The 55,243-nt window shown below is 59.7% G+C and carries 57 protein-coding genes (1 of these 57 only partly in view); 32 read left to right on the top strand and 25 right to left on the bottom strand.

The genetic code is table 11. The annotated features are described in order from the left end of the window. The 5 genes from scpA to AGR2A_RS21290 all read right to left on the bottom strand — a co-directional run. A protein-coding gene (gene scpA, locus AGR2A_RS21310; protein WP_072493209.1) for a methylmalonyl-CoA mutase crosses the window boundary here: on the bottom strand, window positions 1-702 show its start. It extends 1,440 nt beyond the left edge of the window; only the first 702 of its 2,142 coding nucleotides appear in the window; its start codon is at window positions 700-702; its stop codon lies off the left edge, out of view. A gap of 133 nt (window positions 703-835) precedes the next feature. Next, window positions 836-2,839, bottom strand: coding sequence for an acetyl-CoA carboxylase biotin carboxylase subunit (locus AGR2A_RS21305; protein WP_072493210.1), 2,004 nt, complete (start codon window positions 2,837-2,839; stop codon window positions 836-838). 43 nt (window positions 2,840-2,882) lie between these two features. After that, a complete protein-coding gene (locus tag AGR2A_RS21300; protein ID WP_004445608.1) occupies window positions 2,883-3,260 on the bottom strand; it encodes a hypothetical protein in 378 nt (125 codons plus the stop codon). Window positions 3,261-3,281: 21 nt separating this feature from the next. Continuing rightward, window positions 3,282-4,178: a glutathione-dependent disulfide-bond oxidoreductase gene (gene yghU / locus AGR2A_RS21295; RefSeq protein WP_004445609.1), complete on the bottom strand. Its 897-nt coding sequence runs from the start codon at window positions 4,176-4,178 to the stop codon at window positions 3,282-3,284. Window positions 4,179-4,280: 102 nt separating this feature from the next. Further along, the gene (locus AGR2A_RS21290) at window positions 4,281-5,813 is read right to left on the bottom strand and encodes an acyl-CoA carboxylase subunit beta (RefSeq protein WP_072528484.1); all 1,533 of its coding nucleotides are present in this window, start codon (window positions 5,811-5,813) and stop codon (window positions 4,281-4,283) included. Window positions 5,814-5,931: 118 nt separating this feature from the next. On the opposite strand from AGR2A_RS21290, the gene AGR2A_RS21285 reads away from it, so the two are divergent. Then, window positions 5,932-7,350, top strand: coding sequence for a helix-turn-helix domain-containing protein (locus AGR2A_RS21285; protein WP_072493212.1), 1,419 nt, complete (start codon window positions 5,932-5,934; stop codon window positions 7,348-7,350). Window positions 7,351-7,356: 6 nt separating this feature from the next. Here AGR2A_RS21285 and AGR2A_RS21280 read toward each other — a convergent pair whose 3' ends face one another. Then, window positions 7,357-8,013: a DNA-3-methyladenine glycosylase family protein gene (locus tag AGR2A_RS21280; RefSeq protein WP_161794443.1), complete on the bottom strand. Its 657-nt coding sequence runs from the start codon at window positions 8,011-8,013 to the stop codon at window positions 7,357-7,359. A gap of 39 nt (window positions 8,014-8,052) precedes the next feature. Here AGR2A_RS21280 and gluQRS point away from each other — a divergent pair, with 39 nt between their 5' ends. Further along, on the top strand, window positions 8,053-8,952 hold the full coding sequence (gluQRS, locus tag AGR2A_RS21275; protein WP_072493213.1) for a tRNA glutamyl-Q(34) synthetase GluQRS: 900 nt from the start codon (window positions 8,053-8,055) through the stop codon (window positions 8,950-8,952). Here the strand turns inward: gluQRS and AGR2A_RS21270 are convergent. Next, the gene (locus tag AGR2A_RS21270) at window positions 8,920-9,837 is read right to left on the bottom strand and encodes a YihY/virulence factor BrkB family protein (protein WP_004445618.1); all 918 of its coding nucleotides are present in this window, start codon (window positions 9,835-9,837) and stop codon (window positions 8,920-8,922) included. The genes gluQRS and AGR2A_RS21270 overlap by 33 nt on opposite strands. 179 nt (window positions 9,838-10,016) lie before the next feature. On the opposite strand from AGR2A_RS21270, the gene AGR2A_RS21265 reads away from it, so the two are divergent. From AGR2A_RS21265 to AGR2A_RS21230, 8 genes are all read left to right on the top strand, one after another. Continuing rightward, window positions 10,017-10,850, top strand: coding sequence for an SDR family oxidoreductase (locus tag AGR2A_RS21265; protein ID WP_072493214.1), 834 nt, complete (start codon window positions 10,017-10,019; stop codon window positions 10,848-10,850). Between the two features lie 16 nt (window positions 10,851-10,866). Beyond that, window positions 10,867-11,064: a twin transmembrane helix small protein gene (locus AGR2A_RS21260; RefSeq protein WP_004445622.1), complete on the top strand. Its 198-nt coding sequence runs from the start codon at window positions 10,867-10,869 to the stop codon at window positions 11,062-11,064. Window position 11,065: 1 nt separating this feature from the next. Continuing rightward, window positions 11,066-11,644, top strand: a complete 579-nt coding sequence (locus AGR2A_RS21255; RefSeq protein ID WP_022563004.1) for a cob(I)yrinic acid a,c-diamide adenosyltransferase — start codon at window positions 11,066-11,068, stop codon at window positions 11,642-11,644. A 32-nt stretch (window positions 11,645-11,676) separates the two neighbouring features. After that, entirely contained in the window at window positions 11,677-12,450 is a 774-nt protein-coding gene (locus AGR2A_RS21250; protein WP_072493215.1) for a rhomboid family intramembrane serine protease, read from the top strand. A gap of 180 nt (window positions 12,451-12,630) precedes the next feature. Beyond that, complete coding sequence (locus AGR2A_RS21245) at window positions 12,631-13,377, top strand: electron transfer flavoprotein subunit beta/FixA family protein (RefSeq protein ID WP_022563006.1); 747 nt, start codon at window positions 12,631-12,633, stop codon at window positions 13,375-13,377. 25 nt (window positions 13,378-13,402) lie between these two features. Further along, window positions 13,403-14,332 carry an electron transfer flavoprotein subunit alpha/FixB family protein gene (locus tag AGR2A_RS21240; protein ID WP_006697715.1) on the top strand — a complete coding sequence of 310 codons (930 nt, stop codon included), beginning with the start codon at window positions 13,403-13,405 and terminating at the stop codon, window positions 14,330-14,332. Window positions 14,333-14,446: 114 nt separating this feature from the next. Next, a complete protein-coding gene (locus tag AGR2A_RS21235) occupies window positions 14,447-15,328 on the top strand; it encodes a 3-hydroxybutyryl-CoA dehydrogenase (RefSeq protein ID WP_004445632.1) in 882 nt (293 codons plus the stop codon). A gap of 144 nt (window positions 15,329-15,472) precedes the next feature. Continuing rightward, window positions 15,473-16,111 carry a hypothetical protein gene (locus AGR2A_RS21230; protein ID WP_072493216.1) on the top strand — a complete coding sequence of 213 codons (639 nt, stop codon included), beginning with the start codon at window positions 15,473-15,475 and terminating at the stop codon, window positions 16,109-16,111. Between the two features lie 22 nt (window positions 16,112-16,133). On the opposite strand, the gene tlpA is transcribed toward AGR2A_RS21230, so the two are convergent. Next, the gene (tlpA, locus tag AGR2A_RS21225; RefSeq protein ID WP_072493436.1) at window positions 16,134-16,796 is read right to left on the bottom strand and encodes a thiol:disulfide interchange protein TlpA; all 663 of its coding nucleotides are present in this window, start codon (window positions 16,794-16,796) and stop codon (window positions 16,134-16,136) included. 22 nt (window positions 16,797-16,818) lie between these two features. Between tlpA and argH the strand changes: the two genes are divergently transcribed. The 4 genes from argH (at window position 16,819) to AGR2A_RS21205 (ending at window position 22,662) form a co-directional block, all read left to right on the top strand. Next, the gene (gene argH, locus AGR2A_RS21220) at window positions 16,819-18,219 is read left to right on the top strand and encodes an argininosuccinate lyase (RefSeq protein ID WP_034497212.1); all 1,401 of its coding nucleotides are present in this window, start codon (window positions 16,819-16,821) and stop codon (window positions 18,217-18,219) included. Window positions 18,220-18,313: 94 nt separating this feature from the next. Continuing rightward, window positions 18,314-18,517, top strand: a complete 204-nt coding sequence (gene lptM / locus AGR2A_RS21215; RefSeq protein WP_072493217.1) for an LPS translocon maturation chaperone LptM — start codon at window positions 18,314-18,316, stop codon at window positions 18,515-18,517. A 13-nt stretch (window positions 18,518-18,530) separates the two neighbouring features. Continuing rightward, window positions 18,531-19,799, top strand: a complete 1,269-nt coding sequence (gene lysA, locus AGR2A_RS21210) for a diaminopimelate decarboxylase (RefSeq protein WP_072493218.1) — start codon at window positions 18,531-18,533, stop codon at window positions 19,797-19,799. 166 nt (window positions 19,800-19,965) lie between these two features. Beyond that, complete coding sequence (locus tag AGR2A_RS21205; RefSeq protein WP_072493219.1) at window positions 19,966-22,662, top strand: TIGR02302 family protein; 2,697 nt, start codon at window positions 19,966-19,968, stop codon at window positions 22,660-22,662. A 257-nt stretch (window positions 22,663-22,919) separates the two neighbouring features. On the opposite strand, the gene AGR2A_RS21200 is transcribed toward AGR2A_RS21205, so the two are convergent. The 3 genes from AGR2A_RS21200 to AGR2A_RS21190 form a co-directional block, all read right to left on the bottom strand. After that, window positions 22,920-23,279, bottom strand: a complete 360-nt coding sequence (locus AGR2A_RS21200; RefSeq protein ID WP_004445642.1) for a response regulator — start codon at window positions 23,277-23,279, stop codon at window positions 22,920-22,922. Between the two features lie 142 nt (window positions 23,280-23,421). Continuing rightward, window positions 23,422-23,964, bottom strand: coding sequence for a hypoxanthine phosphoribosyltransferase (gene hpt / locus AGR2A_RS21195; RefSeq protein WP_004445644.1), 543 nt, complete (start codon window positions 23,962-23,964; stop codon window positions 23,422-23,424). A 68-nt stretch (window positions 23,965-24,032) separates the two neighbouring features. Next, window positions 24,033-24,704: a DUF3426 domain-containing protein gene (locus AGR2A_RS21190; protein WP_034497223.1), complete on the bottom strand. Its 672-nt coding sequence runs from the start codon at window positions 24,702-24,704 to the stop codon at window positions 24,033-24,035. Window positions 24,705-24,901: 197 nt separating this feature from the next. Here AGR2A_RS21190 and ftsE point away from each other — a divergent pair, with 197 nt between their 5' ends. The 4 genes from ftsE to AGR2A_RS21170 all read left to right on the top strand — a co-directional run bounded on the left by ftsE (window position 24,902) and on the right by AGR2A_RS21170 (window position 28,316). Then, window positions 24,902-25,561 carry a cell division ATP-binding protein FtsE gene (gene ftsE, locus AGR2A_RS21185; protein WP_004445648.1) on the top strand — a complete coding sequence of 220 codons (660 nt, stop codon included), beginning with the start codon at window positions 24,902-24,904 and terminating at the stop codon, window positions 25,559-25,561. Beyond that, window positions 25,554-26,561 (top strand): cell division protein FtsX, encoded by a 1,008-nt coding sequence (locus AGR2A_RS21180; RefSeq protein ID WP_004445649.1) that lies wholly within the window; start codon window positions 25,554-25,556, stop codon window positions 26,559-26,561. The genes ftsE and AGR2A_RS21180 overlap by 8 nt, the downstream gene beginning before the upstream one ends. Window positions 26,562-26,672: 111 nt before the next feature. After that, entirely contained in the window at window positions 26,673-27,404 is a 732-nt protein-coding gene (locus AGR2A_RS21175; RefSeq protein WP_035209126.1) for a YdcF family protein, read from the top strand. Between the two features lie 114 nt (window positions 27,405-27,518). Further along, a complete protein-coding gene (locus tag AGR2A_RS21170) occupies window positions 27,519-28,316 on the top strand; it encodes a lysophospholipid acyltransferase family protein (protein WP_004445653.1) in 798 nt (265 codons plus the stop codon). On the opposite strand, the gene AGR2A_RS21165 is transcribed toward AGR2A_RS21170, so the two are convergent. Further along, window positions 28,289-28,840 carry a gamma-glutamylcyclotransferase gene (locus AGR2A_RS21165; RefSeq protein WP_072493267.1) on the bottom strand — a complete coding sequence of 184 codons (552 nt, stop codon included), beginning with the start codon at window positions 28,838-28,840 and terminating at the stop codon, window positions 28,289-28,291. The two genes, AGR2A_RS21170 and AGR2A_RS21165, sit on opposite strands and share 28 nt — an antisense overlap. A 49-nt stretch (window positions 28,841-28,889) precedes the next feature. Here AGR2A_RS21165 and AGR2A_RS21160 point away from each other — a divergent pair, with 49 nt between their 5' ends. Continuing rightward, window positions 28,890-29,891 carry a DUF2125 domain-containing protein gene (locus AGR2A_RS21160; protein ID WP_072493268.1) on the top strand — a complete coding sequence of 334 codons (1,002 nt, stop codon included), beginning with the start codon at window positions 28,890-28,892 and terminating at the stop codon, window positions 29,889-29,891. A gap of 124 nt (window positions 29,892-30,015) precedes the next feature. Here AGR2A_RS21160 and AGR2A_RS21155 read toward each other — a convergent pair whose 3' ends face one another. The 3 genes from AGR2A_RS21155 to AGR2A_RS21145 all read right to left on the bottom strand — a co-directional run bounded on the left by AGR2A_RS21155 (window position 30,016) and on the right by AGR2A_RS21145 (window position 32,896). Further along, window positions 30,016-30,945, bottom strand: a complete 930-nt coding sequence (locus AGR2A_RS21155; RefSeq protein ID WP_072493269.1) for a prephenate/arogenate dehydrogenase family protein — start codon at window positions 30,943-30,945, stop codon at window positions 30,016-30,018. Further along, window positions 30,945-32,051, bottom strand: a complete 1,107-nt coding sequence (gene hisC / locus AGR2A_RS21150) for a histidinol-phosphate transaminase (protein ID WP_072493270.1) — start codon at window positions 32,049-32,051, stop codon at window positions 30,945-30,947. The genes AGR2A_RS21155 and hisC overlap by 1 nt, the downstream gene beginning before the upstream one ends. Before the next feature lie 83 nt (window positions 32,052-32,134). Continuing rightward, the gene (locus AGR2A_RS21145; RefSeq protein ID WP_044459158.1) at window positions 32,135-32,896 is read right to left on the bottom strand and encodes a class I SAM-dependent methyltransferase; all 762 of its coding nucleotides are present in this window, start codon (window positions 32,894-32,896) and stop codon (window positions 32,135-32,137) included. Between the two features lie 119 nt (window positions 32,897-33,015). Between AGR2A_RS21145 and gloB the strand changes: the two genes are divergently transcribed. Next, window positions 33,016-33,786: a hydroxyacylglutathione hydrolase gene (gene gloB, locus AGR2A_RS21140; RefSeq protein WP_037092757.1), complete on the top strand. Its 771-nt coding sequence runs from the start codon at window positions 33,016-33,018 to the stop codon at window positions 33,784-33,786. After that, window positions 33,786-34,226, top strand: a complete 441-nt coding sequence (locus tag AGR2A_RS21135) for a cupin domain-containing protein (RefSeq protein WP_004445662.1) — start codon at window positions 33,786-33,788, stop codon at window positions 34,224-34,226. The genes gloB and AGR2A_RS21135 overlap by 1 nt, the downstream gene beginning before the upstream one ends. A 142-nt stretch (window positions 34,227-34,368) precedes the next feature. Here AGR2A_RS21135 and AGR2A_RS21130 read toward each other — a convergent pair whose 3' ends face one another. Next, complete coding sequence (locus AGR2A_RS21130) at window positions 34,369-35,142, bottom strand: DUF3108 domain-containing protein (protein WP_004445663.1); 774 nt, start codon at window positions 35,140-35,142, stop codon at window positions 34,369-34,371. Between the two features lie 252 nt (window positions 35,143-35,394). Between AGR2A_RS21130 and rpmB the strand changes: the two genes are divergently transcribed. The 3 genes from rpmB (at window position 35,395) to AGR2A_RS21115 (ending at window position 36,864) form a co-directional block, all read left to right on the top strand. Beyond that, the gene (gene rpmB / locus AGR2A_RS21125; RefSeq protein WP_003509888.1) at window positions 35,395-35,685 is read left to right on the top strand and encodes a 50S ribosomal protein L28; all 291 of its coding nucleotides are present in this window, start codon (window positions 35,395-35,397) and stop codon (window positions 35,683-35,685) included. 109 nt (window positions 35,686-35,794) lie between these two features. Beyond that, complete coding sequence (locus AGR2A_RS21120; protein WP_004445666.1) at window positions 35,795-36,439, top strand: queuosine precursor transporter; 645 nt, start codon at window positions 35,795-35,797, stop codon at window positions 36,437-36,439. An 89-nt stretch (window positions 36,440-36,528) separates the two neighbouring features. Beyond that, on the top strand, window positions 36,529-36,864 hold the full coding sequence (locus AGR2A_RS21115) for a pentapeptide repeat-containing protein (RefSeq protein ID WP_006697146.1): 336 nt from the start codon (window positions 36,529-36,531) through the stop codon (window positions 36,862-36,864). A gap of 2 nt (window positions 36,865-36,866) precedes the next feature. Here AGR2A_RS21115 and AGR2A_RS21110 read toward each other — a convergent pair whose 3' ends face one another. From AGR2A_RS21110 to AGR2A_RS21095, 4 genes are all read right to left on the bottom strand, one after another. Beyond that, window positions 36,867-37,844: an esterase-like activity of phytase family protein gene (locus tag AGR2A_RS21110; protein WP_042935500.1), complete on the bottom strand. Its 978-nt coding sequence runs from the start codon at window positions 37,842-37,844 to the stop codon at window positions 36,867-36,869. Window positions 37,845-37,881: 37 nt separating this feature from the next. Next, window positions 37,882-39,786, bottom strand: a complete 1,905-nt coding sequence (gene cobT / locus AGR2A_RS21105; RefSeq protein WP_072493271.1) for a cobaltochelatase subunit CobT — start codon at window positions 39,784-39,786, stop codon at window positions 37,882-37,884. A gap of 107 nt (window positions 39,787-39,893) precedes the next feature. Next, entirely contained in the window at window positions 39,894-40,883 is a 990-nt protein-coding gene (cobS, locus tag AGR2A_RS21100; protein ID WP_004445672.1) for a cobaltochelatase subunit CobS, read from the bottom strand. A gap of 68 nt (window positions 40,884-40,951) precedes the next feature. Beyond that, window positions 40,952-41,587, bottom strand: a complete 636-nt coding sequence (locus AGR2A_RS21095) for a J domain-containing protein (RefSeq protein ID WP_072493439.1) — start codon at window positions 41,585-41,587, stop codon at window positions 40,952-40,954. Between the two features lie 115 nt (window positions 41,588-41,702). Between AGR2A_RS21095 and AGR2A_RS21090 the strand changes: the two genes are divergently transcribed. Then, a complete protein-coding gene (locus AGR2A_RS21090) occupies window positions 41,703-41,984 on the top strand; it encodes a BolA family protein (RefSeq protein WP_004445674.1) in 282 nt (93 codons plus the stop codon). Window positions 41,985-42,210: 226 nt separating this feature from the next. On the opposite strand, the gene aroB is transcribed toward AGR2A_RS21090, so the two are convergent. Both aroB and AGR2A_RS21080 read right to left on the bottom strand, forming a co-directional pair. Further along, a complete protein-coding gene (gene aroB / locus AGR2A_RS21085) occupies window positions 42,211-43,344 on the bottom strand; it encodes a 3-dehydroquinate synthase (RefSeq protein WP_004445676.1) in 1,134 nt (377 codons plus the stop codon). A gap of 5 nt (window positions 43,345-43,349) precedes the next feature. Continuing rightward, window positions 43,350-43,931 (bottom strand): shikimate kinase, encoded by a 582-nt coding sequence (locus tag AGR2A_RS21080; RefSeq protein WP_004445677.1) that lies wholly within the window; start codon window positions 43,929-43,931, stop codon window positions 43,350-43,352. 188 nt (window positions 43,932-44,119) lie between these two features. Between AGR2A_RS21080 and AGR2A_RS21070 the strand changes: the two genes are divergently transcribed. From AGR2A_RS21070 to AGR2A_RS21050, 5 genes are all read left to right on the top strand, one after another. After that, window positions 44,120-44,293 carry a hypothetical protein gene (locus AGR2A_RS21070; protein ID WP_034497628.1) on the top strand — a complete coding sequence of 58 codons (174 nt, stop codon included), beginning with the start codon at window positions 44,120-44,122 and terminating at the stop codon, window positions 44,291-44,293. Beyond that, window positions 44,290-45,276, top strand: coding sequence for a site-specific tyrosine recombinase XerD (gene xerD, locus AGR2A_RS21065; protein WP_072493272.1), 987 nt, complete (start codon window positions 44,290-44,292; stop codon window positions 45,274-45,276). Before AGR2A_RS21070 ends, xerD begins: the two co-directional genes overlap by 4 nt. A 62-nt stretch (window positions 45,277-45,338) precedes the next feature. Further along, window positions 45,339-46,292, top strand: a complete 954-nt coding sequence (locus tag AGR2A_RS21060) for an acetyl-CoA carboxylase carboxyltransferase subunit alpha (protein WP_004445681.1) — start codon at window positions 45,339-45,341, stop codon at window positions 46,290-46,292. A gap of 191 nt (window positions 46,293-46,483) precedes the next feature. Beyond that, window positions 46,484-47,779 carry a L,D-transpeptidase family protein gene (locus AGR2A_RS21055; RefSeq protein ID WP_072493273.1) on the top strand — a complete coding sequence of 432 codons (1,296 nt, stop codon included), beginning with the start codon at window positions 46,484-46,486 and terminating at the stop codon, window positions 47,777-47,779. Then, the gene (locus AGR2A_RS21050; RefSeq protein ID WP_072493274.1) at window positions 47,776-48,024 is read left to right on the top strand and encodes a sulfurtransferase TusA family protein; all 249 of its coding nucleotides are present in this window, start codon (window positions 47,776-47,778) and stop codon (window positions 48,022-48,024) included. The genes AGR2A_RS21055 and AGR2A_RS21050 overlap by 4 nt, the downstream gene beginning before the upstream one ends. 231 nt (window positions 48,025-48,255) lie before the next feature. Here AGR2A_RS21050 and AGR2A_RS21045 read toward each other — a convergent pair whose 3' ends face one another. Both AGR2A_RS21045 and AGR2A_RS21040 read right to left on the bottom strand, forming a co-directional pair. Further along, entirely contained in the window at window positions 48,256-49,374 is a 1,119-nt protein-coding gene (locus tag AGR2A_RS21045; RefSeq protein ID WP_072493275.1) for a CobW family GTP-binding protein, read from the bottom strand. Window positions 49,375-49,567: 193 nt separating this feature from the next. Further along, window positions 49,568-50,686: a D-alanyl-D-alanine carboxypeptidase family protein gene (locus AGR2A_RS21040; RefSeq protein WP_072493276.1), complete on the bottom strand. Its 1,119-nt coding sequence runs from the start codon at window positions 50,684-50,686 to the stop codon at window positions 49,568-49,570. A gap of 164 nt (window positions 50,687-50,850) precedes the next feature. On the opposite strand from AGR2A_RS21040, the gene AGR2A_RS21035 reads away from it, so the two are divergent. Together AGR2A_RS21035 and AGR2A_RS21025 are read left to right on the top strand one after the other, a co-directional pair. Beyond that, the gene (locus AGR2A_RS21035; protein ID WP_072493277.1) at window positions 50,851-52,014 is read left to right on the top strand and encodes a M20 aminoacylase family protein; all 1,164 of its coding nucleotides are present in this window, start codon (window positions 50,851-50,853) and stop codon (window positions 52,012-52,014) included. 678 nt (window positions 52,015-52,692) lie between these two features. After that, complete coding sequence (locus AGR2A_RS21025; RefSeq protein ID WP_004445697.1) at window positions 52,693-52,992, top strand: hypothetical protein; 300 nt, start codon at window positions 52,693-52,695, stop codon at window positions 52,990-52,992. Between the two features lie 115 nt (window positions 52,993-53,107). Here AGR2A_RS21025 and pbpC read toward each other — a convergent pair whose 3' ends face one another. Further along, complete coding sequence (pbpC, locus tag AGR2A_RS21020; RefSeq protein ID WP_080823328.1) at window positions 53,108-55,186, bottom strand: penicillin-binding protein 1C; 2,079 nt, start codon at window positions 55,184-55,186, stop codon at window positions 53,108-53,110. Window positions 55,187-55,243: the final 57 nt, after the last annotated feature.

Here is a 55,243-nt window from a genome sequence, read left to right as displayed (position 1 = left end):
CATGTGATAGCCGGAAATGGAGATGGAATTGAATTTCGGCATCTCCCTCGCCGTATATTCGATGATGTCGGCGATGATCCGCATCGAGGGTTCGGGCGGATAGATATAGGTGTTGCGGACCATGAACTCCTTGAGGATGTCGTTCTGGATGGTACCGGAAAGCGCTGCACGCGGCACGCCCTGTTCCTCCCCAGCTACGATAAAATTGGCAAGAACGGGGATGACCGCGCCATTCATCGTCATGGACACCGAGACCTTGTCGAGCGGGATGCCGTCGAACAGGATTTTCATGTCCTCGACGCTATCGATCGCCACGCCCGCCTTGCCGACATCGCCCTCCACGCGCGGATGGTCGCTGTCATAACCGCGATGGGTAGCGAGATCGAAGGCGACGGAAACGCCCTGCTGACCGGCAGCCAGCGCCTTGCGGTAAAAGGCATTCGAGGCTTCCGCGGTGGAGAAACCGGCATATTGGCGGATGGTCCAGGGCCGTCCCGCATACATGGTGGCGCGCGGGCCGCGGGTGAAAGGCGCAAATCCCGGCAGGCTGTTCAGATGGGAAACATGTTGCAGGTCGTCGGCCGTATAGAGCGGCTTGACCTCGATACCCTCGGGCGTGTGCCAGACGAGTGTGTCCGGTGAGCGCTTCAGCTCCTTTTCAGCAAGGTGAAGCCAATCCCGCACCGTTTTTTCACCCGACATGCATCTCTCCCCGTTTGCATTTCGCTCTAGCATTCCAGCGGGAGATCAAGGCAGATTCGCCCGGCCCGTCCGCAGGTCCGACCCCGTAAACCGCCCCGGCCGGTATCCGTTCCGGACAAACCGGCAGCGACCGTCACTCGAACTCGAGAATAACCTCATCCACAGCGAGACTATCGCCGGGTTTCGCCGCCACTCTCGCAACACGACCGCGTTTTTCGGCACGCAGGATGTTTTCCATCTTCATGGCTTCCACCGTCGCCAGTGCCTGCCCGGCCTCTACCTCGTCACCCTCACACACCGAAATACCGGTGATGACCCCCGGCATGGGGCAGAGCAGCAGTTTCGATGTATCCGGCGGCAGTTTTTCCGGCATCAGCAGCGCCAGTTCCGCCACGCGCGGGCTGCGCACGCGGGCGAGAACATCCATGCCACGCCAGCGCAGACGAACCGCTGCGCCTGCAAGGTCGACCTTGACGGCAATGACCTCGCCCGCCACCGTAAACAGGCCAAGGCTTTGACCGGGAAGCCAGCCGGTATCGATGGTGAGCGCTGTCCCGTCTTCAAAACGGACCGCCGCGCCATCCGCACCGGTTTCGACGCTGACCCCGTGGCGGAACGCCCCAAATGAAACCACCCAGTCACCACCGACAATGCGGCGGTGATTGCCAATGGTGCCGGAAATCTCCACCGCGCGGTTCTGCAGGCGCTGATTGATGATGGCGGCAATGGCGGAAAGCTTGCGCGCGGCGGCCTCATCCGGCTCGACGCCGGAAAAGCCTTCCGGAAACTCTTCTGCAATAAAGCCCGTCGTCAGCCTGCCAGAGCGAAAGCGCTCATGCTGCATGACGGCGGAGAGAAACGGCAGATTGTGGCCAATGCCTTCAACCTCAAAACGATCCAATGCCTCTCCCATGGCATGGATGGCGGTCGTCCGATCCTTGCCCCAGCTGCACAGCTTGGCGATCATCGGATCGTAATACATCGAAATTTCGCCGCCTTCGAACACGCCGGTATCGTTGCGGATGAAGGTGCCGTTTTCCTGCGCACCCTCCTGCGGCGGGCGATAACGCGTCAGCCGGCCAATGGAGGGCAGGAAGTTGCGATAGGGGTCTTCGGCATAAAGCCGGCTTTCGATCGCCCAACCGTTCAGCTTCACATCCGCCTGTCCGAAGGACAGTTTTTCACCCGAGGCCACACGGATCATCTGTTCTACCAGATCGATGCCCGTGACCAGTTCCGTCACCGGATGTTCCACCTGCAAACGGGTGTTCATTTCAAGGAAATAGAAGTTGCGATCGCCATCGACGATGAATTCCACCGTGCCAGCTGAATGGTAACCGACGGCTCTCGCCAGCGCCACGGCCTGCTCGCCCATGGCATGCCGAGTCGCTTCATCCAGAAAGGGCGACGGCGCTTCCTCGATGACTTTCTGGTTCCGCCGCTGGATCGAGCATTCGCGCTCCCCGAGATAAAGGATATTTCCGTGCCTGTCGCCCAGCACCTGAATTTCAATATGGCGCGGCTGGGTGACGAATTTTTCGATGAAGATGCGGTCGTCACCAAAGGAGGATTTCGCCTCGTTTTTCGAGGACTGGAAACCCTCGCGCGCCTCAGCGTCGTTGAAGGCGATGCGCATGCCCTTGCCGCCACCGCCGGCAGACGCCTTGATCATGACCGGATAACCGATCTGCGAGGCGATCTTCACCGCCTCATCCGCATCCTCGATCAGCCCCATATGGCCGGGTACGGTGGAAACGCCGGCTTTCGCAGCCAGTTTCTTCGACGTGATCTTGTCACCCATGGCCTCGATCGCGCCGACGGGCGGACCGATAAAAACGACACCCGCCTTTTCCAGCGCCTGCGCAAAGGCAGCGTTTTCCGACAGGAATCCGTAGCCCGGATGGACCGCATCCGCTCCGGTCTTCTTGATCGCCTCAAGGATCTTGTCGATGACGATATAGGACTGTGACGAGGGTGCCGGGCCGATACGAACGGCTTCATCTGCCTGTCTCACATGCAGCGCATTGGCATCGGCATCCGAATAGACCGCAACGGTGGCGATGCCCATCTTCTTCGCCGTCTTGATGACCCGGCAGGCAATCTCGCCGCGATTGGCGATGAGGATTTTCTTGATCATGCGGTTGTTGCCCTCTCCCTCAGCACAAACCCTTAAACAGCCCTCAAATCTCGAAAAAATTCTCGAAGGATTCCGGGAAATTCTGCCGGGCGACGCGTTCGTCTATGACGAGCATTGCCTGATAGGAAACAGGGTCGAAATTTTTCTCCGCAGGTACGACCTCGCGGCCGAAAAGCAGGTTGAGGCGGGCGGCGTCGAGATTGCCGCGCTCGAAGGGCTCGGCACCGAAATGGTGCCAGAGCGAGTGCAGAAAGGCGGCATCGATGCGATGCTCCTTGGTGTCGTTGCGCGCCCGGCGGGGTATCATCTTGATCGGTGTTACCCCTTTGGGGTTGGCGCGGCGGATGGTGAACTGGACGCCCGTGCTCGGCATACCCGAGGGAAATCCCTTGTGTTTGGTCATTTCGGGCAGGTTCGCCATCTTTAGTCCTTCTTGTATTTGTTACGCCTTGCCGATCTTGTCCTGCGTCTTCGTGTCGAAGTCGGAGGCATCGTGGCGTTCATGCAGTTGTTCAGACGGATCGCCGGAGGTCTTGTTGACGATCACGCCGCGTTTTACAGCAGGGCGTTCGCCGATTTCCAGCGTCCAGCGCATGACGTTCTTATAACCGTCTGCTTCAAGGAAAGCACCCGCATCGCCATATGCCTGGCCAAGCGCGATCTTGCCATACCACGGCCACACCGCCATGTCGGCAATCGTGTATTCCGAACCGGCGAGATAACGGTTTTCGGCGAGATGGCGATCCAGCACGTCGAGCTGGCGTTTGACTTCCATGGCGTAACGATCGATGGCGTATTTGATCTTGATCGGCGCATAGGCATAAAAATGGCCGAAACCACCGCCGAGGAAGGGGGCGGAGCCCATCTGCCAGAACAGCCAGTTCAGCGCTTGCGTGCGGGCATTGCCCTCCTTCGGCAGGAAGGCGCCGAATTTTTCCGCGAGGTAAACGAGGATGGAGCCGCTTTCGAAAACGCGCGTCGGCTCAGGCGTCGAATGGTCCATCAGCGCCGGGATCTTGGAGTTCGGATTGACCTCGACAAAACCGGAACCGAACTGGTCGCCTTCGCCGATCTTGATCAGCCAGGCATCGTATTCGGCGCCCTTGTGGCCGGCAGCAAGCAATTCTTCCAGCATGATGGTGACCTTCTGGCCATTCGGCGTCGCCAGCGAATAAAGCTGCAGCGGATGCTTTCCGACGGGAAGTTCCTTTTCATGGGTGGGACCGGCGATCGGCCGGTTGATATTGGCGAACTGGCCGCCATTGCCCTTGTCCCAGGTCCAGACCTTGGGCACTTCATACCCGGTGGGGAAATTATCTGCTGAGGATTTTTCGGCCATGAAAATGTGTCCTTGTGCGTTTCAAGAGGACATCCGGACATCCGGGCGCCTGAACATCCATATAGTAAGGTGGCCGAAGCATTTTTCCAGCCCTTCAGCAGATCAGAGCGGAATGGTGTCGTGTTTCTTCCAGCGGGTTTCCACGCTCTTGTTGCGCAGCGACGCAAACGCGCGGGCGATGCGGCGGCGCGAGGAATGCGGCATGATGACCTCATCGATAAATCCGCGCTCCGCCGCGACGAAGGGATTGGCGAAACGCTCCTCATATTCTCTCGTGCGCGCAGCGATCTTCTCGGGATCGGCAAGCTCCGAACGATAGAGGATTTCCGCCGCGCCCTTGGCACCCATCACGGCAATTTCGGCCGTTGGCCAGGCGTAGTTGACGTCCGCGCCGATATGTTTGGAGGCCATCACGTCGTAAGCCCCGCCATAGGCCTTGCGGGTGATCAGCGTCACCATCGGCACTGTCGCCTCCGAATAGGCGAAGAGAAGTTTTGCGCCGTGCTTGATGACGCCGCCATATTCCTGGGCCGTGCCTGGCAGGAAACCCGGCACATCCACCAGCGTCAGCAACGGAATGTTGAAGGCGTCGCAGAAGCGCACGAAGCGGGCGGCCTTGCGCGAACTGTCGATATCGAGGCAGCCGGCCAGCACCATCGGCTGGTTGGCGACGACGCCGACCGTCTGGCCTTCGAGACGAATGAAGCCGGTGATGATGTTTCGGGCAAAGGCCTCCTGCAATTCGAAGAAATCGCCCTCGTCGGCCAGCGCGTGGATCAGCTCCTTCATATCATAGGGCTTGTTGGAACTGTCAGGGATCAGCGTATCGAGCCGCGCTTCCAGGCGCGCCGGATCGTCGTGGAACGGCCGCACCGGCGGCTTTTCGCGATTGTTGAGCGGCAGGAAATCAAAGAGCAGCCGCACATGCTCCAGCGTCTCGATGTCGTTTTCGTAAGCGCCATCGGCAACGGACGATTTTTTGGTATGGGTGGAGGCCCCGCCCAGTTCTTCGGCCGTGACGATCTCGTTCGTCACCGTCTTCACCACATCCGGCCCCGTCACGAACATGTAGGAGGTATCGCGCACCATGAAGATGAAATCGGTCATGGCAGGCGAATAAACCGCACCACCCGCACATGGCCCCATGATGACGGAGATCTGTGGCACGACGCCGGAGGCGACGACATTGCGCTTGAAGACATCGGCATAACCGCCAAGCGAGGCCACGCCCTCCTGAATGCGCGCGCCGCCGCTGTCGTTGAGGCCGATAACAGGCGCGCCGTTGCGGACCGCCATATCCATGATCTTGCAGATTTTCTGGGCGTGGGTTTCCGAGAGCGAACCGCCGAGCACGGTAAAATCCTGGGAAAACACATAGACCTGCCGGCCATTGATGGTGCCCCACCCGGTCACGACGCCATCGCCCGCGATCTTCTGGCCCGCCATGCCGAAATCCACCGCTCGGTGGGTGACATACATGTCGTATTCTTCGAAGGAACCCTCATCCAAGATTACGTCGATGCGCTCGCGCGCCGTCAGCTTGCCCTTTGCGTGCTGCGCCTCGATGCGCTTGACGCCGCCACCGAGCCGAGCCTCTTCCCGCCGCGTTTCCAACTGCTCCAGAATGCCGGGCATGTATCCTCCATGCGTTATGCCACGATCAATAACCCAGAAAATACTCTGCCAGAAGCCTTGATCGTGCGCGTATGCGTGCCATAAATATTTGCAATATTTAATTTTGCAAAGTTGCAACATGGCGACGGAAAAACTCTTCATCGGCCGCAAGGTGCGCGGCCTTCGCGAAAATGCCCGCGCCACGCAGGCGCAATTTGCCGAACGGCTGGGCATCTCCGCGAGCTATCTGAACCAGATCGAAAACAACCAGCGCCCCGTTTCGGCCAGCGTTCTGGTGACGCTGGTGGAAAAATTTCAGCTCGACATGGCGGAACTGGCGACGGGGGAGAGCGACCGGCTGGTTTCCGCCCTGCGCGAGGCGCTGAAGGACCCGCTGTTCATGAATTACGAACCGGGGCTTCAGGAGTTGAAGCTGATTGCCCAGAACGCACCGGGTTTTGCCCATGCGCTGCTGCGTGCCCATCAGGCCTATCGCCAGAACAGCGAGCAGCTGGTGCAACTGGATGACCGGCTGGGCCGCGGCACCGCACAGGTGGAAAGAACCCCCTATGAGGAGGTGCGCGACTTCTTCCACTTCGTCGACAATTACGTTGCCGAGATCGATCTTCTGGCCGAGGAGCTGGCGCAGGAACTGGAGATCGAGGGCGGCGAGACCGACGGCATTCTGGCAGCGCATCTCAGGAACCGTTACGGCATCCATATCACAAGAACCGCGGCGGCAGGCGGGCTGATCCGGCATTTCGATCCTGTCGGCAAAACGCTCGCCCTCAGTTCCTACATGGCCGCATCCACCCGCTGTTTTCAGCTCGCGTTGCAGATCGCCCAGCTTCACGCCGGCCCGACGGTGGACAGGGTGCTGGCCGGCGCCGGTTTCCGCAACATGGAAGCGGCCGAAATCTGTCGTATCGGACTGCACAATTATTTTGCCGCAGCGCTCATCCTGCCCTATGGACAATTTCACCGGGCGGCACAGGAACTGCGCCATGATCTCGAACTTCTCGCCGTGCGTTTTGGCGCGAGCCTTGAGCAGGTGGCCCACCGTCTGAGCACCCTGCAGCGACCCGGCATGAAGGGCGTACCCATCTTCTTCGCCAAGATCGACCGCGCCGGCAACATCACCAAACGCCACAGCGCCACGCGGCTGCAATTTGCCCGGTTCGGCGCGGCCTGTCCGCTGTGGAATATCCATCAGGCTTTCGAAAGCTCCGACAGGATCGTGCGGCAGCTGGCGGAAACGCCTGACGGCGTGCGCTATCTTTCCATTGCAACGCAGATCGAAAAGGCCGGCGCCGGCTTCAATACGGAAAGGCCGCGTTACGCCATCGCACTCGGCTGCGAGATTTCCCATGCGCAGAATTTCGTCTACGCCGACACGCTCGATCTCGGCAATGCGGCTTCCTTCAAACCGATCGGCATTTCCTGTCGGGTGTGCGAAAGGGTGGATTGCGTGCAGCGCGCCGTGCCGCCGCTGAAACGCAAGCTATATTTCGATCATCTTTCACGCGGCGCCCTGCCCTATCGGATTGCCGATTTTTGACTCCGCTCAGGGCAGTGGCACCATCGCGCGCCGCATGATGTTGGCGTAATAACCCCAGAAAAGCCGGGCGGCGACGGAGCGCCATGGCGACCAGAGTGTCGCGCGTTCCGCGAGCCATTTCGCTTCCGGCCTTATCTCCAGATCGAGCGCATGTGCCACCGCTGATCTCAGCGCCACATCGCCAACGGGAAAGATATCCGGATGGCCTCCGCAGAACATCAGATAGACCTCGGCCGTCCATGGGCCTATGCCACGAAGCGCCACGAGTTCAGAAAGGGCTGCACTCCCCTCCTTGCGCACCACGCCGTCAAGGTCGATCTGCCCTTCGGTAACGGCGCGAGCCAGTCCTTCCAGCGTCGTCGCCTTGGCGCGCGAAAGGCCGAAAGTAGCCCGCAATTCCTCCGGTGCGCCGAGATAATTTTCCGCCGTGACCGCGCCGCCCGTCCCGGTGAGAATACGCGCCCATATGGCAGTGGCGCTGGCGCGCGACACCATCTGCGAGACGACGATATGAGCAAGGCCGGCAAAGCCGGGCTCGTGGATGCGCAGTTCCAGCGGACCGGCTATCTCAATGACAGGGGCAAGTGCGGGGTCGAGGCGGGCGAGATGCTCCAGCCCTTCGCTGATGTCATCCATCCCGGTGATGATTTTCATGTCGGTCATTCCATATGCCGCCAGCCCGCTGGCGGGGTGCATTAAAACATGGCAGAAGAAACCATGCCTTCATCCATCCGTCAAAAACCGGTTTACCGTTTCGCGCCAAGCCCCAACGGCCCGCTGCATCTCGGCCATGCGCTTTCCGCATTCCTGAACCATGACATGGCGCTGAACAATGGCGGCCGCTTTCTGCTGCGTATAGAGGATATAGACCAGACGCGCTGCACGCCGCAGCTGGAGCAGGCGATCTATGATGATCTCGGCTGGCTGGAACTCTCTTGGGAAGAGCCAGTGCGGCGACAATCGGAGCATTTCGATGAGTACCGGATGGCGCTGCACAGGCTGATCGAGGCGGATCTTGCCTATCCCGCCTTTCTCAGCCGTGGCGAAACCAGGGCCATTGTCGGTGCCTTCGAAGCGGAAGGCGGGACATGGCCGCGCGATCCTGACGGAGCGCCGCTCTATCCGTCCGTCGACCGCGAGAGGCCGAAGGCGGAACGGGCGGCCCTGCTCGCATCCGGCCGGCAACACGCCTGGCGGCTCGACATGGACAGGGCGATCCGCGCCGCCCATACCCCACTGTTCTGGCAGGAGAGCGGCGACGGGGTGACGGGGCAGATCGAGGCCCTGCCCGCGCTCTGGGGCGATGTGGTGCTGTCGCGTTCCGACGCGCCTTCGAGCTATCATCTTTCCGTTGTTATTGATGATGCACTGCAGGGGATCACCCATGTGGTGCGCGGCATGGATCTCTTCCATGCCACCGCCATCCACCGGCTGCTGCAGCAGCTGCTGGGCCTACCGCAGCCCGCTTATCATCATCACCGGCTGATTCTGGGCACGGACGGGCGCAAGCTTTCGAAAAGCGAAGGCAGTACCGGGCTTTCCGCCCTTCGCGCCGAAGGAGCGACGCCCTCAGATATCCGCCGGCTTGTCGGCCTCCTCTAGCGCCTGCCCGCGGCGCGCGCCATTGCCGCCGATGTTACGGCGGATGATCTGCCGGACCTTGTATTTCATCAACGCGGCATTCACCTCCGCGCCGAGCATGAAGATGACGCCGACCATATAAAGAAACACCAGAACCACCATGACGGAGGCGAGACCGGCATAGGTGGCGGCATAATTGGCGAAGGTCGAGAGATAATAGGCGAAGATTGCCGCGCCGATGACCCAGAATATCATCGTCAGCAAAATACCCGGCCAGACATCCCAGATGCGACGCTTGCCTGCGGGTAGCCACAGATGCGCCGCCACCAGCCCCGCCGTCAGCACCACGATGGTGCCATAAAGGCCGAGGCTGGAAATGGTGTTCAGCACATCCGTCAGCCACGGAAACCGCCGTTCGGCGAAGGACATGGCGACCGGCACGGCGACGAGCACGGTGCTGATGCCGGCAAAGACCACAACGGCAATCAGGACATAAAGCAGGCTGAGCAGGCGGGTCACATACCACCAGCGCGTTTCCGTGACGCGATAGGCGCGGTTCAGCGAAATGCGCAGCGCCTCGACGCCATTCGAGGCGAAGTATGCGGCCGCCAGCACCGAAATCGTCAGCAGGCCGCCGCGCGGGATGGTGAGAACCTGCTGCACCTGAGCTGCCAGCGGACCGGCAATTGCTTCCGGCCAGGTGTCGAAAATCAGATGCACCGCCGTTTCTGAGAACTGGTCGGCGCCCAGAAAACCGGCCAGCGCCGTGCCGAAGATCAGGAACGGAAACAGCGCCAGCAGGATGGACAGCGCCATGTGGCTCGCCATCGCCCAGCCGTCATCCTCGGCGAAATGGGAATAGGCATCGAAGGCAACCTTGCCTGCCAGGCGCACTGCGGCAACCATGTCGCCTCCATTCATCGGCATTTCATTTGTAACTTCGCCCCGAATATGGGAAATCAGCTTCGTTTTGTACAGCGCGCAAGCTGACCTTTCGGTTCCCGAAGGACACGGATTTCGCGCGATTGGATTTTAACGGGCCGGGTAATCGGACCAGAGCGACAGTCGGTTTCCCGGAGCGACAAATGTCTGAAAAACCCGTCATCATCATCACCGGATGTTCCTCGGGGATCGGCGCCTATTGCGCCGGCGCGCTCCACCGGGACGGCTGGCGGGTCTTTGCCACCGTGCGGCGCATCGCTGACATGGCAGCCCTCGAAAATCAGGGCATAGAAACCCTGATCATGGATTACACAAAGTCCGAAACCATCGCCGCGCTGGTGGACACCGTCGCCGCCCGCACCGGCGGCCGCATCGATGCGCTTTTCAACAATGGCGCCTATGGCCAGCCGGGCGCGGTGGAGGACCTGCCAGTCGAAGCGCTGAGAGCCCAGTTCGAAACCAATGTCTTCGGCTGGCACGATCTGACGCGGCGGGTCATTCCCTTTATGCGGGCGCGTGGTGCGGGCCGCATCGTGCATTGCTCGTCCATTCTCGGGCTCGTGCCCTATCGCTATCGCGGCGCCTACACCGCTTCGAAATTCGCGCTTGAGGGGCTGGGCGTCACCCTGCGCATGGAGCTTCAGGACAGCGGTATCCATGTCAGTCTGATCGAACCCGGCCCGATCACCTCGAAATTCACTACGACGGCGCTTGCTCATATCAATGAGCATATCGATCTCGAAAACTCGGCCCATGCCGCAGAATATAAACGCCAGCTGGCGCGTATGGATGGTTCCGGCCCCGTCAACCGTCACAAGCTCGGCCCGGATGCCGTTTATGCCGTGCTGAAACACGCCCTGACGGCTGCAAGGCCGAAACCACATTATCCCGTTACCGTTCCGGCCAAACAGGGGCTTATGCTGAAACGGCTCTTGCCTGCCGGACTTTTCTATCGTCTGCTGCGCAGATTCGATTGAGGAGGAGTAATACCGCATGTCCGGCTTCACCACCGTTCTGGCCCTTATCGTCATGGGGCTTGTCGTCATCGTGTTGATACGCGGCCTCTTCAACATGCTGAAGGGACAGGACGCCAACCGGTCCAACAAGCTGATGCAGCTTCGCCTGCTTCTGCAGGCCATTGCCATCGCTCTGATCATGCTCACCCTCTGGCTCACTGGAGGCGGCCGCTGACATGGTGAAACTGAACAAGATCTACACCCGCACCGGCGACAAGGGCACGACGGCGCTGGTTTCCGGCCCGCGCCGACCGAAGCACGATCTGCGCGTTGAAGCCTACGGCACGGTGGACGAGACCAATTCGGCCATCGGTGTCGCGCGGCTTCACACGGCTGGGCTGGAAAAGCTGGATGCCATGCTTTTCCGCATCCAGAACGATCTTTTCGACCTCGGCGCCGATCTTGCCACGCCTGACGATGGCGAACCGCTGCCTTACGAACCGTTGCGTATAGTCGAAAGCCAGGTCACACGGCTGGAAAGCGAAATCGACGACCTCAACGCCACCCTCGAACCGTTGACGTCGTTCGTGCTGCCGGGCGGCAGCGCCGCGGCGGCAAATCTGCATTTGGCACGCACGGTTTGCCGGCGCGCAGAAAGGCTGATGGTGGAGCTTTCCGTCACCGAGAACGAGATCGTCAGCCCGGCCGCCATCAAATATGCCAATCGCCTCTCCGACTTCCTGTTTGTCGCGGCCCGTTTTGCCAATGATGCCGGCAAGGCCGACATATTGTGGGTTCCGGGCAAGAACCGCTAAGGCGTTTCAACGACGCAACCAAAGGGCGTTCGATGTTCATACCGCTGCACGATGCGAATTCCCTCAAGCATATCCGGCTGCAATATGTCACCATCGGCCTGATCGTGGTCAACGTGTTGGTCTGGCTGTTTACCGGCGTGCTGGCCAGCGACACCGAAGCCAATGCCGCTGCCCTCGGCCTCGGCTTCATTCCCGCCGTGGTGTTCGATTACGCCTATCTGGAACCCGCCCTGCAGGTCGTGCCTGATGACCTCACCGCCATCACCTATGCCTTTCTTCATCTCGATTTCTGGCATCTGGCCGGCAACATGCTGTTTCTCTGGGTCTTCGGCGACAATGTCGAGGATGCGCTCGGCCATTTTCGTTTCCTGATCTTCTATCTCGCCTGTGCCATCGCCGGCGCGCTGTTTCACGGTTTCGTCGCACCCACCTCGGAAGGGCCACTGATCGGTGCCTCGGGTGCGGTTTCCGGCGTCGTCGCGGCCTATTTCCTGCTGCATCCAAAAGTGCGCGTCTGGGTGCTGGTCCTCATGCGCATTCCGCTTCCACTGCCCGCCTTCATTCCCCTGGCGCTGTGGATCGGCCAGCAGTTCCTGATGCTGGCGCTCGGGCTGGAAGAGAATGTCTCCTGGGGCGCGCATGTCGGCGGCATCTTGGCGGGCGCCATCATGGTAATTTTCATGCGCAGACGGGGCGTTCCCCTGTTTGATCGCACCATTGTCCCGCCGAAGGCGGCGCAGTTCAAAAATACGTCGCAAACGGCGGGGTTGTCGCAAATCGAACGCGGCTATGACGGGGGTAGATGAGAGGTCACGTCAGAGATAGAGTATTTACGTTAACGTCAACGTAAGATATGCCTTGTGTGCATGCGATAATGAAGATTGCTCCGTTGTAATTGCGGGAAAAATGCTTATCCATGTCGCCAACCTGTTTTTGGAGGTCCGCTCGGCACTGCCAAGCGGACAGGAGTTTGAGGAAAGCCGCCGATGAAAATCCTTGTCCCCGTTAAACGAGTCGTCGATTACAACGTGAAGATCCGCGTGAAGGCGGATGGTTCTGGCGTTGAGCTTGCCAATGTGAAGATGTCGATGAACCCGTTCGACGAAATCTCGGTGGAAGAGGCCCTTCGCCTGAAGGAAGCCGGCAAGGCTGAAGAAGTCGTCGTCGTCTCCATCGGACCTGCCAAGGCGGAAGAAACGCTGCGCACCGCGCTTGCGATGGGTGCCGATCGCGCCATCCTGATCGAGACCGATGAAACGGTCGAGCCGCTCGCTGTCGCCAAGCTCCTGAAGGGCGTGGCCGAGGCTGAGCAGCCCGGTCTCGTCATTGTCGGCAAGCAGGCGATTGACGACGATTCGAACCAGACCGGCCAGATGCTGGCAGCCCTCCTCGGCTGGGGCCAGGGCACTTTTGCCTCCAAGGTCGTGCCTGCCGACGGCAAGGTTGCGGTGACCCGCGAAGTCGATGGCGGCCTGCAGACGGTGGAACTGAAGCTTCCCGCTGTCGTCACCACCGATCTTCGTTTGAACGAGCCCCGTTATGCCTCGCTGCCGAACATCATGAAGGCGAAAAAGAAGCCGCTCGACAAGAAGGCTCCGGCCGATTTCGGCGTCGATGTTTCGCCGCGCCTGAAGGTGCTGAAGACCGAAGAGCCGGCGGGCCGCAAGGCCGGCATCAAGGTTGGCTCGGTCGCCGAGCTGGTCGAAAAGCTCAAAGCCGACGGCGTCCTCTAAGGTTTCGGAAAAGGGAGATATTCTCATGGCCATTCTTCTTCTGGCAGAACACGACAACGCAACCCTTTCCGACCTGACGGCAAAGACCCTGACGGCGGCAACCCAGATTGGCGGCGACGTCCATGTGCTGGTCGCCGGCTCCGGCGCCAGGGGCGCTGCCGACGCCGCAGCAAAACTCTCCGGCGTTTCCAAGGTGCTGCTTGCCGACGACGCATCCTACGCAAACCAGCTGGCGGAACCGCTGGCGGCGCTGATCGTTTCGCTTGCCCCGTCCTATGACGTCATCATCGCTCCTGCGACCGCCTCGGCAAAGAACGTCACGCCGCGTGTTGCCGCGCTTCTCGACGTGGCTCAGGTCTCGGAAATCATCGAAGTTGTCAGCCCGGATACCTTCAAGCGCCCGATCTATGCTGGCAATGCCATCCAGACCGTTCAGGCAACCGATGGCAAGAAGGTCATCACCGTGCGCCCGACCGCCTTTGCGGCAGCGGCAGAAGGCGGTTCGGCAGCGGTCGAGACGATCGCCGCCGCTGAAAACCCCGGCGTCTCCTCTTTCGTTTCCGATGCGCTTGCCTCGTCCGACCGTCCGGAACTGACCTCGGCGAAGATCATCATCTCGGGTGGCCGTGCTCTCGGTTCTTCGGAAAAATTCAAGGAAGTCATCCTTCCTGTTGCTGACAAGCTGGGTGCTGCCGTTGGTGCATCGCGCGCTGCCGTCGATGCCGGCTATGCGCCGAATGACTGGCAGGTGGGCCAGACCGGCAAGGTCGTCGCCCCACAGCTTTACATCGCGGCGGGCATTTCCGGTGCCATCCAGCATCTGGCCGGCATGAAGGACAGCAAGGTCATCGTCGCCATCAACAAGGACGAAGAAGCGCCGATCTTCCAGGTTGCCGATTACGGCCTTGTGGCGGACCTCTTCGAGGCATTGCCGGAACTGCAAAAGGCCCTCTGATTTCAAATAGATGATGAAGGCGGCGCGTTTTTTGAACGCGCCGCCTTCTCTTTTTCGGCGATATGCGTAACATCGCCAGCGAATTTGCACATGCAGCACATGGGAGAACAGCATATGACCGCCCCCTTTAAGAACATCGGTGTCATCGGAGCCGGTCAGATGGGGTGCGGCATCGCACATGTCTCTGCGGTTGCCGGCTACAGGGTTCATATCTACGATCTTTCCAAAGACGGCATCGAGGCCGGCCTTGCCACGATCAATGGCAATCTCGCGCGCCAGGTCACCAACGGCAAGCTTTCCGACGAGGCCCGCAAGCAGGCCCTGGCGCTCATCAGCGGTTCGACCGATGTCAACGATCTGGCACCCATGGACCTCGTCATCGAGGCTGCCACCGAGAACGAAGAGATCAAACGCAAGATCTATGCGCAGATTTGCCCGGTCCTGAAGCCGGAGGCGCTTCTCGCCACCAACACGTCTTCACTTTCCATCACCCGGCTTGCCTCTGCCACCGACCGTCCGGAACAGTTCATGGGCATCCACTTCATGAACCCGGTGCCGGTCATGAAACTGGTGGAACTGGTGCGCGGCATCGCCACCAATGAAAAGACCTTCGATGCGGCCAAGGACTATGTGCGGACGCTCGAAAAGGCGATCACCGTCGCCGAAGATTTCCCGGCCTTCATCGTCAACCGCATCCTTCTGCCGATGATCAACGAGGCAATCTATACGCTTTATGAGGGCGTTGGCTCCGTGGAAGCCATCGACACCGCCATGCGCCTCGGCGCGAACCACCCGATGGGTCCGCTGCAGCTCGCAGACTTCATAGGCCTCGATACCTGTTTGTCGATCATGCAGGTGCTGCATGACGGCCTGTCCGACAGCAAATACCGCCCTTGCCCGCTGCTGGTCAAATATGTCGAAGCCGGCTGGCTCGGCCGCAAGTCCGGCCGCGGTTTTTATGATTACCGCGGCGAGACGCCGGTTCCGACACGATAGAACCTTCACTGTTCTTTCGTTGCTCCACCGCAGAAGGCAACCGGGCGACAATGCAATCTATACGATTATAAAGTAAGTAGACGCGCAGTGCGTGCGAACCCAAGATCATGCTGTGATTCTTTTGGGGGCTTACATGAAAATTCAATGTCTATTGTCGCCATTCTCGCGAGCGGTTGCGTTTCGGAAAATCCGCGGGAGATTGTCAGACGGGCTGGTTATCTCACGACGGTGCCGCCCAGCACCAGCGTTGGTCCAGGTAACATCGTCTGGAAAAAGACCAATCGATATAACGACAAAGACGATATCTCGCTTGGTTACATCTGCTCTCCGGAATATGTGACGTTCCCTGGCAGCCCTGAAAAAGGGAGGGGCGAAATCAGTGATTTCGGGCGAAAGAAGGATTTCTCCTTCAATGCAGACAATCTGCAGAAACTCGGATTTTCAAGCAGCGCGCAATATGTGAACAACCTGACAATCAGGTTCAGCAATATCGAATATCTCGAATACGGCCTCGACAAACTCGAAGCCATAGAAAAGACGCTGGGGCCGGAGTGCCGCAATATCCTTCGGAAACAACGCAAGAAGCAAAATGCACATATTGTACGTTCTGCTTTCAAGGCGGATCTGGATTACGCCATTACATATAAGGCATCAACCAGCGCCTCCATCAAAGCTGCAATATTGAAGGAAATTGAAGCCGGGTTTGGCATTACCCTTGAAGGCAATCAGGGTCGTGTCGGCCGAGGCCTTTATTACGGTGTATCGGTGGACCCGCTATACTGAGTTCGAAAAGTCTTATCGGCAGTCATTTGACTGCCGATATCAGCGCCTTCGCATCTTCGCTATCCCACGCCGCCGGGCCGTTCATGGCGCCGAGCAGGCACCCGTTTTCGTCCAGCAGCAGGGTTGCGGGCAGGCCAAAGGCAAGGCCTTCCTTTTTGAGAACGTTGAAAACGCCCATGGAACTGTCGCGATAGTGCTTCAGGGAATCGATCTTGTATTCGTCCATGAAGGCTTTCGGCTTTTCATCCCCGCCCGTATCGATGTTAACAGCCACGACTTCAAAGCCGTTACCGCCCTTTTCCTTCTCCAGCGCGTTCAGCGCCGGCATTTCTTCCCGACAGGGCACGCACCACGTCGCCCAGAGATTGAGCAGCACCGCTTTACCCTTGAGATCGGCAAGGCTCATATCTTTCCCCTCTGGCCCTTTGAAGGAGAGCGGAATAACGCGCGGGGTGTCTGCCGCCGACATAGCCGCCACCTGGCCCTTCAGAAAGGGTTTCAGCGTCGCAATGCGGTTCGCCGCACCTTCACATAAACCGGCGTCGGCCACCGCTGCCCCTTGAACCGGGCCCTCAGACCCAATATGCCTGAACCAGACCGCGCCCGCACCGGCGAGCACACCGGCAACGGCAGCAATTGCAACCAATTTGGCGGAAGGAAGCCTGAATGGCCTTTTCTCTGTCATCGAATACTCCAGGGCATCACACATGGCTGACGGCACAGATCAGAAATCCTCCAACCAGATGTGGGGCGGGCGTTTCGCTTCCGGGCCATCTGCCATCATGGAAGAGATAAATGCCTCCATCGGCTTCGACAAGAAACTTTACGCCCAGGATATCCGCGGCTCTATGGCGCATGCCGCCATGCTGGCATCTAAAGGCATTATTTCGCCTGAAGATAAAGACAAGATCACCGAAGGCCTGAACACGATCCTGTCAGAGATCGAATCCGGCAGCTTCGAATTTTCCCGCAAGCTCGAAGATATTCACATGAATATCGAAGCGCGGCTTGCCACCCTCATCGGCCCGGCCGCCGGCCGTCTGCACACCGCCCGCTCGCGCAACGACCAGGTGGCGCTCGATTTCCGCCTGTGGGTCAAGGAAGAATTGCAGAAGACCGAAGGCATGCTGACGGCGCTCATCGCTGCCTTCCTCGACCGCGCCGAGGAAAACGCCGATACGGTGATGCCCGGTTTCACGCATTTGCAGACGGCGCAGCCTGTCACCTTCGGCCATCATTGCATGGCCTATGTGGAAATGTTCGGCCGTGACCGCGCCCGCGTACGCCACGCCATCGAGCACATGGACGAAAGCCCGATTGGTGCGGCCGCCCTTGCCGGCACCGGCTATCCGATTGATCGCCACATGACGGCCAAGGCGCTCGGTTTCCGCGAGCCGACCCGCAACTCCATCGACACCGTTTCCGACCGCGATTTCGCGCTGGAATTCCTGTCGATCGCCTCCATCTGCGCCACGCATCTGTCGCGTCTTGCCGAAGAGATCGTCATCTGGTCGACGCCGCAATTTGGTTTCATCCGGCTGTCGGACGCCTTTTCCACAGGCTCGTCGATCATGCCGCAGAAGAAGAACCCTGATGCCGCTGAGCTGGTGCGCGCCAAGACCGGCCGCATCAACGGCTCGCTGATCGCTCTCCTCACCGTGATGAAGGGTCTGCCGCTCGCCTATTCCAAGGACATGCAGGAAGACAAGGAACAGGTTTTCGACGCCGCCGAAAGCCTGGAACTGGCGATCGCCGCCATGACCGGCATGATCCGCGACCTCGAAGTACGCAAGGACCGCATGCGCGCAGCGGCGGGTTCAGGTTATTCCACCGCGACAGATCTGGCCGACTGGCTGGTGCGAGAAGCAGGTCTGCCCTTCCGCGATGCCCACCATGTGACCGGCAATGCCGTGGCGCTGGCGGAAAAGAAAGGCTGCGATCTCGCCGATCTTTCGCTGGAAGAATTGCAGGCCATCCACCCCGGCATCACCAACAGCGTTTTCGATGTTCTTTCGGTGGAAGCATCGGTCGCCAGTCGCACAAGCTTCGGCGGCACGGCTCCTTCGGAGGTGCGCAAACAAATCGCCTGGTGGCGCGGCCGCAACTGATAAAATCACGTTACGCTACGATCACAAGAAACAGGGTGCACAAGCGCCCTGTTTTTCGTTATCAGAGATGCACATATTTCCTTTGGACAGGCCCATGCTTTCAAAATCCGTGCGCAAACTCATCGTTCCCATCGGCATGACGCTTGCCGTAAGCCTCGCTCTCACCGCCTGCGGGCGCAAGGGCGACATCGATCCGCCGAGCACGCCGGTCGAAATGCGCAACAAGCGCGCCGCCGATGGCAGTGAGCCGAAGCCGGCAACGGCGGAACGGCCCTTCATTCTCGACAAGCTTCTCTGACGGGTAAAAAGCCGTGAACCATTTTGGCTATATCGACGGCGTGCTGCACGCCGAAAACGTGCCCGTGCCCGAGATCGCCAAGGCGGTCGGCACGCCCTTCTACGTCTATTCGACCGCAACCCTGGAGCGCCACTACAAGGTGTTCTCAGGTGCGTTTGCGGATGTGGACGCCATGGTCTGTTATGCCATGAAGGCCAATTCCAACCAGGCGGTGCTGAAGACGCTGGCAAAGCTCGGCGCTGGCATCGACGTCGTCTCCGGCGGTGAATTGCGTCGCGCTCTGGCTGCTGGCGTGCCGGCAAACCGCATCATGTTCTCCGGCGTCGGCAAGACGGTTGCGGAAATGGATTATGCGCTGGATGTGGGCATTTATTGTTTCAACATCGAATCCGAGCCGGAGCTGGAAGTCCTCAATCTGCGCGCCATCAAGGCGGGTAAGCGGGCGCATGTCTCCTTCCGCATCAACCCTGATGTGGATGCGCGCACCCACGCCAAGATTTCCACCGGCAAGAAAGAAAACAAGTTCGGCATTTCCTATGAGCGGGCGCGCGCCGTCTATGCCCGTGCCTCAACGCTGCCCGGCATCGAAGTGACCGGCATCGACATGCATATCGGCAGCCAGATCACCGAGTTGCAGCCTTTCGAAGACGCCTTCCGGCTGCTGCGCGAACTCGTCGAGGCCCTGCGAACCGATGGCCACACCATCAGCCACGTCGATATCGGCGGCGGCCTCGGCATTCCCTACCGCGACGACAACAATCCGCCGCCGCTGCCGGATGCCTATGCGCATATCGTCAAGAACGAGTTGAAAAGCCTCGACTGCAAGATCGTCACCGAGCCCGGCCGTCTGATCGTCGGTAATGCCGGCATTCTGGTAACGGAAGTCATCTATGTGAAGGATGGCGGCGAAAAGACCTTTGTAATCGTTGACGGCGCGATGAACGACCTCATCCGTCCGACACTGTATGAGGCCTATCACGGCATCCGCCCGGTGGTGCAACCGGCAGAGGATACGCCGCGCATCAAGGCCGATATCGTCGGCCCGGTCTGCGAAACCGGCGATTATCTGGCGCTGGACCGTGAGATGGCCGCACCGCAACCGGGCGATCTCATCGCCGTCAGTTCCGCTGGCGCCTATGGTGCGGTGCAGGCAGGAACCTATAATTCCCGCCTGCTGGTGCCGGAAGTGCTGGTCAAGGGTGACAAATTCCACGTCATCCGCCCCCGCGGTACGTATGAAGAGCTGATCGCCCTCGATTCCGTGCCCGCCTGGCTCGACTGATCCGCTTGCAGCCGATCACAATTGAGCGAAGCTGCCTAAAAAATGGGGGTGAGGGCTTGGCTGCCCTCGTCTTCGCCACAAAGAATGTTATCCTTGCCTCTGTGATATGGAGAACTCGCCGTTCCGGGAATGGCGTTGACGTGGCCAGAACCGGGAGAACGGATTGATGACCACAGCCGGAGAGGACAGGACAGGCAGAAAGCGCTCCACTGGCGCATTCGTGCAGCGGCCGGACCTTGCCCGCCGGTTTGCCGCCAAGCGTTTCTTCGCAAAAATCGTTCTGCTTTCGGAGAAGATCGCCCCGAAAACGCTATGGCCGCTCTCTATTGCCGCTCTGTTTCTGGCGCTTGCCTGGTTCGGCCTTTACCGGCACATGCCGGATTTTCTGCGGCTCGGCGTCGTTTTCGTGCTCGTGTTCGCCTTCATTGCCACTCTCCTGCCGATCGCGCGGCTGAAATGGCCGACTGACAACGACGCTTCCCGCCTTCTCGAAGATCGCAACGGTCTTGCACACCAACCTGTTGGAGTACAGGAAGACGAACCGGCCTTCGACACGCCTTTTTCCAGAACGCTCTGGAAGGAACACCAGATCCGCATGGCGGAGCGTATCGCCGCACTGAATGCCGGTCTGCCGAAGCCCGATATCGCCCGTTATGACCGTCTCGCCCTACGCGCCGTTCCCGCCCTTCTTCTGGCCGCTGCCTTCGGTTTTTCCTTTTCCAACGGCGCAGGCACGATTGCCGATGCCTTCCGCAGCCAACCGACCGTGGGTCCGCTCAATCCCGATATTCGACTGGATGCCTGGGTTACGCCGCCCTCTTATACCGGCCGCGCACCGATTTTCCTGACTGGGCGTGACGCGACCAACCGCGACGCGGTTTCCGTGCCGCAGTCCTCCAGGCTGACGATCCGCATGACCGGTGGTGATGGGGGCGAAGAAGTGACCTTCGAACCGGAAATGGCGGGCGCCCTGCAAAAGCTCGCTCCCGAGACAACCCGGGCCGACAGCGCGAGCGGTGATGTCTCGGTTCCGGCGCAGGCTCCTTTGGCGGATCAGCCCTTGGCACCGCGCACCTTCGCGATGGATGTCACCGAAAGCGGCATGATAACCGCCAATGGTGAGCAATGGTTGTTCAATGTCATCCCGGACCAGCCGCCCAGCATTGCCTTCGACAACATGCCGCGCCGCGCCGTCAACGGCGCGCTGGAAATCGGCTTCACCGCCAAGGATGATTACGGGTTGAAGGAAGCTCACGCGATTATTGAGCCTATCGGCGTTGCCGAAGGCGCGACAGCGCTTTACCCGCCGCCGGAATTCAAGCTCGATCTGCCGCGGCAGAACAATCGCGAGATCAAGGGGCTGACCAGCCGCAACCTGACCGAACATCCGATGGCCGGGAAACGCGTGCGTATTACACTGGTGGCGACTGACGGTGCAGGCCAGACCGGCCGCAGCCCTCCGCATGAAATGGTGCTGCCGGGCCGCAATTTCTCCGAACCGCTGGCTGCTTCAATTGCCGAACAGCGGCAGATTTTTTCGCTCGACACACGCCAGATGCCAAAGGCGATCGCCTATAACGAGGCGGTTGGAATGCGTCCGGAAGAGACCATTCCCAACACGACGCATTATCTCCTGCTGCAATCGGCGCAGACCCGCATGCGGCTCGCCTATAATGAGGAAATGCTGAAGGACACGGCGGATTACCTTTGGGAGATCGCACTGGGCATCGAGGATGGTGATCTTTCGCAGGCGGAAAGGCGCCTGCGCGATGCACAGACCGCCCTTTCCGAGGCGCTTCAGCGCAATGCCTCCGATGAAGAAGTGGCCAAGCTCATGCAGGAGCTGCGCGAGGCGATGCAGCAGTTCATGAGCGAGCTTGCGCAACGCATGCAGAATGCGCCGCAAGCCAACATGAACCAACAGGCACAGAACGTGCTGCGCCAACGCGATCTGGAAAACATGATGAACCAGATCGAGAATCTCGCCCGTTCCGGCAATCGCGATGCCGCGCAGGAAATGCTCTCGCAATTGCAGCGCATGATGAACAATCTGCAAGCCGGCCGACCGCAGCGTCAGGGGCAGCAAGGCCAGCAGCAGAGCAGCAAGATGCGCCAGCAGATCGACAAGCTAGGCGAAATCCTGCAGCAGCAGCAGAGGCTGATGGACGAAACCTTCAAGCTGGATCAGGCATTGCGCGACCGGATGCAGCGCGGTGATCCGCAGCAGGGCGGCGAAAGCGACGACCAGCAGATGGGCGAAAACGGCCAGCAACAGCCTCAGGGCCAGCAAGGCCAACAGGGTGAAAATGGCCAACAGGGCGGACAGCAGCAGACTGACCAGATGACCGCCGAGCAATTGCGCGAAGCGCTGAAAAACCTGCGGGCCCAGCAGGATGCCCTCGGCAAGCAGCTCGGCGAATTGCAGCAGGGACTTCGCGATCTCGGCATGGAGCCGGGCGAAAATTTCGGCAAGGCGCAGCAGGAAATGCAGGGCGCCGGTGAGGCGTTGGGCAGGAGCCAGGGTGAACAGGCCGTCGAGGGCCAGGGCAATGCGCTGAATGCGCTGCGCCAGGGCGCACAGGACATGATGGGCCAGATCATGCAGGCCATGCGCCAGCAGGGCCAGCAGCCGGGTCAGGGGCAGGAAGGCATGGCCGGTCAAGGCGGCCAGAACGGCCGCGATCCGCTCGGCCGTCCGCGCAGCACCACCGGCCCTGACTTTGGCGATCAGGTGAAGGTGCCTGACGAAATAGACGTGCAACGCGCCCGCGAGATTCTTGACGCCATCCGCGAAAAGCTCGGCAACAATCCGCCGGGTGAGGTGGAACGGCGTTATCTCGAGCGGTTGCTGGATATCAGGTGACGGTTAGCACAGGTAATGGTGCGCCTCGTTACATCCTTTTTCAGAAGCTAAAGTTTCCGTCATGCCGGACTTGATCCGGCATCCAGCAGACGCGCGTCTGCGCGGCGGAAAGAGTTCTTTCAGCCCAAGGACTTGGGCTGGCTGGATTCCGGCTCAAGGCCGGAATGACGGAGGTAGGGAACTGCGCTGAGCCAGGGGGCTGACCAACAAAAAAGGCGGCCCGACGGCCGCCCTTTAAATCTCTGCGCCCTTACCACTCAGGCCGCAAGCGCCCGCGCCACGGCCTTGCGAATATCCGGAAGCGCAAAAGGTTTGGAAACCACGTCCACGATCTTCGTCGCCAGATCATCCGCCCGTTCGCGCTGCTCGGCGTAACCGGTCATCAACAAAATACGCATGGCCGGGAAGCTTTCGGCGGCGCGGTGCGCCAGCTCGATGCCATCCATGACCGGCATGCGGATATCCGAAAGAAGAAGATCGAAACTGGTTTCCTGAAGCTTTTCCAGGCCCTGCTCGCCGTCTGCCGCCTCATGGGTCTCGTGACCGTCGAGACGGAGCGCCCGCGCCACGAAAGAACGCAGCGCATCCTCGTCTTCGGTAATCAGAATCTTCGCCATTACTCATTGCTCCTGGGCATCATTTCCAGCCGTGAGCAACATCGCAGGCTCCTCTTTTCAAGAGGTAAACACCCAGGCTTTGGCTGGGTGAATGGTTAATGAGGCGTCTCTTCGCTGTGCCGTTCCGGCACGGGAAAACTGCTCAGGCGTCGCCGGTGACAACGCCGACAAAGGGCAGCTCGCGGAACGCATAAGCGACATCCATGCCGTAACCCACCACGAAATAATCAGGACATTCGAAACCGACATAATCGGCTTCCAGATCTTCCTTGCGCTTGACTTTCTTGTCGAGAAGCACGGCGATGGTGACATTGCGAGCGCCACGTTCGTAAAGAAGTTCCTTGGCGAAGCGCAGCGTGCGGCCGGATTCGAGAATGTCGTCAATCAGCAGGACGTCGCGGTCTTTCACGTCGCTGTCGATATCCTTGACGATCCTCACGCCCTGCGAAACCGTGCCGGTGCCATAGCTCGACAGCGTAATGAATTCGACCTCGGGGGCAAGACCACTGTCGTGCAGCGCGCGGATAAGGTCGGCCGCGAAAATGAACGATCCCTTGAGCACGGCGATGACGAGCAGGTCCTTGGTCGGGCCGCTGGCAATGTGCTTGGCCATGTCGCGATTGCGCTCTGCAATCTGCTCGGCGGTATAAAGCGGCTCGATATTTTTTCCACGGACGACGGGCATTCTTACTCCTGTGCTGCGCCTTGCCGATTTTACCTTTCAGTAAAAATAGAAGACAGGCGTTAGCACAGTCAGCGTCCGGACGCACCCGCCTCAACGAAGGAAAGCTTGATCTCGGGCGTTTTTCCACCGGGATGGCGCAGTTTTGCCGAAAAACCGTGGCTGAAACCGGGCTGCATCTGTTTAACCGGCGGTTCAATGACCATGCTGGCCACCAGTTGTCCCTTGGCGGCAAAAAGGTCCGCGCGAAGGGCCGGCACCTCTTCAAGCTTGCCGCCGTTGTTCTCCACGATACCATTGATAAGCAGGATATCCATACCGCCCGCCTCCTGCGGCGTCACGGTGACATGGGAAATGGCGAGGGGGCTGACCGACGCTGCTACAGCGGTCTTTTCCGGCACCACCACGGAGAGGCCGCCTGAACAGACAAAAACAAGAATGGCGAGCCCCGCCACCAGCGCGGAATAAGCGTCCGCCGACAGGAGGGATAATCTGCGATCCAGCCAGCCGATGAAGGCGAGGCCAAGCACACCGATGGTGACAGGTGGTTTTGCCCCGTCCAGGGGCCTCGCGCCGCGATTGTCGTTTCCGGGCTGGCGCGGACGGTTTTCCTTGATGGTGACAAATTCCGCGTCTACCACGTCAACTGTCGGGTTTGCCGCCCGCGCCGTGCGGCGCAGCGGCGTCTCCGGCATCAGGAGGTCAAAATCGAATGCCGCTTGCCGGCGAGATGAACGGAACATAGCCATAGAATTCCTTGGGTGAGGTTTTCCGGCCCGCAAAACTGGGCATTGCAACGAATCCTGCCAAGTTTTAAATTTAAATGGTTAATGCTTCGCAAAAACCGCTCGCCGGGCGTCCCGAACCGGGGTAGACCGCGCCCTCCGGCTTCATCCCAGCGGCTTGCGAACCACCACGAAACGAAGAGACTGGAAGTCCGTTGATCCATTTCGAAAATGTCGGGTTGCGTTACGGCATGGGACCCGAAATCCTGAGGGACATGACCTTCGATATTCCCAAAGGGTCGTTCCAGTTTCTGACCGGCCCCTCGGGCGCCGGCAAGACGACGCTCCTGCGCCTGCTACTGATGTCGCTGCAGCCGACCCGCGGCAATATCCGCATGTTCAATCGCGATGTGTCACGCATTCCGCGCAGCGAGCTGCCGATGTTGCGCCGACGCGTCGGCATCGTGTTTCAGGATTTCCGGCTGCTTGATCATCTGACGACCTATGAGAATGTCGCCCTGCCGCTGCGCGTGCGTGGCAAGGAAGAAAGCGCCTATCGCAATGACGTGATTGAGCTTCTGAAATGGGTTGGGCTCGGCGAGCGTGTCAACGTGCTGCCGGCGATCCTTTCCGGCGGCGAGAAGCAGCGCGCCGCCATTGCCCGCGCGCTGATGGACCAGCCGGAAATATTGCTGGCCGACGAGCCGACTGGCAATGTCGATCCGCCGATGGCCAAGCGCCTTCTCAACCTGTTTCTGGAACTCAACCGGCTAGGCACCGCCGTCGTTATCGCCACCCATGACTTCGGCCTGATGGACCAGATCGATGCGCGCCGGATGATCCTGACCGAAGGGCGGCTCGACATCTATGAATGAGATCACCCGCAAACCGTTGAAGCCGGAAGCGGCGCAGCCGAAGCGTCCGCCCATGCGCATCCGCCCGATGGCACCCATTCTGCCGCCCTCCAACATTCAGGGCAATGCGCTGATGGTGGTCATCGCCATCATGGCTTTTCTCGCCTGCCTCACGCTCGGCGCCGTTTCCATGGTGCGCGCCACCGCCGCCACGTGGCAGAGCCAGATTTCCCGTGAGATCACCATCCAGATCAAACCCGAGGACGGGCTGGACATGAATGCAGCGCTGAACAAGGCGCGCAATCTGGCGCTCACCTTCGTCGGCACCCGCGATGGCACCATTCTTGACGATGCGGCGACATCGCGCCTGCTGGAGCCGTGGCTCGGCAGCGGGCTCGATCTCTCCGAACTTCCCATACCGCGTCTCGTCGTCATCACCATCGATGAAAACAATCCGCCCGATTTCCAGGCGATGCGGGATATGCTGAAGGCCGAGATTCCACAGGCATTTCTGGACGACCATCGCACCTGGGTCGACCGGCTCGTTTCCATGGCAAGAACCACTGTCATGATCGGCGTTGGCGTCCTCATTCTCGTGTTCACAGCCATGGTGCTGACCGTCGTATTTGCAACCCGCGGCGCGCTTTCCGGCAACCGGCACATTGTCGAGGTTCTGCATTTTGTCGGCGCGGAGAGCAGCTTCGTGGCGCGGGAATTCCAGAAACACTTCCTGAAGATCAGCCTCAAGGGCGCGGCGGCGGGCAGTGCGCTGGCAGCCGCCGTGTTCCTCGTCGCCGGTTTCTGGCAGTCGAGCACGGTCGCCACCCCCCAGAGCGACCAGGCAAGTGCGCTTTTTGGCTCCTTTTCCGTTGGCCTTGGCGGTTATTTCGGCATTGCGATGACGATGATCATCATCGCGCTTCTCACCACCATCACCGCACGCGTCACCGTCATCCGCACCATCGACGATATCGATCGTGTCCGGTCCGATCCGTCGAAAAGCGACGGCCTGGCGTCGTGATGACACGATGAATGTAGCGGAAAAACTGAAACCGTCACGAACGGGATGTAACCTGCGGACGGTGGACAAAAATGCCTGTTCCTTGCCTTAATCGGCGAGTAATCAGGAGGAATGTTTGTGAGTCGGACGGACCAGGATCAGGCAGCGACGCGACCGGCCCGAAAGGGGCTTTTGGCGCGGCGTGGTCCATTGCGCCGTTTTATCCGCGGCCTCATCCTGCTCTGCGTCATCGCGCTCGGCGCATTTTCCGGTGGTTTCCTGTGGTTTGCCGATTCTGTCGCCTCGATGCGCCCGCCCGAGGGTGCCAGAGGCGATGCCATCATCGTGCTCACTGGCGGTTATCAGCGCATCGAACAGGCGGTCGGCCTTCTGAGAGACGGCGTGGGCAAACGGCTTTTGATTTCAGGCGTCAACCCGGCCACAACCCGCTCGCAGATACGCAAGATGACGCAAGGGTCGTCCGATATGTTCACCTGCTGCGTGGACATGGGCTACAAGGCGATAGATACGATCGGTAACGCCAATGAGGCGGCGAGCTGGATACGCGATCACAACTACTCTTCCATCGTGGTCGTCACAAATAATTATCACATGCATCGCAGCCTTCATGAATTGCGCAGCGCCAGCCCACACACACAATTCATCGCCTATCCCGTCATCAGCGCCGATCTTGCCCGCACGAACTGGTTCGTGGAACCGGATGTGGTGAGAACCATGCTTTATGAATATCTGAAATTCGTGGCGGCGGCCGGACGTGACCTGACGGGCTTCGGCAAGGGCGATGGCCTGCGCAAGGCCACTGCCGATCACACTGCACCTAAAGTCACTGCAGCTTCCTCATAAGCATCCAGAAACACGCTTGCTGCCGCCCCTTGTTTTCGTGTAGGCGTCTGACATCGGCATCCGGCATCGAAACGCTAAAGACTTCGAACCGGCTGCGTCCCGGGAAGGCTGTTGATGCTCAAGCTGCGCTCTTTTCTTTTCAATACGCTGTTTTATCTCAACCTGATTGTCCGCATGATCGTGCTGACGCCGATCTATTTTATCCTGCCACGCAAGATCGCCTACGAAATCCCGAAGAACTGGGCGCGCTCCAATCACTGGCTGATGAAAACCATCGTCGGCACCACCTTCGAGATCGAAGGGCTGGAAAACATTCCAGAGACTGGCTGCATCTTCGCGCCGAAGCACCAGTCCTTCTGGGACACCTATGCGCTGCTGCCCAACCTTCCCGATCCGGTCTATATTCTAAAGCGCGAACTTTTGTGGATCCCGCTGTTCGGCTGGTACGCGATGAAACAGAGGATGATCCCGGTCAACCGCGCCGCACGCGGCAAGGTGATGCTGAAGGTGATGGAGCGCGCGAAAGAGGAAATGGCCGCGGGGCGCGAACTCATCATCTATCCCGAAGGGACACGCCGGCCGCCGGGCGCCGAGCCTGAATATCGTTACGGCATCGCGAGGCTTTACCGTGACCTTCAGGTTCCGGTCATTCCCGTCGCCATGCATCCGGGCCTCTTCTGGCCGCGCCGTTCCACCATGCGGTATCCCGGCCATTTCAAGGTGCGTATCCTGCCCGCCATCGAACCGGGGCTCGACCCCGATGTGTTCTTCAAACGCCTGATCGATGTCACGGAAAAGGCGAGCGACGAATTGCTGCTGGAAACCGTGCGCAACAATCCGCATTTGCCCTTGCCGCCGACTGCGGTGAAGCGGATTGCCGAACTTCAGGGCAAGGAATCAACGGCTGGCTGAGCGACAAGCGCGCCCACATTGGTAGCGATGCTCTCCAGCAAGGAATCGCGTATGCCCATGTCCTGCAGATGCTGCACGGTGTTGAAGACGTAATCCGTGTTCGGACCGGAGCGACCGGCCGCAGCCGCGATGATGGTGGCCGATTCGGCAACGCCGAGACCGCCGATATATTGTTCATGCGCGGGATCGGCCACATATGTCACGGCGCTGCCGCGCCGGCCGTCGGAAAGCGCGATCGAAACTACCCGCTCCTTGTAGACGTTCGTCACCAGTTCGCGCTCACGCAGATAGGCCATGACGGGATCATGATCCTTGCCCCGCACGCGAAAAGCGACGCCAAGACATGAGCCACCGCGTTCCAGCCCGAGAACGAGGCCGGGCTTTTCTTCCGTGCCTCTGTAAAAATTGGAGCTGATGCAGAGCGAGCGCCGATAACCGTGCAATCGTGCCTGCTGCCTCTCCTCAAAGGCGAAGCCAGGGTTCCACATTAACGAACCGTAGCCAAAGACCCAAAAATCGTCCATATCCCAAGCCAAATCAAAATTCCCTGAAGTCTGTTCATCGGAGATCAATATGGCAGCGTCAAGCCAATCCGGCACGGCCAAAAAATTCCTCTGGCTCGCCATCGCCATCCTCGTGGTTATCGGACTTTATACCGCCGGGTGGTTTTACGCCGCCGACAGGCTGAAGCAGACTGTCCTGAACGTGATTTCCCCCTCGCAGGCCCGCAGCGTCAGCGGCGAATGCAGCGATATCGCCTTCAAGGGTTATCCCTTCCGCATCGGCCTCTTCTGCGCGAAGGTGACGGTGGATGACAGCCAGAACGGCGTCTCCGCCTCTTTTGGCGAATTGCGCTCGGCGGCACAGGTCTACAATCCCGGCCATATCGTATGGGAACTCGATTCGCCTGCGGAAATCCGCTCGGCCCACGGCCTGACCATTTCGGCGGAATGGAAGAACATGCAGTCCAGCATCGTCACCAGGCTGAAGGGTATTGACCGCAGTTCACTCATCATCGACGGGCTAAAGGCGCAGGCGGTTTCCTCGGTCACCGGCCAGACCATCGACTTCGATGCCGCCAAGACGGAGATGCACCTGCGCCAGAACGGCGCCGATCTCGATGGCGCGATCACGCTCACGGACTCCGCGACCGTCATCAAGGACTGGCCGCAGATTCTTCCGCGCCTCAATGCCATTGCCGATGTCACGCTCGCCGGCAAAGCGGGCATGGTGGATGGCAGCGATACAGCTGGCCTTTATGGCGCAAGCGGCGAGCTTCGCCGGCTGGTCGCCGATATCGGCGAAGGCCGTGTCATGCGCATCAGCGGCCCCTTCTCCTTCGATAACGAGGGTTATCTCTCCGGCAAGTTCAAGCTGGAGATCGAAAAGCTCGGCGCGTGGTCTGACAATGCCAAGCAGGCGTTTCCACAGCTGCAATCTACCATCGACACGGCGCGCAAGCTGCTCGGCGCACTCGCCGGCGGCGGTGACAGGGCGTCCGTCGATCTCGTAGTGGACCGCGGCCGCGCCACGATCAGCGGCTTTATCCCGCTGGGCAAGATTCCGCCGATCTGAGGGTTGGCCCGTAATCGACGTCATCCTTGGGACAAGCCCGAGGATGACGAAAGCAAGGCTTTGACACTTTACCAGCGGTTTGATGGCCGGATCAAATCCGGCCAAGACTGTCGCCAGCGGCGCCCTACTTCTTCTGATCCAGCGCGTGACGACCGAAGTCGGGCGCATCGACGTCCTGACCTGCCTGCACGATGGAGCGACGAATAGCGCGGGTGCGCGAGAACAGCTCGAACAGCTTGTCGCCCTCTCCCCAGCGAATCGCCCTTTGCAGGGAGGCGAGATCCTCGGAAAACCGGGCCAGCATCTCAAGGATGGCGTCCTTGTTGTGCAGGCAGACGTCGCGCCACATGGTAGGATCGGAGGCGGCCAGACGTGTGAAGTCGCGGAAACCGGAGGCAGAATATTTGATGACTTCCGATTCGGTCACCGTCTCCAGATCATCCGCGGTGCCGACGATGTTATAGGCGATGATATGCGGCAGATGCGAAACAATGGCCAGAACCTTGTCGTGGTGTTCGGCATCCATTTCATCCACGCGCGAACCGAGCGCCCGCCAGAAATCCTTCAGCTTTTCCAGCGCCGCCGCGTCCGTGCCCGGCAGCGGTGTGAAGATGCACCAGCGGTCACGGAAGAGGCCGGCAAAACCGGCATCCGGGCCGGATTTTTCCGTACCTGCCAGCGGATGGCCGGGAATGAAATGCACGTTGTCAGGCATATGCGGCGCCATCTGTGCGATGACGGAAGCCTTGGTGGAGCCGACATCAGTGACAATAGCGCCCGGCTTCAGATGCGGCGCAATCTGCTGTGCGACGCTTTCCGAAGCGCCGACCGGCACCGAAACGATGACGAGATCGGCATCCTTCACCGCTTCCGCCGCCGAGACGGTATAATCCGCGCCAAGCGCCAGTTCCTCCGCCCGTTTCAGCGTATCTTCGCTGCGGGTGGAAATAGTCACATGGCGGGCGAGCCCCAGTTCCTTGATATCCCGGGCAATGGACGAGCCGATCAGGCCGATGCCGATCAGCGCGATGCGTTCAAACATGATCTCAGCCATCACGCCTGCCCCATGAACTCGGTGAGAGCAGCGATGACGCCAAGATTGGCCTCTTCCGAACCGATGGTCATTCTGAGCGCATTGGGGAAACCGTAACCGCGCACCGCACGCAGAATGTATCCGCGGCGGCTCAGGAACTCGTCAGCGTCCGTTGCCCGCTTGCCGTCCTGATCCGGAAAATGGATGAGGATGAAGTTGGTGACTGACGGCGTGACGGTGAGGCCGAGGCCGGTAAAGGTCGTGACCAGCTTTTCCATCCACACCGCGTTGTGCGCCACGGCTTTTTCGACGAAAGCCTGATCGCGGATGGCAGCGGCACCCGCTGCGATGGCCGGCGCGCTCATGTTGAACGGCCCACGCACACGGTTCAGCGCGTCGACGATGGCGGCCGGACCATACATCCAGCCCACGCGCAGGGCAGCAAGGCCATAGACCTTCGAGAAGGTGCGGGTCATCACCACGTTGCGGTTGCCGGAAACCAGTTCCAGCCCGGCCTCATAGTCGTTCTTGCGCACATATTCGGCATAGGCCGCATCCAGCACCAGCAGAACATGTTTCGGCAGGGCGGCCTGCAGGCGGCGAATTTCCGCAACCGGAACATAGGTGCCGGTGGGATTGCCGGGATTGGCGATGAACACCATTTTGGTCTTCGGCGTCACGGCGGCGAGGATCGCGTCCACATCGACAGCGCAATCCTTTTCCTTCACCGTCACCGGTGTCGCGCCCGCCCCCATGATCTGGATCTTGTAGACGAGAAAACCGTGTTCGGTGATGATCGCCTCATCGCCCGCACCCAGATAGACGTGGCAAAGCAGGCCAAGAAGCTCGTCGGAGCCGTTGCCGCACAGGATATTTGCGATGTTGAGGCCATGCACGTCGGCAATGGCCTGTCGCAACGCAATCGCCTGCCCGTCCGGATAGATTTCCAGGTGGCTGGCCGCCGTACTGAAAGCCTCGATGGCTTTCGGGCTTGGCCCGAGCGGGGTTTCATTGGAGGAGAGCTTATAAACCTTCGCAACGCCATCCACATGCTCCTTGCCCGGAACATAAGCGGCGATATCCAGAATACCCGGACGCGGAACAGGTTGGCTAAGCTCTGCACTCATTTGATCGACCTTTGGAAAGCGCCGGAGAACCCGGCAAAAGCAATGCCGGAGGCATTAGACCGGAATGGCTGCTTTGTCGAGGGTCAGCGCGGCTTTCCTTGGCTTGCGGCAGTGCGGGTGGTGGGCACCCCCTGTGGCGCGAGAACGGGCACGAAAACCCGGCGCGAGGCGCGCTGGGTCACTGGCAATCCCTGATAGAGACGTTTTTGCGCTTCCACCACGATGACGCCGGAAAACAGCGGCCAGAGACGACGGCCGGTATGTTCGAGGTAACGGCGGAATTTCAGCACCGGCCGGCTTGTGGTGGGCGGAAAGAACAGCGCCTCGGCGGTGGCGCCCGGCGTGAAATTGGTTTCGCGCAACAGCGCCGTCAGCTGCCCGCGCGAATAGGGCCGGCCGGAACCGAAAGGCGTGTGTTCCATGCGCGCCCAGACGCCGCGGCGGTTCGGCACCACGATGACCAGGCGGCCGCCCGGCGCCAGTACCCGCCATAGTTCCTTGAGGCTTTCCCGCGGATTTTCGGCAAATTCCAGCGCATGCACCATGAGAACCCGGTCTATCGACGAATCGGGCAGCGGCAATTCCTCATCGAACACCAGCGCGGTGGAGGAAAGCTCGCCCGCCGGCCAGTTCACCGCCCCCTGCCCGGCCGGCATGAAGGCGAAGGTGCGCTCCGTATCGCGGCGGAACCGGTCCAGAAACGGCACGGCATAACCGAGGCCCACCAGCCGCTCTTCCGGCAAGGGGGGCCACAGCGTCGAAAGCGCCATGGTGATCGCCTGCTCGGCAGAGCGGCCAAGCGGAGAATGATAGAATTCGCGCAGATCGACGATATCGGTATTCATGGGCGAGAATGTAGCATCAGGCGGTTGGACTTCAAGGCGTCTGCCCTTACATTGGAAGTCAGTTGGGAAAGTCAGGCAGGCGAATGCGCCGGTTTTGGCCGGCAAATGGAGAGGATACGATGAAACCTTTGGAAATAGACGTCTTTCTTTGCCGCAGCGACAATTTCGGGGTTCTGTTGCACGACCCCGAAAGCGGGGCGACTGCCGCCATCGACGCGCCGGAAGAAGGCCCTATCCTGCACGCTCTCGACGGCCACGGCTGGAAGCTCACCCATATTTTCACCACGCATCACCATCAGGACCATGTGGAAGCCAATCTTGCGCTGAAAGACAAGTTTCAGTGCGAAATTTACGGCCCTTACGATGAGGCCGTGGCCATACCGGGGCTCGACCGCTCGCAGGCCGATGGCGACGAATTCGAATTCGCCGGCCGCCGCGTTCAGATCATCGCCACACCCGGCCATACGGCGGGGCATATCTGTTATTATATGCCGGATGACGGGCTGCTGTTTGCCGCTGATACGCTGTTTGCCATGGGCTGCGGCCGCCTTTTCGAACGCCCGGCGGCGGATATGTGGCATTCCTTCCAGAAGCTGATGGCTTTGCCGGAAGAGACCAAGGTCTATTTCGGCCATGAATACACGCTGAGCAATGCCCGCTTTGCCCTGACCGTCGACCCCGATAATGCCGCGCTGCGTGACCGCGCGGAAAAGGTGGAAAAGGCACGGCAGGCGAATGAATTCACGATTCCCACCACCATCGGGCTCGAAAAACAGACCAACCCCTATATGCGGGTGGCGGATACCGGCATTCGCAAAAATCTTGGTCTGGAAAGCGCCACCGATGCCGACGTCTTCGCGGAAATCCGCACGCGCAAGGATAATTTCTGATGGGAACGGATATATCTGCGCAGGCGATCATTCGTGAACTGGGGCTGGAGCCGCATCCCGAGGGCGGTTTTTACCACCAGACTTTCCGTGACAAGGCCGGCGGCGATCGCGGTCATTCGACGGCCATCTATTATCTCCTGGAAAAAGGCGATCGCTCGCACTGGCATCGGGTAACCGATGCGGTGGAAGTCTGGCACTATTATGCCGGCGCGCCGATCGCGCTGCATCTTTCGCAGGATGGCCGGGAAGTGCAGACCTTCACGCTCGGCCCTGCCATTCTGGAAGGCGAGCGCCCGCAGGTCATCGTTCCCGCCAATTGCTGGCAGTCGGCCGAAAGCCTCGGTGATTATACCCTCGTCGGCTGCACCGTCTCGCCGGGCTTTGCCTTTTCGAGTTTCGTCATGGCCGAACCCGGCTGGTCGCCTGGGGATGCGCAGTAACTTTCAGAGCAATGCTGGCAGCGGGATGAGGAGGCAAAGCGAGAGCTTGCCCTCTCATCCGACCCTTCGGGCCACCCTCTCCCTGGCGGCGAGAAAAAATACGCCGCAACGTCTGCTTTTCTTACACTATCATCAGCCTTAGTCAGCCGCCGTATTTCGTGGCGGTGATGTAGACCTGTCCCACCCGCGTCGGGATGATCGCATAAACAGGCGCATAGACATCCATGTTGTTCGACTTGGCGAACCAGATCTCCATCGAAATGGATTTCAGATATTCGATATCCTTGCGCCCCTGCCGGTAACCCGACTTCGGCACATAACGCGCCTTGCAGACGATGGCGTCGCCATTAAAACCATTGGTCTTGAACGGCTTGGTGCCGCTGGAGCTCAAAACGAGATCGAGTCGCGATTCGCCGTCATAGATCGGCAGGCGAGTCGGGCAGATGCGGCCGCCCGCGGGAATGATGAGACCGGAAATCGGATCGAGAACCGAGCGCAGGTCGCGGTCCTTGACATCAACCCAATTGTCCGGCCGTGTCTTCGGCTCCGGTTTCACCGTTGTCGATGTCACGTTGCCGTTGCGATAGACGACGTCATAGGTGCGCACGCGTTTGCCGTCCTTATAGACCAGCGAATACTCGTTGGCCTGCAGCCGGTGGCCACGTCTCGCGCCGGAAACGGTCGTCTTGCCGGAAATATCTTTGAGAATGCTGGCAAGACCGGCGGCGCTGAAGGACCCGGAGATCGAATAATTTGGTCCATCCATGCGAGTCGAAAAACTCGCTTTGGCAATCGGCAAAATGCCGAGATTGATGCTGTATTCGCTTGTGTGGCGCGCTTCGGCAGCGAGCGAGGGGGAGACGCCCGCTAACGCCATTGTCGCGGCCACGAAAATGCTTTTTCCTCTGGCAATCATTTCGATATCACCTTAAAAGAGGCGCGGAAGCGGCCTTATCGGGCGATGATATACGCCGACTTGTGGCAATAAAAAAGCGGATGCCGGTTGAAAACACCGGAATTTCCTTTCATTTGCTCGCGAGCGGCTTGACTGTTAAGTCTCGTCTGACTATAGAACCGCAACTTTCCAATCATGGCCAGTTGGATTGCCACCCCGGTTTTGCCGGTGGCGAGCCAGTGGTGAAACAGACGAAACGAAATAGGTGTACCCATGTCCCGTGTATGCGAATTGACCGGCAAGGGCGTCCAGACGGGCAACAACGTCAGCCACGCCAACAACAAGACCAAGCGCCGGTTCCTTCCGAACCTTTGCCAGGTTACGTTGATCTCCGATGCTCTCGGCCAGCGTTTCCGCCTGCGTGTTTCCGCAGCCGCTCTGCGCTCCGTTGAACACCGTGGCGGCCTCGATGCCTTCCTTCTGAAGTCCGGCGAAAACGAACTGAGCATGCGCGCTCGTCTCCTGCGCCGCCAGATCGCCAAGAAGACGGCTGAAGCTGCTTAATAGCAGTTTCGACATCATCGACATTCGGAAGGCTTGACTGGCTTTGGCCGCTCAAGCCTTTTGCTTGTTTAATCCGGTTCCAACTGGTGGCATCACCCAGGATAAAAAAATGCTCTACCTGCGCTATACGCTTATCTATGTCGTGCTGATGACCCTCGTGGTCGTTGCGTCCAATATTCTGGTGCAATATCCGCTTTCCGGTTCGCTGTTCGGCATCAATCTCGGCGACCTACTGACCTGGGGTGCCTTCACCTATCCAATCGCCTTCCTTGTCACGGACCTGACGAACCGCCAGTTTGGCCCATCCATAGCGCGCCGCGTCGTGCTTGCTGGCTTCGTCGTCGGGGTCACGCTGTCCTTCTGGACATCCATTCCACGCATTGCAGTCGCCTCTGGGACGGCTTATCTGATCGGCCAGCTGCTAGACATTTCCGTGTTCAACCGCCTGCGCCGCCAGCGCTGGTGGCATGCGCCGCTGGCCGGCTCCATGCTGGGTTCGGTGCTGGATACGGCGCTCTTCTTCTCCATCGCCTTTGCGGCAAGCTTCTCCTTCGTCGGCCCCAACGATGCCTTCGCCATCGAAAACGCTCCCATCCTCGGTGTCTTCGCCGTGGAAGCGCCCCGTTGGATTTCATGGGCCCTGGGTGATCTTTCGGTGAAGGTTCTCGTCGGCCTTGTCATGCTCCTGCCTTACGGCGCGCTGATGAACACGCTGAAGCCGATGCCGGGCGCCGTCAAAACCGGCCGCGTTTGAGACCGTCAAGCGCGGATGAAATCGCGCTTGCAAGCCAGCCGTCAGCATTGCAGTCTGTCGTCCGTGGCACAGCGCGGAGGCAGGTAGACATGCAGATCAAGGACGTTATCGACATTGTAGAGGCCGCCAGCGCTACGCTTTCAGGCTCAACCTTCAATGACGTCAATCTTTCCGGCACGGTCTTCGACAACGTCAATCTTTCTGGGGCGAGCTTCAACAATATCAATTTGTCGGGTGCGTCGTTCACGGATAACAACATGTCCGGCTGGTCGATCGATGACGTCAATTTTTCCGGTCTGAAACTGAGCAACTCAAATCTGTCCGGTGCGCAGATAACGTCATGCCGAATGACCGGCATGAAGATCGACGGCATTCCCGTCGAGGATCTGATGGCTGCCTACAAGGCGGCACAGCAGCAGACTTGATTTTAGTCCACTAGTCTGAATTCCAGCATCAGGTTGCGCTGGAGGAAAGAGTGGTTGTCATCAGAAATGATGACGAGGCGCGTCGAACCATCCGGCCCCTTCACCACATCCATGCCTTCCATATTGTCGATCTGGTAGGCCATGCCGGCTTCCATGAGGATTTCACCATCCACCACCGCGCCCGGCCGGATATCAGCACCGTGTATGCGGCGGATGCGCATGCCGACGCCTTCGGCAAAATTGAAGCGGCGCTCGAGCAGCAACAGGTCGCCATTAGGCAGGAAGGCGCCATCAGTCACGTCGAACGAGGGATGGTGGGTAACCGCGAATGTGCCTTTCAGCGGCCCCTCAAGGATCGCGGCGAGAAGATTGCCGTCCGCATCAATGCTTTTCTCCGCAACGACGACGAGAGCGCCCGCGAGCGGCGAATCGGCTGGCGAGACCGCCAGCGCCTCCATGCCGCCATTGTGGCGCAGCTCATTATTGGGGATGAGATGCGGCAGACGGCCAAGTGGCTTTGAGGTGGCAAAGCCCGGATCGGGATAGATATCGATCCTGTGGCGTTGCTCGTAACTGACGAAAACCCTGCCGCCGCGCAGCGCCAGCCCTTCCGCATCCATCTCCATCTTGCGCGGCGGTTCGCGGCCGTTCATGTCCAGCATCGGGGTAATACGGACTTCAGCAAGACCAGACAGCGCCCCGACAGCGTCACGTGTGACCCTACCGGTCAGCCAGTGGCCGGTATCCAGCACCGCAACGAAGTCTTCTCCGTTGGGGCGGAACCGAATGGAGGAGATAGCGCCGAACAACTTTTCCGGCGCACTCATCACCATGCCGCCAATGAATTCCAGCTTGCCGAAACGTTTTTCGCTGGTGCCGACCTCGAAACCGGAGAGCTGACGGACGCTGACCGGCACATCGATGGCGGACGCGCCAATGGAAACCGGACAAAGCGATACGGCCGCCAGAATGGCGGCCATCAAGAGCGTTTTGCGGGCGGAGGACGCCCCGCCCTGCTTATCCCGCACGACGGACCCTGCGGGACGAACCGGCAGCGCCGCTCGTATCTTCAAAGAGCGCCGCGAGCTGTTCGGTCATCGCGCCAGCCAGCTCGTCCGCATCCACAATGGTGACCGCGCGGCGGTAATAACGTGTCACGTCATGACCGATACCGATTGCCAGCAGCTCCACCGGCGAACGCGTTTCGATCTGCTCGATAACGGCGCGCAGGTGCCGCTCCAGATAGTTGCCCGGATTGACCGACAGGGTTGAATCGTCCACCGGCGCACCATCAGAGATCATCATCATGATCTTGCGCTGCTCGGGGCGGCCGATCAGGCGATTATGCGCCCACATCAGCGCCTCGCCATCGATGTTTTCCTTGAGCAAGCCTTCGCGCATCATCAGGCCGAGATTGCGCCGTGCGCGCCGCCACGGCGCATCCGCCGACTTGTAGATGATATGGCGCAGATCGTTAAGGCGGCCCGGCGAAGCCGGCTTGCCGCTGGCGAGCCATTGCTCACGCGATTGCCCGCCCTTCCATGCCTTGGTGGTGAAGCCCAGAATTTCCACCTTTACACCGGAGCGCTCCAGGGTACGCGCCAGAATATCGGCGCAGGTGGCGGCAACCGTGATCGGACGGCCGCGCATCGAACCGGAATTGTCGATGACCAGCGAAACCACGGTATCGCGGAATTTGGTGTCGCGTTCCTTCTTGAAGGAGAGCGGCTGCATGGGATCGATGATGAGCCTGACGAGGCGGGCCGGATCGAGATAACCCTCTTCCAGATCGAAATCCCAGGAACGGTTCTGCTGCGCCATCAGGCGGCGCTGCAGACGGTTCGCCAAGCGCCCCACAGCGCCCTGCAGATGAGCAAGCTGCTTGTCGAGGAAGGCGCGCAGACGGTCAAGCTCGGCCTCGTCGCACAGTTCCTCGGCGTGGATTTCCTCGTCGAATTCCTGCGTGAAGATGCGGTAATCGACTTTCTCGTTGAAATCATCGAAGGGGCTGTTGGGACGGCGGGTCTCGCCGGGCGTTTCGGAATCCTCGTCGAGATCGTCGGACATTTCCTCGTCCGACATCTCGGCGCCGTCCATCTCGCCTTCTTCCATTTCCTCCTGCGAGGCCTCGTTCTCATCGGCGGGCGTCGCGTCGGAGCCGGCCTCTTCCTCGACCTGCTCTTCTTCGGTCTCGTTGGTGCGCGGCTGGTCCTCGTTGGATTCCGCTTCCTGACTTTCCGGCTCGTTATCCTCGTCGCCAAAATCCTCCGCCATCTGCATGGAGGTCAGCATCTTGCGCACAAGACGCGAAAACGCCTTCTGGTCGCCGATCACCTTGGAAAGATCGTTCAGGTCGCCGGCAGCCTTGTCCTCGATGAAGTCGCGCCAGAGGTCGAGAACCTTGCCGGCACTTTCCGGCGGCTTTTCGCCTGTCAGCTTCTCGCGCACCAACAGCGAAACGGCTTCGGCAAGAGGAGCATCATCCTGTTTTGTAATACCGGCAAAATTCGCCTTGGCGTATTTTTCCGTGTTCATGGCATTGATATTGGAAGCCATGCCCGGCATCCGCAGCGCACCGATCGATTCAACGCGCGCCTGCTCTACCGCATCGAAGATCAACCGCGCTTCAGCGCCCTGCGGCGACATCACCGCATGGGTATCCGCATCGTGGCAGGCGAGACGCAGCGCCATGGAATCGCCGAGGCCGCGGGTTATCGCGATTTCCTGCGCGGTGGGTTTCTTGGAAATTTCCGGCAGGCGCATGCGCTCGCCGGCAAGACCCGGCCGTTCATTGGCGAAAACGACTTCGACTTCGGCATCGCCAGCGACGGATCGCACGCATCCGGCAATCGCCTGACGCAACGGTTCCGTATCGACCGCCGTACCCGGTTTCGCTCTGGAATTGTCGCCGCGCGCTGCCATTGTCTTTCCTGTCGATTGTCGACGCCTGCGGCCCACGCATCTCTGGATGCGCGATCCGCCGGCGTCCTCAAGTCATGGATGATCTTTTCCGGGCAAGCCGGGAACGATCAGGCGCTGAGAACGATGTTCGCAGCGCTTTCCTTCAGCTCGACGCCAAAGGCCCGCTGATACTGCTCGGCCACCAGCGTGCGCTCCAGCTCGTCGCACTTGTTGAGGAAGGTCACGCGGAAGGCAAAGGCGAGATCGCCGAAGATTTCCGCATTTTCCGCCCAGGTGATGACGGTACGCGGGCTCATGACGGTGGAGAGATCGCCATTGATGAAAGCCGAACGGGTAAGATCCGCCACGCGCACCATCTTGGAGACGGTTTCGCGTCCCTTCGGATTGTCGAAGCTCTTCACCTTGGCGGCGATGATGTTCACTTCCTGCTCATGCGGCAGATAGTTCAGCGTGGTGACGATGGACCAGCGGTCCATCTGCGCCTGGTTGATCTGCTGCGTGCCGTGGTAAAGCCCCGTCGTATCACCAAGGCCGATGGTGTTGGCGGTCGCGAAAATGCGGAAGGCCGGATGAGGACGGATAACGCGGCTCTGGTCGAGCAGGGTCAGGCGGCCAGACGATTCCAGCACGCGCTGGATCACGAACATCACATCCGGGCGACCGGCATCATATTCATCGAAGACAAGCGCGACATTGTGCTGGTAGGCCCAGGGCAGGATGCCGTCCTTGAATTCGGTAACCTGTTTGCCGTCTTTCAGGACGATGGCGTCCTTGCCGACGAGATCGATACGGCTGACATGGCTGTCGAGGTTGACGCGCACGCAGGGCCAGTTGAGACGGGCAGCCACCTGCTCGATATGGGTGGATTTACCCGTGCCGTGGAAACCGGAGACCATGACACGTCGGTTGTGAGCAAAACCGGCAAGGATCGCGAGCGTCGTGTCGCGGTCGAAAAGATAGTCGGGATCGAGATCAGGCACATAGGCGTCGCCCTGGGAATAGGCGGGAACCCGCAGATCCGTATCAATGCCGAAAACCTCCCGCACGGACACCGTCGTGTCGGGCAGGTTGGAAATATCAAGGTCGATTTTGCTCATCACGTCTCCAAGGCGGGCGGCAGCCACCCGGCCACATCATCAATCAGGCGGTAAACACAGAAGTTGGCTTAGCAGAAACCTGACTGCTTTAACAATTGATATGCTTGAACAACAGCCCGAAAACGTTCTTCCGAACCACGATCGCCACCATTAGCATCAGGATGGTGCTTTTTGACAAGCTCCTTATAGCGCCTTTTTATGTCTTCCTGCTTTGCACTGGAAGAAAGTCCGAGCGTATCGAAGGCTTTTGCCTCCAGCGTCTTCAATTTGCGGTCCTGCTGCATGCGGGTGCCGCCTGCCTTCGAGCCGCCAGCAAAACCGTCGGCAAAGCCGAAAGGATCACGGATACGGGCATTGCCGCTCGCCGTGCCGGAGCGCAGCGTGGAATGCAGCGGGCTGTCGCGGGCGGTCTTGTTGACGCCAACCGTCCAGGTGGGGCGATGGCCGGTGATCGCTTCCTTCTGGTAACGGGCGATCTCGCTGTCGGACAGGCCGGAAAAATAATTGTAGCCTTTATTATACTCCTTCACGTGCTCAAAACAGAACAGGAAGAATTGCCCCTCGGCATTGCGGCCGACGGGTGCCCGGTGAATGCCCGGCTTGTCGCATCCGTCCCACTGGCAGGTTGGGGCCTGAACCTCAGGTTCCCGCTCCCTTTTCCGGCGCGTGCGGATGCGGTCGAAATATTTCGAATCCAGTTTCATGATGCCCTGATTATGGGGTGCGAAAAGCCGCACAACAAGAATTGACAAAGCGGAATGTTACAGGCTTTTAGGGAGCCCCCTTCAAAGACCGGCAAACAGAATTGGAGCCCTTCGAATGTCTCTGCGAGAGCGCATAGAAACCAAGCTTCGGGAAAGCTTTTCACCGGAGCGCCTGAGGGTCGTCGATGAAAGCCAGATGCATGCGGGCCACCAGCCGGATATCACAGGTACCGGCGAGACGCATATGCGTGTTCAGATAGTGTCGGAGAGCTTTTCCGGCAAGTCCCGCATCGAACGGCACCGGGCAATCAACGCGCTTTTGAAGCCCGAACTCGATGCCGGGCTGCATGCTCTGGCGATAGAGGCAGCGGCACCGGGGGAAGCGGTGCGGTTTTAAGTAAAGCTTGTCATCAGAACCGAGAGCAAGCCCCCTTACCCGGCCCTTCGGGCTACCTTCTCACCGGCGGAGAGAAGAAACCGGGCGGCAACGCCCTTGCTCAAGGCGCCAGCAACTTTTCCCGTAGAGCATTGCCAAAACAGCTTGTTCTTTTCCCCGCCGGGAGAAGTGCCGGAGCGAAGCGGGGCGATGAGGGGGCGCCCTCACCGTACCTCTCAGCGCCAGTTCACCCCGGATGCTTCTCCGACAGGAAGGACTGCACCTCGGATGCCGCAACGTCATCCGCCACGAAGGACTGGCCAATGCCGTGGGTGAGGATGAAGGTGAGCTTGCCGCCCTTGACTTTCTTGTCCTGCGCAATTGCCGTCATCAGCGTTTCGACGGGCGGCAATTCTCCAGGAATATCTTTCATCGTGGTCGGCAGGCCGACTGCCTTCAGGTGCGCTTCGACGCGCGCGGCATCGTCAGGACTTGCGAGGTTCAGGCGGGCAGAGAACTGGTGCGCCAGCACCATGCCGATGGCGACACCTTCACCATGCACCAGCCGCTTGCTGTCGTAATTGGTCGCCGCCTCCAGTGCGTGACCGAAGGTGTGCCCGAGATTCAGAAGGGCGCGTACGCCGTTTTCCTTTTCGTCGGCCACCACCACGTCTGCCTTGGCCTGGCAGCTGGTTGCAATCGCCTGGATGCGGGCAGGGCCGCCGGTGCGGATGTCGTCCCAGTTCTTTTCCAGCCAGAAGAAAAAATCCGGCTTGTCAATCAGGCCGTATTTGACGACTTCGGCGTAGCCGGCGCGGAATTCGCGCGGACTGAGCGTATCGAGCACCGCCGTATCCGCCAGCACCAGATCAGGCTGGTGGAAGACGCCAATGAGGTTCTTGCCGTGGCGGGTGTTGATGCCGGTCTTGCCGCCGACGGAGGAATCGACCTGCGCCAGAAGCGAGGTCGGTATCTGCACGAAACGTACGCCGCGGCGGACGATACCGGCTGCAAAACCGGCGAGATCGCCGATCACGCCGCCGCCAAGCGCGATTACCGCATCATTGCGTTCCACCCTTGCGGCTAGAACCGCATCGCAGACAGTGACGAGATGCTCGAAGCTCTTGGTCTTTTCACCGGCCGGCAGGGTCAGGGAAACAGCCTCGATGCCGTCCGTCTGCAGTCCATCCATCAAGCCTTCAAGGTAGAGCGGCGCGACATGCTCATCGGTGATGATCGCCGCACGCCGGCCCCTCAGCCGCGCCGAGATTTCGCCGCCAGCCCGGCCGATGAGGCCCGGCCCGATCAGAATGTCATAGGCGCGCTCACCGAGCGGCACATGGACGAGACGTTCATCGGCGTGGATTTCAGAAGGCGTCATGGGAATCAGTCTTTCTGTTCGATGCCGGCAATGGCGGCCAGCACTTCGGTCACGATGATTTCCTTGCGGACATCACGGGATTCGATGGTGAGATCTGCTTCCGAATAGATCGGATAGCGCTTCTCCATCAGGGCCGCCAGCGTGGCCCTGGGGTTTTCGGTCTTGAGAAGCGGGCGGTGATCACGCTTGTTCACCCTCTCCCACAACACCTCCAGATCCGCCTTCAGCCACAGCGAAATCCCACCACGGCTGATGTGCCGGCGCGTATTGTCGTTTATGAAGGCGCCGCCGCCAGTTGAGATGACCTTGGGCCCGCCGCGCAGCAGCCGCTTGATGACCCGCGTTTCCAGCGCCCGGAATTCTTCTTCACCATAGGTGGCAAAAAGTTCTGATATCGTCATGCGCGAAACCCGTTCGATTTCGACATCCGTATCGATGAAGGGAACCCTGAGCTGCTGGGCAACCATGCGGCCTATCGCCGACTTTCCGGCGCCCATCAGTCCGACAAAGACGATATTGCGCCGTCCGAGTTTTGCCCGCGCTTGCTCCCCGAGTGTGGCCGGGACGGATAAATTCGTTTCGCTCATAAATTTGAAAGCCCGTTTGGCATGGATATCTGCAAATGTTTACGAAGCGTCAAGCCAAATTGCTGACTGAATTGCGGTGAATCACAATGATCGCCGCATGCGGCGGTGACAGTGGCAGGCTTTTTCAGCTTGCCGCCGGTTTCGCCGCACCGCATATACGTTTCGATCGCCACCTTCACGGAGCCGCCATGCCCACCCTCTTCCGCTTCACGATGATACTGGCGACCATCGCGGGGCTGGTCTATGGCGGCATGGTGCTGCTCGTCATGGTCGTTCAGCCCCGCGACCGCGAAGTAACGGTGCGCATTCCCTCGGAAAGGCTGAACCCACCGGGGGCAGAACCGGCAAGGCGCACCCCATGAGCGGTCAACCGGTGGCGGCGCGCGACAGCGCGCGGCTGGAGAGTTTTCTGGAGATGATGAGCGCCGAGCGGGGTGCAGCCGCCAACACGCTCGCATCTTACGAGCGTGATCTGACGGACCTGCGCGAATTCCTTGGGAGCCGCCGCCAGTCTCTGACAGAAGCCGCCACATCGGACCTTTCCGCCTATCTGACCCATCTTTCCGCGCAAGGCTTCGCTGCGACCTCGCAGGCGAGACGCCTCTCATCCATGCGGCAGTTTTATCGCTTTCTTTATTCGGAAGGCCTGCGCAGTGACGACCCGACCGGCATCATCGATGCGCCCAAGAAGGGCGTTGCCCTGCCGAAAACGATGAGCGTCGCCGATGTAAACCGTCTCCTTGGGCTCGCGGCGCAGGAAGCGGCAACCGAAGGTCCCGGCCAGCTCGCGCGCATCCGCATGCATCTGCTGCTTGAGCTTCTTTATGCGACCGGCATGCGTGTCAGCGAACTCGTCTCGCTTCCGGTCAAAGTGCTGCGTCAGGAAGGACGTTTCCTGATGATCCGCGGCAAGGGTAACAAGGACCGGATGGTTCTTCTTTCCCGAACGGCCATCGAGGCCATGGAAAAATATGAAGCCGCCCTAAAGGCGCTTGCCTCAGAAAATGGCAAGGCAACGAAAAAGGCCGAAGCGACGGATAGCCCGTGGCTCTTCCCATCCAACAGCAAGGAAGGCTATCTGCCCCGTCAGGTCTTCGCCCGCGACCTCAAGGACATCGCCATTCGGGCCGGGCTGCACCCCTCGGCAGTGTCACCGCATGTGCTGCGCCACGCCTTCGCCAGCCACCTCTTGCAGAACGGTGCGGATTTGCGCGCGGTGCAGGAACTGCTCGGCCACTCCGACATTTCCACGACACAAATCTATACACATGTGCTGGAAGAACGCTTGCAAGAGCTGGTACAAACACATCACCCCCTTGCCAAACAGGGCAAAAACCTTGATTAGAGCGACCGGAACCGCCGGATAATCCGGTCAAACCTTGCGCAAAACGATCGGAAACGGATCTCATGCACAATTATCTCGACTTCGAAAAACCTATCTCGGACCTTGAGGGCAAGATCATCGAGCTGAAGAAGCTTGCCGATGAAGACGAGAGCATAGACACCTCGGAGGAGATCAACCGCCTGGAATCGCGCGTCAACGATGCGATGCAGGACATCTATTCCAAGCTGAACGCCTGGCAGAAAACGCAGGTCGCGCGTCACCCGCAGCGTCCGCATTTCGTCGATTACGCCAAGGCGCTGTTTACGGATTTCACGCCGCTTGCCGGCGACCGCAAGTTCTCCGAAGACGCCGCCATACAGGCCGGCCTTGCCCGTTTCAACGGTCAGCCAGTCGCCATCATCGGCCAGGAAAAGGGCAATGACACCAAGAGCCGCCTGAAGCACAATTTCGGCAGCCCGCGCCCGGAAGGTTACCGCAAGGCTATCCGCGTGCTGGAATTGGCCGACCGCTTCTCGCTGCCTGTCGTCACGCTTATCGATACCGCGGGCGCCTACCCCGGCGTCGGTGCGGAAGAGCGCGGTCAGGCTGAGGCCATCGCCCGCTCGACGGAAATGTGCCTGAACGTGAAGGTGCCGATCGTCTCCGTCGTCATCGGCGAAGGCGGCTCGGGCGGAGCCATCGCGATTGCCACCGGCAACCGCGTCTACATGCTGGAACATGCAATCTACTCTGTAATCTCGCCGGAAGGTGCGGCATCCATCCTCTGGCGCGATTCGACCCGCGCCAAGGAAGCCGCGACCAACATGAAGATCACCTCGGAAGATCTGAAGTCGCTCGGCGTCATCGATGGTATCATTCCCGAGCCGATCGGTGGCGCGCATCGCGCGCCGGAAACCGTGATCAGCGCGACAGGCGACGTTATCGCCAAGGCGCTGGCCGATCTTTCCCAGCGCTCGGGCACGCAGCTTAGGGCCGAACGCCGCCAGAAGTTCCTGGATATCGGCCGTAATCTCTGAGGCGGCCTTAATTTCCGCCGCTGTCGCCCCAACTCGGCCATAGTCCGGTCACATCAAAAGATGGATCGGCGGCCGCGGGGGCGGATCCGATTTGAGTTAAGAAGATGTAAACGGTTAATACCGTATTTAAATTGCACACGGAACGGTATAGAACTGCCGTCACTTCGTGCCATCGTCTTTCGGATCAGATCATGCGTTTGACACATTTTGCACTTCTTGCCTGTACCGCGCTCGTTCTCGCCGGTTGTAACGATACACTCGAAACCGTCGAACGTGATGTGTCGCACATCAAGAACAAGGTTGATTACCCGCTGTCTCCGTCCATTCTGGCCGAGATCGACAAGAAGGGCATGGACCGCACGTCGCCGATCATGATCCGTATCTTCAAGGAAGAAGGTGCGCTGGAAATCTGGAAGGCCAAGCGCGATAACCGTTTCGACAAGATTGCCGAATATCAAATTTGCGCATGGTCGGGAAAACTCGGCCCCAAGGTCAAGGAAGGCGACCGGCAGGCGCCGGAAGGTTTCTACAACCTGACGCCAGCCCATCTCAATCCGAATTCGAAATATTACCTCGCCATCAATACCGGCTTCCCGAACCGCTACGATGCTGCCAATGGCCGCAACGGCACCAACCTGATGATCCATGGCGCCTGCTCATCATCGGGCTGTTACTCGATGACGGATGCGCAGATTCTTGAAATCTACGGTTTTGCCCGCGATGCCTTCAAGGGCGGCCAGAAGACAGTTCAGCTGCAGGCATTTCCTTTCCGCATGACGGCGGAAAACATGGCACGTCATCGCAAGAGCGAGCACCTCGAATTCTGGAAGATGCTGAAGGTTGGTTACGACAATTTCGAAGTCACCAAACGTCCGCCGGAAGTGAATGTCTGCGAGAAGAAATATGTCTTCAACCAGCAGGCGGAAGGTGGCAGCTTCAACGCGTCGGCCCAGTGCCCGCCCATGAGCACGCCGCCTGCACTCGTCAGCGCGCTTTCGAGCTATGAGAAGACCTACGATCTCGCCTATGAAAAGGCGATGAAGAAATATGAAGGCATGGCCTGGTACGACCCGAGCGAAGCCGAGCGCAAGGCGCTGGTGGCCGAAAAGCGCAAGGGCCGCGAACCCGCCTATGCCCCGACGGGCTCGGCGCTGAAGGCCGGCAAGCTGATGAAGGAAACGGAATATGCCGCGCTGATTGAGAAGAAGGCGCAGCAGGTGACATCGTCTTCGCCAGCGACCACCGCAACCGCCTCGGCGCTGCGTGGCCCTCGCCCTTCGGCTAACCAACCGGCCACGGCGCCGCAATCGAACCCGGCACCAGCTGCCCCGACAATGGTTGCCTCGGCTACGCCTGCAGCAGGCCAGACTGGCGCTGCTGCCCAGAGCGTTCCGGTGCCAGCCATGAACCCGCTTGCCTATTCCGCAGCCCCGGCGCCGGAAGCACCGGAGAAGAAGCCCTTCTGGAAGTTCTGGGCCAAGGAATGACCGCAACAAGCGAGATCATCTATGATTTGAGGGGGCTTAAATGCCCCCTTCCGGTTTTGAGAAGCCGCAAGAAACTTGCAACGCTGAAGACGGGGGATGTTCTCACCGTCGAGACGACCGATCCTTTGGCGGTGATCGATATTACACATATGTGCAATGAGGATGGGCATCGTCTGGTGGAGACGACGGCGCTGGATAAGGGCCATCGGTTTCGGATTATGAAGGGTGGGAAAACCGACGTTTGACGGTGTCGCCGGTGGTTCACCCCCCTCTGTCCTGCCGGACATCTCCCCCTCAAGGGGGAGATCAGTCGCTGTGGCCGCTCGTTCCCTCGCCAGTATGCTCGCTGCGACCGTCGATGCGGAAAAGAGTATTCGGAGCAGGCCCCTTGTCGATCTCCCCCCTTGAGGGGGAGATGTCCGGCAGGACAGAGGGGGGTAAGCCACACCCCGGCCCGGCCGCCATTCCATACTACTTCAAAACTTCAACCCAGAAACCGCCAAAGGATTATCCGTCAGCGCCTGCCTGTCCGGGCGGTCAATACCCGGCGCGCTGGTGAAGGCAGCGAAGAGGTCCTTTACGAAAGCCTCCGGCAAATCCTTCGTAATCAGCACCATGCGCGTGCGCTGATCAGCGGGGTCCGGCCAGGCGGAAAGACGCTCCGGCGCGTGAAAAATCGTCTGCACGCCATGGAGCACCAACGGCCTGTCCGGATTGTCCGTGAGCTTCACGATGGCCTTCATGCGCAGAAGCTTTTCACCATGCGCCGAGCGCAGCAAATCCACAAACATGTCGATGGCCATTGGGCTTATCGGCTCGTCGTGTATGATCGAAAAGGAACGAATGGATGCATCGTGGCGGTTCACGTCGTGGTCATGGTGGTGGTGGTGATCATGTGCATGATCATGGTGGTGGTGATCGTGCAGCGCCTCTTCGCCTAACCAACGGCTGACATCGGCAGTTTTATTGCCGGCATCGTAAAGGCCGTTATTGAGAAGCCCCGCAGCACTCCAGTCGGTTTTGTCACCGTCCTCGATAATCGCGCGCGGATTGAGCGCCTCTAGGCGGGCAGTCAATGCCGCAATCGGGGCGTCATCGGCGAGCGCTCGTTTCGTCACGACAATACGATCGGCCACAGCCACCTGTTTCACAGCTTCCTGATGATTGTCGAGTGTGGAGAGGCCGTTCACGGCATCCACCACAGTGACCATGCCAACCAGCACGAAATTCTGCGCAATGACCGGGTTACCCATGACCGACTGCATGACGGGAGCGGGATCGGCAAGGCCGGTCGTTTCGATGACCACGCGCTTCACCGGCTTCAGCTTGCCGGTCTGGATACCGTCCATCAGTTCCGCCAGCGTGTCCACCAGTTCGCCGCGCACGGTGCAGCAAAGGCACCCTTCCGCCAGTTCTATAATGCCCTCGCCCGCGCTTTCGACCAGCATGTGATCGATGCTGACATCGCCGAATTCATTGATGATGATCGCCGCGTCGCTCATGTCAGGATCCTTAAGGAGCCGATTGAGCAGAGTCGATTTTCCGGCGCCGAGAAATCCGGTGATAATGGAAACCGGGATACGATCGCGAGACATGTCTGGCCTGTATGTTGATTGCCGCTTTGGGGAAGTCAGTTCAGGACATAAAACCCGCAACGGCATGAAGCTAAAACAAATCGCCCGAGGCTGAAAGCCGCGAGCGACATTGTAATATCATAACATGATCGATCTGCGAATAGCCAAATGGCAGGGCGGCCGGGAGACCTCTCCCGGCACCTTCGCCTGTCCGTCAGAATGTGGGGCGCGGGATCGGGATCGGCACATTCGCCAATTGGCCCTTTGCGGCCGCGCCCTTGGGCGCATTAACCGCGACCGTCTCGCTGCCCGGTATAAGACCGGCGAAGGAATATTCCGGCGGACGGGTCATTTCCCGCACATAGGGCGAATGGATGACCATGCGGCCGGCATCGTCGCGTCCCTCACTGCGGATTTTCGCCGCCTTCGGGTTGCATATTTCGGCGCTGATATCGTTGACCTCTGCGGTATCGCCATAAGGGGCAAGCGAGGCGAGCGAGACACCCTGACCGGAAGGAGACGTCAGGCCCATCTGCAGAAGATCGGCCGACTGGTCGGTTCGACCCGCGAGACTATCGGCACCCAGCACCACAGTGATGATCGAGCGGCCATTGCGCACGGCCGATGCCACCTGGTTGAACCCGGAAGCGCAGATAAAGCCGGTCTTCATGCCATCCGCGCCATCGAAGCGGCCAACCAGCATATTGAAATTGGCGTAATTCTTTTTGCCGGTGGTGACGCCCTCAAGCGAGAAATAATGCGCATATTCGGGAAATTCCCGCTTGATGATCAGCGCCAGCAGCGCGAGGTCGCGGGCCGTCGTGTACTGGCCCTTCCCCGGCAGACCATTGGGGTTCACGTAATGCGTGGAATTCATACCGAGGCGCTGCGCCTGCGCATTCATCTGCGCCACGAAATTATCCGTGTTGCCGCCGATGGTCTCCGCAATCGCGACTGCAATATCGTTGGCGGACTTGATCAGCAGCAGCTTCAGCGCGCTGTCCATCGTCAGTTTCTGGCCGGGCTTGAAATACATCTTGGAGGCGGGCTGGTCGGCGGCCTTCTTGCTCATCACCACTTCGGTCTGCGGGCTGATCTTGCCAGCCTTCATCTGCGAAAAGGCGATATAGGCGGTCATCAGCTTGGTCAGCGAGGCCGGATACCATTTGCGGAAGGCTTCCTGGTGCGAGATCACCTTGCCGGTTTTGACATCGACCACCATTTTCGGATTGGCATTGGCCACCGGGGCCGCGGCGACGACACCGGCGGTGATGATGGCAATGGCTGCGGAAAGCCGGCGGGCGGCGATTGGCGATTTGAAAGTCTGTGGCAAGGCTAGTCCTCGAATTCCCGTCTTCAGTCGGGGAATGGCAATATTCACCATATATGTCCTAGCAATGGCAAAGTACATTGATTACGTCAATTATGCGGCGCACTATCCACCACGGAGGATGGAGTTTTACGACACGCCGTACCGATGAACCCAGGAATGAACGAATGCCGATTTTGAACAGAGCCGCCGAACTCCAGCAGGAAGTCAGCGAATGGCGGCATCACCTGCATGAAAATCCAGAGATTTTGTATGATGTCGACAACACCGCGGCCTTCGTCGCGGAGAAGCTGAAATCTTTCGGCGTTGACGAAATCGTGACCGGTCTCGGCCGCACCGGCGTCGTCGGCATCATCAGGGGCAATCTTCCAGGCAATCGCACCATCGGCTTCCGCGCGGATATGGACGCGCTGCCCATAGTCGAGGAAACCGGCAAAGCCTGGGCATCGAAAACGCCCGGCGCCATGCACGCCTGCGGCCATGACGGCCACACCGCAATGCTTCTCGGCGCGGCGAAGTACCTCACCGAGACCCGCAATTTCGCGGGCTCGATCGCTGTCATTTTCCAGCCAGCGGAAGAAGGCGGCGCCGGCGCGCTCGCCATGGTCGAAGACGGCCTGATGGAGCGTTTCGGCATCGACGAAGTTTACGGAATGCACAATATGCCGGGCATTCCGCTTGGCGCCTTCGCCATCCGCAAGGGCGGCATCATGGCAGCACCGGACAAGTTCTCAATCACGGTAAAGGGCCGAGGCGGCCATGCGGCCCAGCCGCACCGCACGATCGACCCCATCACCATCGGCGCGCAGATCGTAGGCAACCTGCAGATGATCGCCTCACGCAATGCCGATCCGATCCGCTCCGTTGTCGTCTCGGTCACGCGCTTTCAGGCCGGCTCCAGCCACAACATCATTCCCAACGAGGCGCTGATCGCCGGCACCGTGCGCAGCCTCGATGAGACAGTGCGCGATCTCGCCCAGGAACGTATCAAGCAGATGGCGGAAGGCATTGCGCTTGCCAATGGCGCAGAAGCCGAAGTCGTCTATGAGCGCTATTGCCCGGTGACCTTCAACCACGCCGCTGAAACCAACCACGCTATCCGTGTGGCCCGCGATGTGGTTGGCGAACCGAATGTAGACCCCGATGTCGATCCCTCCATGGCAGGAGAGGATTTCTCCTTCATGCTGAAGGAAAGGCCCGGCTGCTTCATCTTTATTGGCAATGGCGATTCGGCCGGGCTCCACAATCCGGGTTATGACTTCAACGACGAAGCCATCGCCTACGGCATCTCCTATTGGGTGAAACTTGCAGAACAGCGCCTGACGAGCTGATGTCAGGCCAACGCGAAGAAAGCGGAGGACGAGATCAACCGCGATGAAGAACGCGGTTGATCCGCCGGCTGGGTCAGGTTAAAGAGCAATTCAGTGTCCACGTAGCTCAGCAGGATAGAGCACAGGATTCCTAAGACAAATTGGGGGTTGCGTCCGGAAACGACGCAATCGATCTGCTCAAAGTCGGGGAAAGCTTCGCTGGTCTTCCAGCATGCCAATCCCGAGCCAAGCTCCGGAGAAATCCGGTGAAGGTGTAGAGACTGGATGGGCAGCACCTAAAGGCCTCACGGCCCATGGTGAAGGGACAGTCCAGACCACGAACGCCCTTCCCAACAAGGCAGGGCGGCGGCGAAAGCCGAAGCGGTATGAATCCTGGGGTCGGAGGTTCGAATCCTCTCGTGGACACCATTTCCTGAAAATTATTTAAAATCAATGACATAATCGGACAGCGACCAGCAGACAGCTGGTCCGGGCGCGAGAAGTGGTGCGTATTCTTTGCCAGCCTGCCGCCTGCAATTGGCAAATATCAGATCGACCGACATAATAGCGGTTCCTCCTAGAACACAGAAAGTTCAAAGCTTCCTAAGGGAACGTTGAAAGCCCGCAATCGCTTCCTATTTCCTATCAGTGACGATGAGGCGCCTGTCGAAGTGGGACGCGCGAGACGAGGGAGATTTGATGATCGACGAATATGGTCCATATGTGCAGATGTCCACGCTTGGAGAACAGATGGCTGCCTGCTACCAGACGGATGCAAATCTCGCGCTGGAACCGCATCTGGCGCATTACATGGACGAGGTGGAGGTGAATATAGCCGCCGACAGCTTCAACCATGTTGGCTTCCTGAACAGGATCAGCAGCCGGTTGCAGGTGACGCTGGCAGCAACGACCAATCAAAGACGCCGGGAGTTTCTGCAAGCGGTTGTGGCTTCGCTTCAGGAGCGGATCGACCGCCATTCGTTCGATGTGGCTCAATAGGATTGGACCGCTCATCTCCCCGCGGTTGACCGGCTTGCACTTGGTTGACGAGACGGTCACAAGGCCTGTCTTACAGGAGCCCTCGGCGGCCGTTGTTGACTTGGACGCGCCGTCGTCATTCGACGAAAATCCGGACACTCGACGCACGGCCATCGGCGTCAATCACCGTGAGTGTGGAAAACCCCTGCCCTTCCGGTCGCCATTCACTGTTGCGACGGTGGGACGCATCCGGCAAAGGCAAACCGTTGGCGAGCCAGCGGAAGGGTGCGCGCCCGCCCTGAAGCTTCAGCACCAGTGGCGAGATGCCCGACTGGCCGGAAAGCTCCACCCGCGCGCCCTCGGGCGGATAAACGATGCGCGGGGCGCTTTCACGTCTTGAAGCCGAAAGCAGGCCGTTTGCGGTCGTCGTGAAACGCCGCTGGTTTGCCGGAAGGTCGGCCACGCTCACGCGCGCGACGCCGGAGGGTGCTGCCGGCATTGGCGTGATGGCCACGCCCGATTTTTCAAAGGCCTCGAAAAGGATGGGAGCCGCCGTCGCGTAACCGGCAATACCCGGCACGGCGCCGTTATCGGCGCGGCCGACCCAGACTCCGACCACGTGCCGCCCGTCATACCCGATCGACCAGGCGTCGCGGTAACCGTAGCTGGTGCCGGTCTTGTAGGCGATGCCGCGCTGTTTCATGCCGAGTGGCGGCAGCACGCCGGACAGGATGTCCGAAACGTTCCAGATTGCGGCATCGGAAAACAATCGGTCGCCTTCCAGTCGTTCCGGGGCGGAGCGGACGCCATCACCGAGGCGTACCGGACCGTCGCCACCTGTTAGCCCGGCATAAAGCTGGACAAGATCGACAAGCGAAATACCGGCGCCTCCGAGAGCAATGGCGAGCCCGGGTGCTTCGTTGGCGGGCAACGCGAGTGTGACGCCAGACCGCCGGAACCGCACCATCAACGCCGATGGGCTCACCGCGTCGAGCAATTTCACGGCGGGCACGTTGAGCGACAGTTGCAGCGCCTGCCTGATGCTGACATCGCCCTGATAATGCATGTCGAAATTGCGCGGCCGGTAACCGGAAAAATCAGCCGGGCGATCCTCGATGATGGTCTCCTGACCGATCAGGCCATCCTCAAAGGCGAGGCCATAAATGAATGGCTTGAGGGTCGATCCGGGCGAGCGCACCGCGCGGCTCATCTCCACGAAACCCCTCCTCGCGGTATCGAGATAATCCGCCGAGCCGACCTCCGCCAGAATATCCCCGCTCTCTGCGTCGGCCATGACGATGGCGACGGATACCTTATCGCCGATTTTTCCTGCTGCATGGCGCGCCACGCCTTCCAGTTCCCGCTGGATCGACAGCTTCAGAGTCGAGCGTATTTCCGCAGCATTGGGGAATTTCGCACGCGCGGCAGCAGCCATGTGCGGTGCTAACGCCGGCAGGTCGCGCCGGCTGGTCGGAACGCCCGCAAGCGTCGCCCGTTCCGCTTCGCCCTCACCCACGACACGTTCGACGGCAAGCCTCTGCAAGACCCGTTCCCTTGCCTGTCTCGCCGCCTCGGGATACCTGTCCGGGCGACGCCTTTCTGGCAATTGCGGCAGGGCGACCAGAAGGGCAGCCTCGGCCGTGTCGAGCCTTCCCGGCTCCTTGCCGAACCAGGCGAGGCTGGCCGCGCGTATGCCTTCGAGATTGCCGCCATAGGGCGCGATATTCAGATAAAGATCGAGGATATCCGCCTTGCTGAGCCGCCGTTCGATTTGAATAGCCCGCAGGGCCTGAAGAAGCTTTGCCGAGAAGGAGCGATCGGCGCGTGGCTCGACCAGCCGCGCCACCTGCATGGAAAGCGTCGAGGCGCCGGATACGATCCGGCCGTTGCTCACCAATTGCCACGCGGAACGCAGCAAGGCCCAGGGATCGATACCGTGATGGTCGTAAAAACGTTGGTCCTCATAGGCGACCAGCATCCGCAGGAACTGTGGATCGACTTCGGCCGCCGTGGTGTCGAGCCGCCAGCGGCCATCCGCTGTTGCGAAGGCACGCAGCAACTTGCCGTCTCGGTCCAACACCTCGAAGGATCGCTGCCGCGCTGTCTCGAGCGGCGGCGGGTAGGCCTTGTCCAGCGCATCCAGACCGAAGGCCGCACCGCCGATAAGCAATGCGGCCATAACGAAGCCGACGATGACATCTTTTTTCCGCCTCATCGTAATAACTTCGTATAGCATACATTATACGAAGTTATACGACTGATGAAGGAAACG

This window comes from Agrobacterium genomosp. 2 str. CFBP 5494 (genome assembly GCF_900013495.1).
In the GTDB taxonomy this organism is placed as follows: Bacteria; Pseudomonadota; Alphaproteobacteria; order Rhizobiales; family Rhizobiaceae; genus Agrobacterium; species Agrobacterium pusense.
This window is presented reverse-complemented; position numbering and strand designations above follow the sequence as displayed.

Excerpts from the sequence above, each read along its gene's own strand:
- AGR2A_RS21305 (WP_072493210.1), bottom strand. The coding sequence starts at position 2,839 with ATGATCAAGAAAATCCTCATCGCCAATCGCGGCGAGATTGCCTGCCGG.
- AGR2A_RS21300 (WP_004445608.1), bottom strand. The coding sequence starts at position 3,260 with ATGGCGAACCTGCCCGAAATGACCAAACACAAGGGATTTCCCTCGGGT.
- yghU (WP_004445609.1), bottom strand. The coding sequence starts at position 4,178 with ATGGCCGAAAAATCCTCAGCAGATAATTTCCCCACCGGGTATGAAGTG.
- AGR2A_RS21290 (WP_072528484.1), bottom strand. The coding sequence starts at position 5,813 with ATGCCCGGCATTCTGGAGCAGTTGGAAACGCGGCGGGAAGAGGCTCGG.
- AGR2A_RS21285 (WP_072493212.1), top strand. The coding sequence starts at position 5,932 with ATGGCGACGGAAAAACTCTTCATCGGCCGCAAGGTGCGCGGCCTTCGC.
- AGR2A_RS21280 (WP_161794443.1), bottom strand. The coding sequence starts at position 8,013 with ATGACCGACATGAAAATCATCACCGGGATGGATGACATCAGCGAAGGG.
- gluQRS (WP_072493213.1), top strand. The coding sequence starts at position 8,053 with ATGGCAGAAGAAACCATGCCTTCATCCATCCGTCAAAAACCGGTTTAC.
- AGR2A_RS21270 (WP_004445618.1), bottom strand. The coding sequence starts at position 9,837 with ATGGTTGCCGCAGTGCGCCTGGCAGGCAAGGTTGCCTTCGATGCCTAT.
- AGR2A_RS21265 (WP_072493214.1), top strand. The coding sequence starts at position 10,017 with ATGTCTGAAAAACCCGTCATCATCATCACCGGATGTTCCTCGGGGATC.
- AGR2A_RS21260 (WP_004445622.1), top strand. The coding sequence starts at position 10,867 with ATGTCCGGCTTCACCACCGTTCTGGCCCTTATCGTCATGGGGCTTGTC.
- AGR2A_RS21255 (WP_022563004.1), top strand. The coding sequence starts at position 11,066 with ATGGTGAAACTGAACAAGATCTACACCCGCACCGGCGACAAGGGCACG.
- AGR2A_RS21250 (WP_072493215.1), top strand. The coding sequence starts at position 11,677 with ATGTTCATACCGCTGCACGATGCGAATTCCCTCAAGCATATCCGGCTG.
- AGR2A_RS21245 (WP_022563006.1), top strand. The coding sequence starts at position 12,631 with ATGAAAATCCTTGTCCCCGTTAAACGAGTCGTCGATTACAACGTGAAG.
- AGR2A_RS21240 (WP_006697715.1), top strand. The coding sequence starts at position 13,403 with ATGGCCATTCTTCTTCTGGCAGAACACGACAACGCAACCCTTTCCGAC.
- AGR2A_RS21235 (WP_004445632.1), top strand. The coding sequence starts at position 14,447 with ATGACCGCCCCCTTTAAGAACATCGGTGTCATCGGAGCCGGTCAGATG.
- AGR2A_RS21230 (WP_072493216.1), top strand. The coding sequence starts at position 15,473 with ATGTCTATTGTCGCCATTCTCGCGAGCGGTTGCGTTTCGGAAAATCCG.
- tlpA (WP_072493436.1), bottom strand. The coding sequence starts at position 16,796 with ATGACAGAGAAAAGGCCATTCAGGCTTCCTTCCGCCAAATTGGTTGCA.
- argH (WP_034497212.1), top strand. The coding sequence starts at position 16,819 with ATGGCTGACGGCACAGATCAGAAATCCTCCAACCAGATGTGGGGCGGG.
- lptM (WP_072493217.1), top strand. The coding sequence starts at position 18,314 with ATGCTTTCAAAATCCGTGCGCAAACTCATCGTTCCCATCGGCATGACG.
- AGR2A_RS21205 (WP_072493219.1), top strand. The coding sequence starts at position 19,966 with ATGACCACAGCCGGAGAGGACAGGACAGGCAGAAAGCGCTCCACTGGC.
- AGR2A_RS21200 (WP_004445642.1), bottom strand. The coding sequence starts at position 23,279 with ATGGCGAAGATTCTGATTACCGAAGACGAGGATGCGCTGCGTTCTTTC.
- hpt (WP_004445644.1), bottom strand. The coding sequence starts at position 23,964 with ATGCCCGTCGTCCGTGGAAAAAATATCGAGCCGCTTTATACCGCCGAG.
- AGR2A_RS21190 (WP_034497223.1), bottom strand. The coding sequence starts at position 24,704 with ATGTTCCGTTCATCTCGCCGGCAAGCGGCATTCGATTTTGACCTCCTG.
- AGR2A_RS21180 (WP_004445649.1), top strand. The coding sequence starts at position 25,554 with ATGAATGAGATCACCCGCAAACCGTTGAAGCCGGAAGCGGCGCAGCCG.
- AGR2A_RS21175 (WP_035209126.1), top strand. The coding sequence starts at position 26,673 with ATGTTTGTGAGTCGGACGGACCAGGATCAGGCAGCGACGCGACCGGCC.
- AGR2A_RS21170 (WP_004445653.1), top strand. The coding sequence starts at position 27,519 with ATGCTCAAGCTGCGCTCTTTTCTTTTCAATACGCTGTTTTATCTCAAC.
- AGR2A_RS21165 (WP_072493267.1), bottom strand. The coding sequence starts at position 28,840 with ATGGACGATTTTTGGGTCTTTGGCTACGGTTCGTTAATGTGGAACCCT.
- AGR2A_RS21160 (WP_072493268.1), top strand. The coding sequence starts at position 28,890 with ATGGCAGCGTCAAGCCAATCCGGCACGGCCAAAAAATTCCTCTGGCTC.
- AGR2A_RS21155 (WP_072493269.1), bottom strand. The coding sequence starts at position 30,945 with ATGGCTGAGATCATGTTTGAACGCATCGCGCTGATCGGCATCGGCCTG.
- hisC (WP_072493270.1), bottom strand. The coding sequence starts at position 32,051 with ATGAGTGCAGAGCTTAGCCAACCTGTTCCGCGTCCGGGTATTCTGGAT.
- AGR2A_RS21145 (WP_044459158.1), bottom strand. The coding sequence starts at position 32,896 with ATGAATACCGATATCGTCGATCTGCGCGAATTCTATCATTCTCCGCTT.
- gloB (WP_037092757.1), top strand. The coding sequence starts at position 33,016 with ATGAAACCTTTGGAAATAGACGTCTTTCTTTGCCGCAGCGACAATTTC.
- AGR2A_RS21135 (WP_004445662.1), top strand. The coding sequence starts at position 33,786 with ATGGGAACGGATATATCTGCGCAGGCGATCATTCGTGAACTGGGGCTG.
- AGR2A_RS21130 (WP_004445663.1), bottom strand. The coding sequence starts at position 35,142 with ATGATTGCCAGAGGAAAAAGCATTTTCGTGGCCGCGACAATGGCGTTA.
- rpmB (WP_003509888.1), top strand. The coding sequence starts at position 35,395 with ATGTCCCGTGTATGCGAATTGACCGGCAAGGGCGTCCAGACGGGCAAC.
- AGR2A_RS21120 (WP_004445666.1), top strand. The coding sequence starts at position 35,795 with ATGCTCTACCTGCGCTATACGCTTATCTATGTCGTGCTGATGACCCTC.
- AGR2A_RS21115 (WP_006697146.1), top strand. The coding sequence starts at position 36,529 with ATGCAGATCAAGGACGTTATCGACATTGTAGAGGCCGCCAGCGCTACG.
- AGR2A_RS21110 (WP_042935500.1), bottom strand. The coding sequence starts at position 37,844 with ATGGCCGCCATTCTGGCGGCCGTATCGCTTTGTCCGGTTTCCATTGGC.
- cobT (WP_072493271.1), bottom strand. The coding sequence starts at position 39,786 with ATGGCAGCGCGCGGCGACAATTCCAGAGCGAAACCGGGTACGGCGGTC.
- cobS (WP_004445672.1), bottom strand. The coding sequence starts at position 40,883 with ATGAGCAAAATCGACCTTGATATTTCCAACCTGCCCGACACGACGGTG.
- AGR2A_RS21095 (WP_072493439.1), bottom strand. The coding sequence starts at position 41,587 with ATGAAACTGGATTCGAAATATTTCGACCGCATCCGCACGCGCCGGAAA.
- AGR2A_RS21090 (WP_004445674.1), top strand. The coding sequence starts at position 41,703 with ATGTCTCTGCGAGAGCGCATAGAAACCAAGCTTCGGGAAAGCTTTTCA.
- aroB (WP_004445676.1), bottom strand. The coding sequence starts at position 43,344 with ATGACGCCTTCTGAAATCCACGCCGATGAACGTCTCGTCCATGTGCCG.
- AGR2A_RS21080 (WP_004445677.1), bottom strand. The coding sequence starts at position 43,931 with ATGAGCGAAACGAATTTATCCGTCCCGGCCACACTCGGGGAGCAAGCG.
- AGR2A_RS21070 (WP_034497628.1), top strand. The coding sequence starts at position 44,120 with ATGCCCACCCTCTTCCGCTTCACGATGATACTGGCGACCATCGCGGGG.
- xerD (WP_072493272.1), top strand. The coding sequence starts at position 44,290 with ATGAGCGGTCAACCGGTGGCGGCGCGCGACAGCGCGCGGCTGGAGAGT.
- AGR2A_RS21060 (WP_004445681.1), top strand. The coding sequence starts at position 45,339 with ATGCACAATTATCTCGACTTCGAAAAACCTATCTCGGACCTTGAGGGC.
- AGR2A_RS21055 (WP_072493273.1), top strand. The coding sequence starts at position 46,484 with ATGCGTTTGACACATTTTGCACTTCTTGCCTGTACCGCGCTCGTTCTC.
- AGR2A_RS21050 (WP_072493274.1), top strand. The coding sequence starts at position 47,776 with ATGACCGCAACAAGCGAGATCATCTATGATTTGAGGGGGCTTAAATGC.
- AGR2A_RS21045 (WP_072493275.1), bottom strand. The coding sequence starts at position 49,374 with ATGTCTCGCGATCGTATCCCGGTTTCCATTATCACCGGATTTCTCGGC.
- AGR2A_RS21035 (WP_072493277.1), top strand. The coding sequence starts at position 50,851 with ATGCCGATTTTGAACAGAGCCGCCGAACTCCAGCAGGAAGTCAGCGAA.
- AGR2A_RS21025 (WP_004445697.1), top strand. The coding sequence starts at position 52,693 with ATGATCGACGAATATGGTCCATATGTGCAGATGTCCACGCTTGGAGAA.
- pbpC (WP_080823328.1), bottom strand. The coding sequence starts at position 55,186 with ATGAGGCGGAAAAAAGATGTCATCGTCGGCTTCGTTATGGCCGCATTG.